The organism is Kitasatospora sp. NPDC085464, from assembly GCF_044541955.1.
In the GTDB taxonomy this organism is placed as follows: Bacteria; Actinomycetota; Actinomycetes; order Streptomycetales; family Streptomycetaceae; genus Kitasatospora.
In genome coordinates, this window is the sequence record NZ_JBITTM010000030.1 from 1 (window position 1) to 56,041 (window position 56,041).

51 protein-coding genes and 1 riboswitch (1 of these 52 cut by a window edge) are annotated in these 56,041 nt (G+C 73.1%); of the genes, 31 read left to right on the forward strand and 20 right to left on the reverse strand.

What is annotated here, in order from left to right; genetic code table 11:
• The first annotated feature begins 221 nt into the window (after positions 1–221).
• Positions 222–971: a TrmH family RNA methyltransferase gene (locus ACIGG8_RS25515; protein WP_396551014.1), complete on the forward strand. Its 750-nt coding sequence runs from the start codon at positions 222–224 to the stop codon at positions 969–971.
• Positions 972–980: 9 nt separating this feature from the next.
• On the opposite strand, the gene ACIGG8_RS25520 is transcribed toward ACIGG8_RS25515, so the two are convergent.
• The 5 genes from ACIGG8_RS25520 to ACIGG8_RS25540 form a co-directional block, all read right to left on the reverse strand.
• Positions 981–2,015 carry a peptidoglycan-binding protein gene (locus ACIGG8_RS25520; RefSeq protein ID WP_396551016.1) on the reverse strand — a complete coding sequence of 345 codons (1,035 nt, stop codon included), beginning with the start codon at positions 2,013–2,015 and terminating at the stop codon, positions 981–983.
• A gap of 219 nt (positions 2,016–2,234) precedes the next feature.
• On the reverse strand, positions 2,235–3,146 hold the full coding sequence (locus ACIGG8_RS25525; RefSeq protein WP_396551018.1) for a pyridoxamine 5'-phosphate oxidase family protein: 912 nt from the start codon (positions 3,144–3,146) through the stop codon (positions 2,235–2,237).
• Positions 3,147–3,231: 85 nt separating this feature from the next.
• A complete protein-coding gene (locus ACIGG8_RS25530; RefSeq protein WP_396551020.1) occupies positions 3,232–3,702 on the reverse strand; it encodes a VOC family protein in 471 nt (156 codons plus the stop codon).
• 194 nt (positions 3,703–3,896) lie between these two features.
• Positions 3,897–4,913, reverse strand: a complete 1,017-nt coding sequence (locus tag ACIGG8_RS25535; protein ID WP_396551022.1) for an XRE family transcriptional regulator — start codon at positions 4,911–4,913, stop codon at positions 3,897–3,899.
• Between the two features lie 363 nt (positions 4,914–5,276).
• On the reverse strand, positions 5,277–7,439 hold the full coding sequence (locus ACIGG8_RS25540; RefSeq protein WP_396551024.1) for a protease pro-enzyme activation domain-containing protein: 2,163 nt from the start codon (positions 7,437–7,439) through the stop codon (positions 5,277–5,279).
• Between the two features lie 256 nt (positions 7,440–7,695).
• On the opposite strand from ACIGG8_RS25540, the gene ACIGG8_RS25545 reads away from it, so the two are divergent.
• Positions 7,696–8,262 carry a CGNR zinc finger domain-containing protein gene (locus ACIGG8_RS25545; RefSeq protein ID WP_396551026.1) on the forward strand — a complete coding sequence of 189 codons (567 nt, stop codon included), beginning with the start codon at positions 7,696–7,698 and terminating at the stop codon, positions 8,260–8,262.
• Between the two features lie 125 nt (positions 8,263–8,387).
• Here the strand turns inward: ACIGG8_RS25545 and ACIGG8_RS25550 are convergent, their stop codons facing one another.
• The 3 genes from ACIGG8_RS25550 to ACIGG8_RS25560 form a co-directional block, all read right to left on the reverse strand.
• Positions 8,388–9,878: an FAD-dependent monooxygenase gene (locus ACIGG8_RS25550; RefSeq protein ID WP_396551028.1), complete on the reverse strand. Its 1,491-nt coding sequence runs from the start codon at positions 9,876–9,878 to the stop codon at positions 8,388–8,390.
• 155 nt (positions 9,879–10,033) lie between these two features.
• On the reverse strand, positions 10,034–11,734 hold the full coding sequence (paaN, locus tag ACIGG8_RS25555; protein WP_396551030.1) for a phenylacetic acid degradation protein PaaN: 1,701 nt from the start codon (positions 11,732–11,734) through the stop codon (positions 10,034–10,036).
• A gap of 150 nt (positions 11,735–11,884) precedes the next feature.
• Complete coding sequence (locus ACIGG8_RS25560) at positions 11,885–13,147, reverse strand: hypothetical protein (RefSeq protein WP_396551032.1); 1,263 nt, start codon at positions 13,145–13,147, stop codon at positions 11,885–11,887.
• 153 nt (positions 13,148–13,300) lie between these two features.
• On the opposite strand from ACIGG8_RS25560, the gene ACIGG8_RS25565 reads away from it, so the two are divergent.
• Positions 13,301–13,885, forward strand: coding sequence for a TetR/AcrR family transcriptional regulator (locus ACIGG8_RS25565; RefSeq protein WP_350523648.1), 585 nt, complete (start codon positions 13,301–13,303; stop codon positions 13,883–13,885).
• Positions 13,886–13,936: 51 nt separating this feature from the next.
• On the opposite strand, the gene ACIGG8_RS25570 is transcribed toward ACIGG8_RS25565, so the two are convergent.
• Positions 13,937–14,395 carry an Lrp/AsnC family transcriptional regulator gene (locus tag ACIGG8_RS25570; RefSeq protein ID WP_396551035.1) on the reverse strand — a complete coding sequence of 153 codons (459 nt, stop codon included), beginning with the start codon at positions 14,393–14,395 and terminating at the stop codon, positions 13,937–13,939.
• A 165-nt stretch (positions 14,396–14,560) separates the two neighbouring features.
• Here ACIGG8_RS25570 and pdhA point away from each other — a divergent pair, with 165 nt between their 5' ends.
• The 4 genes from pdhA (at position 14,561) to ACIGG8_RS25590 (ending at position 20,091) form a co-directional block, all read left to right on the forward strand.
• Entirely contained in the window at positions 14,561–15,700 is a 1,140-nt protein-coding gene (gene pdhA / locus ACIGG8_RS25575) for a pyruvate dehydrogenase (acetyl-transferring) E1 component subunit alpha (RefSeq protein ID WP_350523650.1), read from the forward strand.
• Positions 15,700–16,704, forward strand: coding sequence for an alpha-ketoacid dehydrogenase subunit beta (locus tag ACIGG8_RS25580; RefSeq protein WP_396551037.1), 1,005 nt, complete (start codon positions 15,700–15,702; stop codon positions 16,702–16,704). Before pdhA ends, ACIGG8_RS25580 begins: the two co-directional genes overlap by 1 nt.
• Positions 16,704–18,074, forward strand: coding sequence for a dihydrolipoamide acetyltransferase family protein (locus ACIGG8_RS25585; protein WP_396551193.1), 1,371 nt, complete (start codon positions 16,704–16,706; stop codon positions 18,072–18,074). Before ACIGG8_RS25580 ends, ACIGG8_RS25585 begins: the two co-directional genes overlap by 1 nt.
• Positions 18,075–18,306: 232 nt before the next feature.
• On the forward strand, positions 18,307–20,091 hold the full coding sequence (locus ACIGG8_RS25590) for a globin domain-containing protein (protein ID WP_396551039.1): 1,785 nt from the start codon (positions 18,307–18,309) through the stop codon (positions 20,089–20,091).
• On the opposite strand, the gene ACIGG8_RS25595 is transcribed toward ACIGG8_RS25590, so the two are convergent.
• A complete protein-coding gene (locus tag ACIGG8_RS25595; RefSeq protein ID WP_350523653.1) occupies positions 20,092–20,634 on the reverse strand; it encodes an NUDIX domain-containing protein in 543 nt (180 codons plus the stop codon).
• A gap of 150 nt (positions 20,635–20,784) precedes the next feature.
• Between ACIGG8_RS25595 and ACIGG8_RS25600 the strand changes: the two genes are divergently transcribed.
• On the forward strand, positions 20,785–21,210 hold the full coding sequence (locus tag ACIGG8_RS25600) for an SsgA family sporulation/cell division regulator (protein ID WP_396551042.1): 426 nt from the start codon (positions 20,785–20,787) through the stop codon (positions 21,208–21,210).
• A gap of 131 nt (positions 21,211–21,341) precedes the next feature.
• Here the strand turns inward: ACIGG8_RS25600 and ACIGG8_RS25605 are convergent, their stop codons facing one another.
• On the reverse strand, positions 21,342–21,722 hold the full coding sequence (locus ACIGG8_RS25605; RefSeq protein WP_350523655.1) for a phage holin family protein: 381 nt from the start codon (positions 21,720–21,722) through the stop codon (positions 21,342–21,344).
• 185 nt (positions 21,723–21,907) lie between these two features.
• Here ACIGG8_RS25605 and tenA point away from each other — a divergent pair, with 185 nt between their 5' ends.
• The 7 genes from tenA to ACIGG8_RS25640 all read left to right on the forward strand — a co-directional run bounded on the left by tenA (position 21,908) and on the right by ACIGG8_RS25640 (position 29,621).
• A complete protein-coding gene (tenA, locus tag ACIGG8_RS25610; RefSeq protein ID WP_396551043.1) occupies positions 21,908–22,594 on the forward strand; it encodes a thiaminase II in 687 nt (228 codons plus the stop codon).
• 306 nt (positions 22,595–22,900) lie between these two features.
• Positions 22,901–23,101 (forward strand): DUF5326 family protein, encoded by a 201-nt coding sequence (locus ACIGG8_RS25615; protein ID WP_350523657.1) that lies wholly within the window; start codon positions 22,901–22,903, stop codon positions 23,099–23,101.
• Positions 23,102–23,238: 137 nt separating this feature from the next.
• Positions 23,239–23,373: riboswitch (TPP riboswitch) on the forward strand.
• Entirely contained in the window at positions 23,368–25,182 is a 1,815-nt protein-coding gene (thiC, locus tag ACIGG8_RS25620; protein ID WP_396551044.1) for a phosphomethylpyrimidine synthase ThiC, read from the forward strand. It overlaps the preceding riboswitch by 6 nt.
• 217 nt (positions 25,183–25,399) lie before the next feature.
• Entirely contained in the window at positions 25,400–27,844 is a 2,445-nt protein-coding gene (locus ACIGG8_RS25625) for a non-reducing end alpha-L-arabinofuranosidase family hydrolase (RefSeq protein ID WP_396551045.1), read from the forward strand.
• Between the two features lie 224 nt (positions 27,845–28,068).
• Positions 28,069–28,887 (forward strand): hypothetical protein, encoded by an 819-nt coding sequence (locus ACIGG8_RS25630; RefSeq protein WP_396551047.1) that lies wholly within the window; start codon positions 28,069–28,071, stop codon positions 28,885–28,887.
• 99 nt (positions 28,888–28,986) lie between these two features.
• Positions 28,987–29,217: a FitA-like ribbon-helix-helix domain-containing protein gene (locus ACIGG8_RS25635; RefSeq protein WP_396551049.1), complete on the forward strand. Its 231-nt coding sequence runs from the start codon at positions 28,987–28,989 to the stop codon at positions 29,215–29,217.
• Complete coding sequence (locus tag ACIGG8_RS25640; RefSeq protein WP_396551051.1) at positions 29,214–29,621, forward strand: type II toxin-antitoxin system VapC family toxin; 408 nt, start codon at positions 29,214–29,216, stop codon at positions 29,619–29,621. Before ACIGG8_RS25635 ends, ACIGG8_RS25640 begins: the two co-directional genes overlap by 4 nt.
• Before the next feature lie 59 nt (positions 29,622–29,680).
• Here ACIGG8_RS25640 and ACIGG8_RS25645 read toward each other — a convergent pair whose 3' ends face one another.
• Both ACIGG8_RS25645 and ACIGG8_RS25650 read right to left on the reverse strand, forming a co-directional pair.
• Positions 29,681–30,067: a VOC family protein gene (locus tag ACIGG8_RS25645; protein WP_396551053.1), complete on the reverse strand. Its 387-nt coding sequence runs from the start codon at positions 30,065–30,067 to the stop codon at positions 29,681–29,683.
• Positions 30,068–30,106: 39 nt separating this feature from the next.
• Complete coding sequence (locus tag ACIGG8_RS25650; RefSeq protein WP_396551055.1) at positions 30,107–30,736, reverse strand: dihydrofolate reductase family protein; 630 nt, start codon at positions 30,734–30,736, stop codon at positions 30,107–30,109.
• 153 nt (positions 30,737–30,889) lie between these two features.
• Between ACIGG8_RS25650 and ACIGG8_RS25655 the strand changes: the two genes are divergently transcribed.
• The gene (locus tag ACIGG8_RS25655; protein WP_396551057.1) at positions 30,890–31,819 is read left to right on the forward strand and encodes a LysR family transcriptional regulator; all 930 of its coding nucleotides are present in this window, start codon (positions 30,890–30,892) and stop codon (positions 31,817–31,819) included.
• Positions 31,820–31,952: 133 nt separating this feature from the next.
• Here ACIGG8_RS25655 and ACIGG8_RS25660 read toward each other — a convergent pair whose 3' ends face one another.
• The 4 genes from ACIGG8_RS25660 to ACIGG8_RS25675 form a co-directional block, all read right to left on the reverse strand.
• Entirely contained in the window at positions 31,953–33,548 is a 1,596-nt protein-coding gene (locus ACIGG8_RS25660; protein ID WP_396551058.1) for an alpha/beta hydrolase family protein, read from the reverse strand.
• A 146-nt stretch (positions 33,549–33,694) separates the two neighbouring features.
• Positions 33,695–34,501 carry a hypothetical protein gene (locus ACIGG8_RS25665; protein ID WP_396551060.1) on the reverse strand — a complete coding sequence of 269 codons (807 nt, stop codon included), beginning with the start codon at positions 34,499–34,501 and terminating at the stop codon, positions 33,695–33,697.
• A 228-nt stretch (positions 34,502–34,729) separates the two neighbouring features.
• On the reverse strand, positions 34,730–35,998 hold the full coding sequence (locus ACIGG8_RS25670) for a metallophosphoesterase (RefSeq protein ID WP_396551194.1): 1,269 nt from the start codon (positions 35,996–35,998) through the stop codon (positions 34,730–34,732).
• Between the two features lie 485 nt (positions 35,999–36,483).
• Positions 36,484–37,641, reverse strand: coding sequence for a LacI family DNA-binding transcriptional regulator (locus ACIGG8_RS25675; protein WP_350523668.1), 1,158 nt, complete (start codon positions 37,639–37,641; stop codon positions 36,484–36,486).
• A 345-nt stretch (positions 37,642–37,986) separates the two neighbouring features.
• Between ACIGG8_RS25675 and hisC the strand changes: the two genes are divergently transcribed.
• The 6 genes from hisC (at position 37,987) to ACIGG8_RS25705 (ending at position 44,124) form a co-directional block, all read left to right on the forward strand.
• Positions 37,987–39,066 carry a histidinol-phosphate transaminase gene (gene hisC, locus ACIGG8_RS25680; RefSeq protein ID WP_396551062.1) on the forward strand — a complete coding sequence of 360 codons (1,080 nt, stop codon included), beginning with the start codon at positions 37,987–37,989 and terminating at the stop codon, positions 39,064–39,066.
• A gap of 338 nt (positions 39,067–39,404) precedes the next feature.
• The gene (locus ACIGG8_RS25685) at positions 39,405–40,781 is read left to right on the forward strand and encodes an efflux RND transporter periplasmic adaptor subunit (protein WP_396551064.1); all 1,377 of its coding nucleotides are present in this window, start codon (positions 39,405–39,407) and stop codon (positions 40,779–40,781) included.
• A gap of 2 nt (positions 40,782–40,783) precedes the next feature.
• Entirely contained in the window at positions 40,784–41,587 is an 804-nt protein-coding gene (locus tag ACIGG8_RS25690) for an ABC transporter ATP-binding protein (RefSeq protein ID WP_396551066.1), read from the forward strand.
• Positions 41,584–42,795 (forward strand): ABC transporter permease, encoded by a 1,212-nt coding sequence (locus tag ACIGG8_RS25695; protein WP_396551068.1) that lies wholly within the window; start codon positions 41,584–41,586, stop codon positions 42,793–42,795. The genes ACIGG8_RS25690 and ACIGG8_RS25695 overlap by 4 nt, the downstream gene beginning before the upstream one ends.
• An 11-nt stretch (positions 42,796–42,806) precedes the next feature.
• Entirely contained in the window at positions 42,807–43,514 is a 708-nt protein-coding gene (locus ACIGG8_RS25700; RefSeq protein WP_396551070.1) for a hypothetical protein, read from the forward strand.
• A 220-nt stretch (positions 43,515–43,734) separates the two neighbouring features.
• Positions 43,735–44,124 (forward strand): hypothetical protein, encoded by a 390-nt coding sequence (locus ACIGG8_RS25705; protein ID WP_396551072.1) that lies wholly within the window; start codon positions 43,735–43,737, stop codon positions 44,122–44,124.
• Positions 44,125–44,169: 45 nt separating this feature from the next.
• On the opposite strand, the gene ACIGG8_RS25710 is transcribed toward ACIGG8_RS25705, so the two are convergent.
• Together ACIGG8_RS25710 and ACIGG8_RS25715 are read right to left on the reverse strand one after the other, a co-directional pair.
• Positions 44,170–44,739, reverse strand: a complete 570-nt coding sequence (locus tag ACIGG8_RS25710; RefSeq protein ID WP_396551074.1) for a DUF6529 family protein — start codon at positions 44,737–44,739, stop codon at positions 44,170–44,172.
• A 4-nt stretch (positions 44,740–44,743) separates the two neighbouring features.
• A complete protein-coding gene (locus ACIGG8_RS25715; protein WP_350523676.1) occupies positions 44,744–45,325 on the reverse strand; it encodes a hypothetical protein in 582 nt (193 codons plus the stop codon).
• 180 nt (positions 45,326–45,505) lie between these two features.
• Here ACIGG8_RS25715 and ACIGG8_RS25720 point away from each other — a divergent pair, with 180 nt between their 5' ends.
• The 3 genes from ACIGG8_RS25720 to aspS all read left to right on the forward strand — a co-directional run bounded on the left by ACIGG8_RS25720 (position 45,506) and on the right by aspS (position 48,214).
• On the forward strand, positions 45,506–46,087 hold the full coding sequence (locus tag ACIGG8_RS25720; RefSeq protein WP_396551076.1) for a hypothetical protein: 582 nt from the start codon (positions 45,506–45,508) through the stop codon (positions 46,085–46,087).
• A gap of 254 nt (positions 46,088–46,341) precedes the next feature.
• Positions 46,342–46,746 (forward strand): YciI family protein, encoded by a 405-nt coding sequence (locus ACIGG8_RS25725; protein WP_396551078.1) that lies wholly within the window; start codon positions 46,342–46,344, stop codon positions 46,744–46,746.
• A 160-nt stretch (positions 46,747–46,906) separates the two neighbouring features.
• Positions 46,907–48,214, forward strand: coding sequence for an aspartate--tRNA(Asn) ligase (gene aspS, locus ACIGG8_RS25730; RefSeq protein ID WP_396551080.1), 1,308 nt, complete (start codon positions 46,907–46,909; stop codon positions 48,212–48,214).
• 100 nt (positions 48,215–48,314) lie between these two features.
• Here aspS and ACIGG8_RS25735 read toward each other — a convergent pair whose 3' ends face one another.
• Complete coding sequence (locus tag ACIGG8_RS25735; protein ID WP_396551082.1) at positions 48,315–49,367, reverse strand: LUD domain-containing protein; 1,053 nt, start codon at positions 49,365–49,367, stop codon at positions 48,315–48,317.
• 107 nt (positions 49,368–49,474) lie between these two features.
• Between ACIGG8_RS25735 and sigJ the strand changes: the two genes are divergently transcribed.
• The 6 genes from sigJ to ACIGG8_RS25765 form a co-directional block, all read left to right on the forward strand.
• Positions 49,475–50,452, forward strand: a complete 978-nt coding sequence (gene sigJ / locus ACIGG8_RS25740; RefSeq protein WP_396551084.1) for an RNA polymerase sigma factor SigJ — start codon at positions 49,475–49,477, stop codon at positions 50,450–50,452.
• A gap of 179 nt (positions 50,453–50,631) precedes the next feature.
• Complete coding sequence (locus tag ACIGG8_RS25745; protein ID WP_396551085.1) at positions 50,632–51,459, forward strand: response regulator transcription factor; 828 nt, start codon at positions 50,632–50,634, stop codon at positions 51,457–51,459.
• Positions 51,460–51,474: 15 nt separating this feature from the next.
• On the forward strand, positions 51,475–52,986 hold the full coding sequence (locus ACIGG8_RS25750; protein ID WP_396551087.1) for a sensor histidine kinase: 1,512 nt from the start codon (positions 51,475–51,477) through the stop codon (positions 52,984–52,986).
• 189 nt (positions 52,987–53,175) lie between these two features.
• A complete protein-coding gene (locus ACIGG8_RS25755; RefSeq protein ID WP_396551089.1) occupies positions 53,176–53,409 on the forward strand; it encodes a hypothetical protein in 234 nt (77 codons plus the stop codon).
• On the forward strand, positions 53,402–54,766 hold the full coding sequence (locus ACIGG8_RS25760) for an oxygenase MpaB family protein (protein WP_396551090.1): 1,365 nt from the start codon (positions 53,402–53,404) through the stop codon (positions 54,764–54,766). The genes ACIGG8_RS25755 and ACIGG8_RS25760 overlap by 8 nt, the downstream gene beginning before the upstream one ends.
• Before the next feature lie 437 nt (positions 54,767–55,203).
• On the forward strand, positions 55,204–56,041 hold the 5' portion of the coding sequence (locus ACIGG8_RS25765) for a cytochrome ubiquinol oxidase subunit I (protein WP_396551092.1). The gene runs 707 nt beyond the window's last position; only the first 838 of its 1,545 coding nucleotides appear in the window; it begins with the start codon at positions 55,204–55,206; the stop codon falls past the right edge of the window.

Below are 56,041 nucleotides of genomic sequence, written 5' to 3' on the forward strand. Positions count from 1 at the left end.
CTGGGGGTGGGGGGCCGGGCGCCGTTGGCAGTCTGAAAATCACCCGCAACGCCCCTCTCCGGGCCACCCCCTGCGCCGCCCCCGTCCGTCCCCGCGGCGCGTCCCTCTCGCGGGGGGAGAACTTTCGCCGGTGGCTGGGGGGGAGGGGGAGCACTCTCCCTGAGGGGGTGGGGGCGGCGGGGTGAGGGGTACCGGCGGGGGTGGGTGGCAGAGTGGGCGGCATGGACGAGGAGCTGGTGCGGGCGTGGCGGGTGGTTGAGCGGGAGCCTGGGGTGGTGTTGCTGGACGGGTTCCATGCGTTGAAGCACGCGCTGCGGTTCGGGGGGGACGTTCGGCGGGTGGTGACCGTCGATCGGGGGGCGTTGACGGCGCTGGCCGCCGAGTTGGCGGAGGACGTCGTGGCGGCGGTGGACGGGTTGGCGGTGGAGTTGCCGGAGGCGGTGGTGCGGACGTTGGTGCCCCGGCTGCATCCGACCGGGGTGGTGGCGCTGGCGGGGCGGCCTTCTGCCGGGGCCAATCTGGCGGTGTTGGGGGCGCGGCCGCGGCGGGCGCCGGTGGTGGTGTTGGAGAACCCGCGGAACCTGGGGAACGTCGGGGCGGTGATCCGGTTGGCGGCGGGGTTCGGGGCCACGGGGGTGGTGACCACGGGGGACCTGGATCCGTGGCACCCGAACGTGCTGCGGGGCAGCGCCGGTCTGCACTTCGCCACGGCGGTGGAGCGGCTGACGTTGCCGCAGCTGCCCGCCGGGCCGCTGTTCGTGCTGGACCCGGAGGGCGCGGACATCCGGGACGTGCCGTTCCCGGACGACGCGCTGCTGGCCTTCGGCACCGAGCGGCACGGGGTGTCGGAGGAGCTCAAGGCGCGGGCGGACCGGCTGGTCGCGGTGCCGATGCAGGCGGGGGTGTCCAGCTTCAACCTGGCGACCAGTGTGGCGATGGGCCTCTTCCACTGGATGTCCGGGAAGCGCTGAGGGGGCGGGTCAGGAGAAGAGGCGGCGCCAGGTGTCCTTGCCGGGGTAGCCGTCGGCTTCGGCGCCGTGCCAGCCCTGGGCGAGCTGGAAGGCCTGGGTCGCCTTGCGGTCGGCCTCGCTCCAGCGCGTGCCGGGGCCGACGCGGTACGAGCCGCCGAAGCCCTTGCGGACCAGCTGCTCGCCGAGCTGCCGGACGTACGCGTTGTCGGCGCCGGGGCGGAAGTACTGCGGGCCGGGGAAGGCCGTGGCGGGGGCGCCGCCGTCGTTGCCGGGCCCGGCGAGGTTGGTGTAGCGGTACGGGACGTAGGCGCCGGAGTCGTTCCAGTACGCGTACGGGGTGGAGCGCTTCCTGGTGCCGGGGGAGGTCTGCTCGTAGGCGACGTACCTGGTGCGGGAGGAGTCCGTCCAGCCGCCGAAGACCGTCACGTGCGAACCGGCCTGCGGGTCGGCCGGGTCGTTGCGGATCAGCACGTCGCCGGGGAGCAGGTCGTCCTTGCCGATGCGCTCGGCGAAGTCCGGCAGGGTCCAGGTGGTCTGGTTGCTGCCGAGGCCCCAGGCCATCGAGACGAAGCCGGAGCAGTCCTGGCGGTAGCCGTCCGACCAGTAGCGGCTCATGCTGTACGGCACGCCCTGGTCGACCCAGCTCTGTGCGCGTCGGATGATCTGCGCCCGGGTGACCGGCCGGGCGGCGTCCGGGGTGGCGAAGGCGCGGGCGCCGGCGGACCCGCCGTGGAGGCCGCCGACCTCGCCCTGCGGGGTCTGTGGCCGGGGGGCGCTGCTGTCGCCCGGGGCGGGGCCGGGGGCGGGGGCCGCGAGGGCCGGGGCGGCGGTGGCCGTCCCGCCGCCGAGCGCGGTGCCGACAGCGGCGACCAGGACGGCGGCGCGGCGGCGGATGCTGCGGGCTGCGGCGTGTCCGCCCTCGTGGACCGGCGCGGCGTGCAGCCGGGCGCGGCGGCGGGCACTGCAGCCCCCGCATATGCAGTCCTCCTCCGGTTCGACCTCGTCGAACTCCATGAGCGTGGACAGGGGGTCGGTGAGGGTCATGCTCCGCCTCGTTCCTGCGGTCGTTCCCGGTCACGGCCTGACGGCGTGCCAGGACCAGCCTTCCCCGGCCGGCTCCGCGTGTCATCGGGAACAAGGTCCCAAAGCGGGCGGAGCGCGGCGCGGCGGATTGCGCCGCGCGGGTGACGACCCGTTCGGCGGTCCGGGCGTGGCGCGGCGGGGCGGGACCGAGTAGTGCCGGGGTGCGGAGCCGACGCGGGATCAGCGCGGGATGGCGGGCGAGTACTCGGGCTCCGTCCAGGTCAGCGGGGTGGCGTCGGCGAGTTCGAGCACACCGGTGACGGCCAGTTCGACCATTCGCTCGGCGCCCGGGGCGGCCTGCCGGGCCTCCGGTGACCAGTCGGTGCGGGCCTCGCCGGTGACCAGCAGGGCCCCGCCGGTCTCCCAGTCGGGCAGCAGCAGGCCGGCCCTGGGGTCCAGCTCCAGGTTGCCGAGGGTCAGGAACATGCTGTTGCCCGGGTACTCCGGCCAGCGCAGCCGGTCCGGTGCCACCGCCTCCAGGAAGCCGGGGAAGCCGCCGCGGTGGGAGGCGTCCACGCTGCCGTCCGGCCCGGTGGTGGCGATGAAGAAGGTGTCCGCGGTGGCCGCGGCCAGGCGCTGCGCGGTGGTCAGCCGCGGGCCGGCGGCGACCGTACGGGGCGGGCCGGCCGCCGGGCGGTCCAGCGGGCTGCGGCGCTGGATGTACTTCGGGCAGTTGGAGACCACCTCGTCGGCGCTGACCAGCAGCCCGCCGCGGCCGTCCGGGACGGAGTCGCCGTTGAGCCGCATCCGGCGCCGGCCGGCCGGGTCGAGGGCGATGGTGCCGACCCGGGCCGGGCGGGCCAGCGCCTCGGCGAGCGGGTCGGCCCCGGCCGGACGGGCGGCGACCGACATCGTCCGCTCGTCCGGGGCCTGCAGGAAGCCGGCCGGGCCGGTCAGCTGGGTGGCCCAGACCCGGCCGTCGAGGTCGGCGGCGCCGAGGACCAGCATCCGCCGCTCGGCCAGGAAGCGGGCGGCGACCGCCGGAACGGTGCTGCGGATCGACCGGCCGGCGTGGTCGGCCCGCTCGGTCCGGCCGGCCCGGGCCTGGGCGGCCCGTTCGCCGGCGTGGTACGGCGTGCTGGTGGCGGTCATGGTCGGTTCCTCCGGTCCAGGGCCGTCTTCAAGCCCCTGTCGTCCGTCCGGCGTCGCCCCGCAGGCGGGGGTTTGATGACGGACCTTAGAAGAAGCCGCAGGTCGGGGCGTCGGTGGTGGGGGCTGCGGCCTCGGTGCCGTCCACGCCGGTGCGGGTGTAGATCTCCAGCCGGATGCCGTCCGGGTCGGTGAAGAAGACGCCGCCGGAGGCCGAGCCCTCGTTGTGCGGGACGACGCCGTCGTAGGCGAACTCGGCGCCGAGCTCGCGCAGCAGCCGTTCGGCGGCGCGGACCTCGTCGAGGCTCTCGACCTCGAAGGAGAGGTGGTGCAGGCCGGGGCTGGTGGTGGCGAAGGTGCCGGTGCTCTGCTGCCAGAGGGTCACCACCAGGCGGCCGTCGCGGCCGAGCAGGGCGAAGCGGCGCTCGGGGTCGGTGCCCTCGTGGGTGACCTGGAGGCCGAGGACCGCGCGGTAGAAGTCGATCGAGCGGGCCAGGTCGGTGACGTTCAGGCCCACGTGGCCGGTCTGCAGGGTGCGGAGCAGGGTGGTGCTGGACATGCCTGGTCACTCCCGTGGCTGGGGCTTCCGGCGAGACTCGTGTCTAACCGGTACTCATGAGAGTAGGAGTTAGGTGATGAGGCGTCAACCAGTACGTGGCATTGAAGTGGTTAGGTGGTTCGGGGGGCACGCGAAAGCCCCGCCGGACCTGGCGGTCCGACGGGGCTCGGGAGGCGGAGGAGGGGCGGGCGGGGCTACGCCCACTCCCACCGGATGCCGATGTGGCCCGGCTGCTGGTCCGGGGCCAGGACGTGGGCGCTGGCCGAGGCGCCGATCCAGAGCTGCTCGCGCCGGTGGTCGACGTCGGCGCCCGGCTCGCGGTCGTAGCGCTCGCAGTGCGCCGGGACGGCGGCCGGGTCGAAGTGCACCTGGAGCACGTACTCGCGCACCGTGGTGGCGAAGCGGCGGCTGTACTCCAGGGTCGGACCGCCCGGCGGGATCTCCACCTCGTACTCGAAGACGGTGCTGTCGCCGAGCCCGAGCGGGCGGTCCAGCATCAGCTCGGCCACGGTCAGCCCGGCCTCCGGGCGGCGGCGCACCCGGCCCAGCCGGCCGTGCCGCACCGAGGTGATCTCCGGGCAGCCGGCCGCCTCCTCGTCGGCCATGTGCACCACCAGGCAGCGGCCGACGCCGCCGACGGTGGCGCGCACCACCTGGCGCATCCGCAGCAGGTTGCCGCGCCGCTCGGCGTCCACGTAGTAGGAGTCGTGGATGCTCAGGCGCTCCAGCTCGCCGGCCGGCGGGGCGTCCAGCTCGGCGAAGATGTTGGCGATCTCCTGCTCGCCCGGCCAGACGTCCTCCAGCCCGAGGTGCAGGGTGTTGGCCGCGGCGGCCCAGCGGCCGCGCGGGCGGGGCGGGCCGAGCAGGGAGGAGAGCGCGCTGTGCGGCAGCCCGAGCAGCTCCTCCAGCAGGTGGACGGCGCGCAGCGAGCTGGCCCGCTCGGGCTGGCTGCGGCCGCGCCGCCAGTAACTCAACGTCGTGACACTGACCCTGACGCCGCGTTGGGCGAGGGCCGCGCGGATCCGGTCCAGGCTGAGGCCGCTGGCCTCGATCGCCAGGTGCAGGGTGTCCGCGAAGCCGCCGACCGGGGCGAGCCGGGCGGCGGGCGGTGCCGGTGCCGGGGCCGGTGCGGGTGCGGGAGGCCCGGGGCGCTCCGTGTGCGACCCGACCAGCCGCAGTCGCGCGGCGTCCTGAGGCTGCTGTGCGGCCATGCGGTGACCCTCCCCACCAGGTGAGTTCGGTGGCACCGGGCCGACGCCGGGGCGCGCCGCCAGCGGCTTCACCGAGCTTTGGGGAACCCTATGCACGGTCGAGAGGCTACGTCATCAGTCGTGCGTATGACAGTGGTCACGGCAGGTCGACCGAATGGTTAGCGATCTTGAAACACTCCGGAAACACCGTCCTTACCGGAGTCCCCGGTCCGGGGCGGTCCGGCGGACGCGACACCGCCGGGGCGGGCCCTCCCGGCGCCGCCCCGGCGGGGGTCTCGGTGGTGCTGTGCGGTGCTACTGCTGCTACCGGTGGTCACCGGGCGTTGCCGCCCGGTGACCGGGTGCGGTGATCGTCAGCGGTGGTCAGTTGACGTTCAGGGCGACGTCGTCGATCACGAAGCTGGTCTGCTGGGACGAGTCCTCGGTGCCGGTGAACTTGATCGTCACGGTCTGGCCGGCGAAGGAGGTCAGGTCCAGGGTGCGCTGCACGAACCCGGCGGCGGCGTTCACGTTGGAGTAGGTCGCCAGCGTGGTGCTGTTGGCCTGGACGGTCAGCTTGTCGTACGCGGTGGAGCCGGACTCCGCGGTGTCGATGTGCAGCCAGAAGGTCAGCTTCGCGGAGGTGCAGCCGGCCGGGATCGAGACGGTCTGCGACACGGTGTCGGTGTGGGTCGAGCCGTAGCCGTCCATCCAGGCCTTCCAGGAGCCCGCGTGGGCGGCCTCGGAGGAGCTGTTGTCGACGACGCCGCTGGAGGTGGTCCACGGGGCGGCGCTGCCGGTCTCGAAGCCGCCGTTGCCGACCAGCTGGGCCGCGGTGCAGCCGCCGGTGGGCGGCGGGGTGGTGCCGCCACCGCCGAGCAGGGCGGTGGTCAGGGCGTCGGCGACCGGGGAGCCCCAGCCGGTGACCTGGTCGTAGCCGGTCTTCGTGGAGAAGTCCTGGTTGGCGCCGGTGGTCACGTCGTGGAAGGTGCTGCCGTAGCTGCTGCTGTTAGCGACCGAGTACAGCCGCGGGCTCGCCTCGCCGAGGACCGGCTGCCCGGCGGCCTTGGCCTTCTGGTTGAACTGGGCCGCGTAGCCGGACCAGAGCGGCGCGGCCGCGCTGGTGCCGCCGTAGACCTGCCAGCCCCCGGCCGTGTAGATCGAGAAGCCGCTCTGCGGGTCGGCGTTGGAGGCGACGTCCGGGACGGTGCGCATGGTGCCGCTGACGCCGGTGCCGGTCTGCCAGCTCGGCTTGCCGAACACGGTGGAGACGCCGCCGCCGGCGGTGCTCCAGGCGCTCTCCGAGGAGTAGGTGTTGCCGCTGCCGACCTTCAGGTTGGTGCCGCCGACACCGGTCTGGTGCGGGCTGGAGGCCGGGAAGTCGACGGCCTTGACGGTCGAGCCGCTGGTGGAGCGGGTGCAGTCGCGCGAGCCGTCGTCACCGGAGGCGGAGAAGATCGAGATGCCCTGGGCGGCGGCCTGCTTGAAGGCGTTGTCGACGGCCGTCATCGAGGCGGGGGTGGTGTCCGGCTCGCAGGAGCCCCAGGAGATCGAGATGACCGAGGCGCGGTTGTCGGCCACGATCTTGTTGGCCATGTCGATCTCGCCCTGGTCGCTGTTCGGGGCCTCGTACAGCAGCTGGGTGGCCTTGGGCGCGGCACCGCGGATGATCTCGCTGTCCAGCTCGACCTCGCCCTGGCCCTCGCCGGGCTTGGAGTCGTAGTTGGCGCCGTCCACCGAGACCGTGGAGACGGCCGGGCCGGTCAGGCCGAACTGCGAGTCGTAGGTGGTCAGGTTGGACTTGCTGTAGCCGTCGAACTCCCACAGCGCGACCGTCACGCCGGTGCCGTCGGCGCCGGTCTTGTTCAGGTTGTACGCGCCGGTGTACTGGGCCGGGGACATTCCGGTCGGGCCCGCGGTGGCGGCGTTCGGGCTGAGCGAGCCCGGCTTGACCAGGTGGGTCTTGCGGACCGGGTGGTTGTCCAGGCCGCTGACGCCCTGGACCACGGCGGCCAGCGAGGACGGGATCGAGGCGGCGGCGTCGTTGGCGAAGAACGAGCGCTGCATCTGCGGGTCCACGTACGCGCTCTCGTGGGTGCCGAAGGCCTGCGAGACCTGTGCGGCGGTGCCACGGGCGTTGACGACCTGGCGGTTGGCGCTCACGTCCGAGACGGTCAGGCCCTGCTGGGCCAGGTAGGCCTTGACCTGCTCGACGTCGGCCTGGGTCGGGCCGAACCGGGCGGTGAACTGCTCCGGCGTCAGGTACTTGCCGAACTCAGGGGTGCCCGGAGTGGCGACCGCGGTGAGGAAGCGGTCCAGGGCGTCGGTGTCACGCAGCTTCAGGCTGACGGCCACCGAGATCTGCTGCTCGGCGGGGACGTCGCCCTTCTTCTCCGAGTGGGCCACCGCGGGGTTCACGGTGTTCGGCAGGGCGACGCGGGGGGCGGCGTTGGGGGTGGCGGCCTGCGCGGCGGAGACGCCGAGCGAGACGGCGGTCAGCGGCAGGACGGCTATCGCCGCGGCAAGGGCAAGGGTGCGGGGGCGCAACGGATCCTCCTCCGGCCGGCTGTGGGGGCCGGCAAGGGGCCAGGCGTTCCGGGGTCGAGAACGCTGGCTCGAACATGACAGAACCGGTGTGCGAAGTGGCTCATGATCAAGCAATTCGTTGCTAAAAAACAGTCAAGTGTGGAGGCCGGGAAACTCGCGGAATCCATACAGTGAATGAGCGGAATTCAGAAGTCGGTCCATACCAATTCGGGCGGCGGCACGCGGACGTAGAATCGGACGGAGCCGAGGGAGAACGATGACTGACGTGAAGGCGGACCCGAGGGACCCGCGACCGCTGATCGGCGAGCCGCTCGCGCTCGACCTGCTCAACACGCGCTGGGCCGGAACGCCCGTCAACGACCTGCTCACCGCGGTCGAGGGGTACGGGATCTGGCTCTCCTCCGCCGGGCTGAGCGCCCGCTGCGAGGCCGACGACGCCGGGCTGGCGGCGATCCGCCAGGTCCGCGATGCGATCGGGCTGGCCGCCCAGGAAGCCCACGGGCAGGGCGAGTTGAGCGCTGCGGCGCGGGAGGGACTGGACGCGGTACTGGCGCACGGGCGGATCCGGCGGACGGCCGGACCGGGCGGGGCCGAGGATCGGGTCGAGGTCGACCGGCCGCACTGGCTGGCGCCCTGGCTGGCCGCGGACGACTTCCTCACGCTGCTCGGGCAGGGGGCGCAGCGGGTGAAGCAGTGCGCGCACGAGGCGTGCATTCTGCATTTCTTCGACGCCTCGCAGAACGGGCGCCGGCGGTGGTGCCGGATGGCGGTGTGCGGGAATCGGGCGAAGGCGGCGCGGCACTACGAGAAGGCGCGGGGTTAACGGACGACCGAACGATGGGTCGGGCCGGGCGGCGGCCGCTGCACGGGGCCGGGACGGTCGTGACGGGGTTGCCGTGAGGCCGGTTCGGGCGGGCGCGGGGCGTGGCGCGCCCGCCCGAACGGGGGTCAGGCCGGCTTGCCGAGCCAGGTGGTGAGCGCGGCGCGCAGTTCGCCCTGGCCGGGGTCGACGGCGGCCCAGGCGACGTAGCCGTCCGGGCGGATCAGCAGGACGGTGTCGCGCAGCTTGCCGTGCGGGTCGGCGGGGGCGGCGGCGACCATGAGGTCGGCCCACGGTTCGGCGGCGACGAGCTCGTCGTTGCTGACGAGGACGAACCGCCCGGCGCGCAGAGCCTCGTAGAGCCGCTCGGGCGCGGCCGGGGTGCCCTCGACGGGCTTGCTGAGGGCGGTCAGCCGCAGGTCCGGGACGCGCTTGCCGACCTGCGGGTGGGCGTCCTTGGGCGCCGGGTAGGAGATGCCGATGCCGGAGACCAGCCGGGCGCCGCGCCCGGTGACCGGGTCGAGGTGGTTGCCCAGTGCGGTGAGCGCCCCGCGCAGGGCGCGGGTGGGGGCGGACTCGGCGAGGGCGAGCCGGATCAGCGCGCCGGAGGTGCGCAGCACCGTCTTCCCGACCGGGTGCCGCTCGGTCTGGTAGGTGTCCAGCAGGGCGTCGGTGGCGTGGCCGCGGACGGCGGCGGCGAGCTTCCAGGAGAGGTTGGCGGCGTCCTGGAGGCCGGTGTTCATGCCCTGGCCGCCGGCCGGGGAGTGGCAGTGGGCGGCGTCGCCGGCCAGGAAGACCCGGCCGGAGCGGTAGTTGGGGGCCTGGCGCTCGTCGCTGTGGAAGGTCGAGCTCCAGCGCACGTCGTGCAGGCCGTAGTCCTCGCCGAGGATGGCCGAGGTGAGGGCGGTGAGCTGCTCGGTGGTGGGGACGGTGCCGTCCTGGAAGCGCTCGTTGCGGTCCCAGGCGATGATCCGGAACCAGCCGTCGCCGAACGGGGCGATGAAGGCGAACCCGGTCTCGTTGGCGCCGACGGTGATCGCGTCGCTGGGCTCGCGCTCCAGCCGGACGTCGGCCAGCACCACGGAGTCGACGACCGATTCGCCGGGGAACGGGATGCCGAGCAGGTCGCGGACGGCGGAGTGGACGCCGTCGGTGCCGACTGCGTACGCGGCGCGGTGGGTGTGCCCGTCGGCGGTCTCCAGCGTCACGCCGTCGGCGTCCTGGCGCAGCCCGGTGACCTCGGCGCCGCGCAGCAGGGTCGCGCCGGCCTTCTCCGCGCGGTCCAGGAGCAGCCGTTCGACGTTGTACTGCGGGGTGATCAGGACGAACGGGAAGCGGGTCTGCAGCGCGCCGAGGTCGATGCGGAAGCGGTCGAACATCTTCAGCGAGCCGAGCGGGCGGCCGGTGGCGATCAGTTCCTCGGCCAGGCCGCGGGCGTCCAGCTGCTCCAGGCTGCGGGCGTGCACGGCGAACGCCCGGGTGAGGTTGGACTCGGCGGCCCGCTTCTCCAGCACGGTGACGCCGACGCCGGCGGCGGCGAGGTCGCCGGCCAGCAGCAGTCCGGTGGGTCCGGCGCCGACGATCAGGACGTCGGTTTCGGTCGTCGGCTTCACGGCCATGTATTCAGCTCCCGGTGTTCGGAGGGTGGTTGGACGCCGTTCCCGGCGCTCTCCCAGCCTCCATCATCGCGGGCCCGGCGGGAGCTGTGAACCGCCGGGCCCCGGCGGTCGATGACCGCCGGGGCCCGGGAGGGGTGGGGTGCCGGTACGAACGCTCAGCTGTGCCGGCGGATCTCGACCGTGCGGAACCGGTTGGCGACGAACGCGCCGTCGCAGTAGGCGGAGTTGGCGGCCGGGTTGGCGCCGGTGCCGTGCAGGTCGGAGAAGGCGGCGGTCTGGTTGGGGTAGACGCCGCCGGTCAGGTTGAGCGAGAGGGAGACGCCGGAGTCCAGCGCGGCCTCGACCAGCAGCGCCTCCACCTCGGGGGAGGTGGTGTAGCCGGAGGCCGTCATGGCGCCCTTCTCGCGGACGGTGGTGCGCAGCAGTTCGATGCCGGCGGCGGTGGATTCGACGGCGACGGCGAAGGAGACCGGGCCGAAGCACTCGCTGCGGAAGACCGAGCGGTCGTCCGGCTTGTCGGCGTTCAGCTTGACCAGGGCGGGGGTGCGGACGGTCGCGCCGGGGAAGTCGGGCGAGGTCACCGCGCGCGGGGCGAGGGCGAGTTCGCCGTACTCGCCGCCGGCCGCGGCGGCCGAGCGCTGCAGCACACCGGGGTTGACCACGGCGCCGAGGATGGCGGCGGCGCGGGCGTCGTCGGAGAGCAGGCCCTCGATCGCGCCGGCGAGGTCGGCGACCACCTCGTCGTAGGTCTTGTCGCCCTGGTCGGTGCCGATGCCGCCGCGCGGGATCAGCACGTTCTGCGGGGTGGTGCACATCTGGCCGCTGTAGAGCGAGAGCGCGAAGGCCAGGTTGGACAGCATGCCCTTGTAGTCGTCGGTGGAGTCGATGACGACCGCGTTGACGCCGGCCTTCTCGGTGTACACCTGGGCCTGCTTGGCGTTCTCCTCCAGCCAGTCGCCGAAGCTGGTGGAGCCGGTGTAGTCGATCATCTTGATCTCGGGGCGGACCGCGAGGGCCGCGGCGACGGTGCCGCCCTCGTGCTCGGCGGCCAGGCAGACCAGGTTGGGGTCGTAGCCGGCCTCGGCGAGCACCTCGCGGGCGGTCCGGACGGTCAGTGCGAGCGGCAGCACGGCCCGGGGGTGGGGCTTGACCAGCACCGGGTTGCCGGTGGCGAGGGAGGCGAACAGGCCGGGGTAGCCGTTCCAGGTCGGGAAGGTGTTGCAGCCGATCAGCAGCGCGAGGCCGCGCGGGACGACGGTGAACTCCTTGGTCATCACCAGCGGGTCGCGCTTGCCCTGCGGCTTGGTCCAGTCGGCCTGCCGCGGCAGCCGGGTCTGCTCGGCGTACGCGTAGGCGACGGCCTCCAGGCCGCGGTCCTGGGCGTGCGGGCCGCCGGCCTGGAAGGCCATGCCGTAGGCCTGGCCGGTGGTGTGCATGACGGCCTGGGCGAACTCGTGGGAGGCGGCGTTGATCCGGTGCAGGATCTCCAGGCAGACGGCGGCGCGCTCCAGCGGGGAGGCGGCGGCCCAGCCGGGGCGGGCGGCGGTGAGCGCGCCGATCAGCGCGTCCGGGCCGGCGTGCGGGTAGGTGATGCCCAGCTCGACGCCGTACGGGGAGGCCTCGCCGCCGACCTGGTCGCCGTCGGTGGGGTGGCCCGCCAGGGCGAAGGGCTTGCCGAGCAGGGCGTCGAAGGCGGCCTTGCCGTCCGCCGGGCCGCTCTCGCCGTACGCCTTGGGGAACTCGGGGTAGGGCGACCAGTAGTCGCGCTTGGCGGCGGCGGCGAGCGCGGCGTCCAGGGTGGCCTGGTGGCGCTCGACGAGCTCGCTGACGAGGGGGTGGGTGACCGCTGCGGACATCTGTGCGCTCCTCAGAGGGGAGGACGGGACACGTCACAGAGTAACCGAACGATCGGTCGGCTCAAGAGGGTGCAGGGGTGGGAATCCGCCGGAACGGACGGAGGGCGCGTCCGTGGCGGACGCGCCCTCCAGGGCTCGGGTGGACCGGCTCTACGGCACGCCCAGCTCGAACAGCACGTACCCGCCGTACCAGCCGGAGGCGATCGCACCGGTGCCCAGCACGGCGGCCAGCACCGGCCAGCTCAGCTTGCGCATGCCGAGCGCCGGCGCGATGAGCAGCGGGAACGCGGGCAGCAGGTAGCGCGAGGTGTTGCCGAAGATGCCGAGGCTGCCGAGCACCGAGACGATCGTGGCCAGGGTGTAGGCGGTCAGCACCAGCGGCGGGCGCAGCCGGATCATCAGCGTGATCAGCACCGGCAGGGTGAGCACGATCAGGGTCGCCAGGAGGTCCGGCACCGGGAAGGCGAAGGGGTAGTCGTTGCGGCCCAGCAGGACGCCGCGGACCGCGTGCCAGGTGCCCTGGCCGCCGTCGAAGTAGTGCAGCCAGGCGTCGTGCTGCAGCCGGAAGTAGCCGCCCCACTCGCCCATCCGCCAGCCCACCCAGCCGACGTAGCCGAGCAGGCCGATCGGGGCCAGCAGCATCGCGGCCAGCGGGCGCAGCACGCCGCTGTCCCGCCGGTACAGCTCGACCAGGGCGGCCAGGCCCACGGCGCCGATCAGGGCCGCCGCGGTCGGCCGGTTGAGCCCGGCGACCAGGGTGATCACCCCGGCCGCGACCCACTGCTTGGTCATCACGCAGTAGCAGGCCCAGGCGGCCAGCGCGACGAAGGTGGAGTCCGAGTAGACCGCCCACTCGGCGCCCGAACCCGGTGCGATCGCCCAGATCCCGGCCGCGATCACGCCCGCCCGGACGTCCCCGGACAGCTTCTCCACCACGGCGTAGATGCCTGCGGCGGCGAACAGCGAGGCCACCACGGAGACCAGCATCCCGGCGCCGTACAGGCCGAGGCCGGTGACGTCCGAGGTCATCCGCATCAGGCCCGGGTAGAGCGGGAAGAAGGCGGCCGAGTTCTGCTCGACGCTCATGCCCTCCGTCCCCGCGACCGGGACCAGCGCCGGGTGGTAGCCGAACTGGGCCACCTGCTGGTACCACCAGCCGTCCCAGCTGGCCAGGACGTCCCACGGATTGGCGCCGCCACCGAACCGGGCCGGCTTCTTGGCGTAGTCGCCGGCGAAGGAGAGCAGCTTCATGAACACGGTGAAGCCGACCAGCTTGAGCACCGCGTAGCACCACACGGCCGGCCCGAAGCGGACGACCAGCGCGCGGGCGCGCTCCTGCCAGGTGCGCGAGTGCTCCGGCTCCCCGCTGCGCTGCTCGGGCACGTCGGAGGCGACTGCCGGTATTGCGTTCATCAGCCGTGGACCCCAGCCTGCTCTGCACGTGGACGGATCGTCCGGAGAGTCTAGGGCCTGGGCCTCCTGGCCGGGCGGGCCCGGCCGCGCGGGTGGTGTGGACCAGCGGGACCCGATCGCGTACCGCCCGGGGCGGCCGGGGATACTCGGAGGATGGCCGATCACACCACGCGCACCGCCTACACCGTGGAGTCACTGCTCGCGGTGACCGTCGACGTCTTCAACGAGCGCGGTTACGACGGCACCTCGATGGAGGACCTGTCCCGGGCGGCCGGGATCTCCAAGTCCTCCATCTACCACCACGTGCGCGGCAAGGAGGAGTTGCTGCGGCTGGCCGTCGGGCGGGCGCTGGACGGGCTGTTCGCGATCCTGGTCGAGCCGGCGGCGGTGGAGGGCCCGGCGGTGGAGCGGCTGGAGCACGTGGTGCGGCGCACCGCGGAGGTGCTGCTGGCGGAGCTGCCGTACGTGACGCTGCTGCTGCGGGTGCGGGGCAACACGGCCACCGAGCTGTGGGCGCTGGAGCGGCGCCGGGACTTCGACCACCAGGTCGCGGAGCTGCTGCGGGCGGCGGTCGCGGACGGCGCGCTGCGGGCGGACGTGGAGCCCCGGCTGGCCACCCGGCTGCTGTTCGGGATGATCAACTCGATCGTGGAGTGGTACCGGCCGGGGCTCAAGGCCGCCGACGGGGTCGCGGACGCGGTGGTGCACCTGGCCTTCGACGGGCTGCGGGCGCGGTAGCCGGTCGTCGGCGGGGGCCTGGCAGGGGGTTGCCGGGGGGCGTCGGGGGCGTCAGGGGGTCTGCGGGTCCGGGGGGACCTGGTCGGTCTCCTCGAAGACCAGCATGGTGCGGGTGCCGAGCACCTGGGGGATGGACTGGATGCGGTTGAGCACGAGCTCCCGCAGGGTCCGGTTGTCGGCGGTGTGCACCAGCAGCAGGACGTCGAAGTCCCCGCCGACCAGCGCGATGTGCGCCACCCCGGGCAGCTCCAGCAGCTGCTCGCGGACCGTGCGCCAGGAGTTCTGGACGATCTTCAGCGTGATGTACGCGGACGCGGCCTGGCCGGCCCGTTCGTGGTCCACCCGGGCGGTGAAGCCGCGGATGATGCCGTCCTCGACCATCCTGGAGATCCGGGCGTACGCATTGGCCCGGGACACGTGCACCCGCTCGGCGACCGAGCGGATCGAGGCGCGACCGTCCTGCTGCAGCAGCCGCAGGATCGAACGGTCGACCCGGTCGAGTCTGGACATCTGTTCAGCCGACATGACCCCCCACCCTCACCGATTGGACACACTGCCACCAGTCGACCGCTCCGCAGGCCGAATGTCCACCACCTTGTCACGCTTCTGGTCAAGATGAACAGACGACCGAACAATCGGTAGGGAGCCCCCCGCCACTCCTGGAGGTGCCCCGAGATGACCGTTCTCGACCACAGACACCACTCGCTCGTGCCCGGCTGGTCGCCCGGGGCCACCGCCCCGCGCACCGACCCGGCCCCCCTACTCCCGGACCTCTCCCCCGTCCGGGTGCTCGGCACCCCCGCGCTGGAGAAGTACGACCCGGCGCTGCTGCGCGAGCTCTACCGACGCCTGGTCGTCGGCCGCCGTTACAACCAGCAGGCGACCACCCTGACCAAGCAGGGCCGCCTCGCCGTCTACCCGGCGTCCACCGGCCAGGAGGCCTGCCAGGTCGCCGCCGCGCTGGTGCTCCGCGACCGCGACTGGCTGTTCCCCAGCTACCGCGACACCCTCGCCGTGGTCTCCCGCGGTGTGGACCCGCTGGAGGCGCTGACCCTGCTGCGCGGCAACGCCCACACCGGCTACGACCCGCGCGCCACCCGCACCGCCCCGCTCTGCACCCCGCTCGCCACCCAGGCCCCGCACGCCGTCGGGCTGGCGCACGCCGCCCGGCTGAGCGGCGAGCCGGCCGTCGCGCTGGCGATGCTCGGCGACGGCGGCACCAGCGAGGGCGACTTCCACGAGGCGCTGAACTTCGCGGCCGTGCTCAACGCGCCGGTGGTCTTCCTGGTGCAGAACAACGGCTACGCGATCTCCGTCCCGCTCAGCGCGCAGTCCGCCGCGCCCAGCCTGGCCCACAAGGCCGTCGGCTACGGCATGCCGGGCCGGCTGGTGGACGGCAACGACGCCCCCGCCGTGCACTCCGTGCTGGCCGAGGCGGTCGAGCGGGCCCGCACCGGCGGCGGCCCGACCCTGGTCGAGGCGCTGACCTACCGGATCGAGGCGCACACCAACGCCGACGACGCGACCCGCTACCGCACCGAGCCCGAGGTGGACGCCTGGCGGGAGCACGACCCGATCCTGCTGATGGAGCGCGCACTGCGCGAACTCGGCGTGCTGGACGACCGGCTGGTGCAGGAGGCCGCGGACGAGGCGGAGGCGCTGGCGGCCCGGATGCGGGCCGAGTTCCACGCCGACCCGGAGCTCGACCCGATGGCACTGTTCGCCCACGTCTACGCCGAGCCGACCCCGCAGCTGCGGGAGCAGGCCGCCCAGTTGTCCGCCGAGCTGGCCGCCGAGGCCGAGGTGCAGCACTGATGAACCAGACGGCCACCCCCGTGCGCACCGCCTCCATGGCGCAGGCACTCAACTCCGCGCTGCGGGACGCCATGCGCGAGGACCCCGCGGTGCACGTCCTCGGCGAGGACGTCGGCGCGCTCGGCGGCGTCTTCCGGATCACCGACGGGCTGACCGCCGAGTTCGGCCCGGACCGCTGCCTGGACACCCCGCTGGCCGAGGCCGGCATCCTCGGCACCGCGATCGGCATGGCGATGTACGGGCTGCGCCCGGTGGTCGAGATGCAGTTCGACGCCTTCGCCTACCCGGCGCTGGAGCAGCTGTTCTCGCACGTCGCCAAGATGCGCAACCGCACGGCGGGCAAGCTGCCGCTGCCGATCACCGTCCGCGTCCCGTACGGCGGCGGCATCGGCGGCGTCGAGCACCACAGCGACGCCTCCGAGGCGTACTACACCAGCACCCCCGGCCTGCACGTGGTCACGCCCGCGACGGTCGCCGACGCGTACGGGCTGCTGCGCGCATCGATCGCCTCCGACGACCCGGTGGTGTTCCTGGAGCCCAAGCGGCTCTACTGGGGCAAGGCCGAGCTGGACCCGGCGGCGCCGGTCGAGCCGATCGGCCGGGCCGTGCTGCGGCGCACCGGGACGTCCGCCGTGCTGATCACCTACGGCCCCTCGCTGCCGGTCTGCCTGGAGGCGGCCGAGACGGCGAAGGCCGAGGGCTGGGACCTCGCGGTGCTGGACCTGCGCACCCTGGTGCCGTTCGACGACGAGACGGTCTGCCGGGTCGTGCGCTCGATCGGCCGGGCCGTGGTGGTGCACGAGGCGACCGGCTTCGGCGGCACCGGCGCGGAGATCGCCGCACGGGTCACCGAGCGCTGCTTCCACCACCTGGCCGCGCCCGTGCTGCGGGTCACCGGCTTCGACATCCCGTACCCGCCGCCGATGCTGGAGCACCACCACCTGCCCGGGGTGGACCGGATCCTGGACGCGGTCGCCCGGCTGCAGTGGGAGGACCGAGCATGATGCCCGTCGTGCGGGAGTTCCGGCTGCCCGACCTCGGTGAGGGGCTCACCGGGGCGGAGGTCGTGCGTTGGATGGTCGAGGTCGGCGAGGTGATCGTCGTCGACCAGCCGGTGGTGGAGGTGGAGACCGCCAAGGCCGTGGTGGAGGTGCCCTGCCCGTACGGCGGGGTGGTCACCGCGCGGTACGGCGAGGAGGGCGAGGAGATCGCCGTGGGCGCTCCGCTGGTGACGGTCGCGGTGGCGGCGTCGGGCGGGGCCGGCGACGAGCCGGTGGGGTCGGCCGGTTCGGCGGGTTCGGCCGGTTCGGGTGCCGGGCGCGCTCCCGCGGCCTCCGCCGAGGTCGAGCGGCCGCTGGTCGGGTACGGCGTCGCGGAGACCGGGAAGGGCGGTCGGCGGCGCCGGGTCGGCGTGGCCGCGGCCGGGGCAGCTCCGGTGGCCGCTCCGGCGGTGACGGCGCCGACGGCGGCGGTTGCGGCGGCTCCGGCTCCGGCTCCGGCCGGTCCGGTCGTGGTGCCGGTGATCTCGCCGCTGGTGCGGCGGCTGGCCCGGGAGCAGGGTGTCGACCTGGCCGCGCTCACCGGCAGCGGACCGGACGGGCTGATCATGCGGGCGGACGTCGAACGGGCGGTCGCGGCCAAGGTGGCCGCTCCGGCCGCCGCCCGGCCCGCCGCGGCCGCGGTGCCGGAGGGCGTCGTCCCGCTGCGCGGGCTGCGCAAGGCGGTGGCCGAGAAGCTCAGCCGCAGCCACCGGGAGATCCCGGCGGCGACCTGCTGGGTGGATGCCGACGCCACCGAACTGATGGCACTGCGGCGGCAGTTGAACGCGACTCCGGGCCCGAAGGTGAGCGTGTTGGCGCTGCTGGCGCGGATCTGCACGGTCGCGCTGGCGCGCTTCCCCGAGCTCAACTCCTCGGTGACCGAGGACGGTTCGGGAATCGTCCGGCACTCGGCGGTGCACCTGGGCTTCGCCGCGCAGGGCGAGCGCGGCCTGGTCGTCCCGGTGGTGCGGGACGCGCAGGCCCGCAGTACCGAGCAGCTCGGCGAGGAGCTGGGCCGGTTGACCGAGGCGGCGCGCAGCGGCGCGCTCACCCCGGCCGAGCTGACCGGCGGCACCTTCACGCTGAACAACTACGGGGTGTTCGGCGTGGACGGCTCCACCCCGATCCTCAACCACCCCGAGGCGGCGATGCTCGGGGTCGGCCGGATCGTCGCCAAACCCTGGGTGCACGGCGGGGAGTTGGCGGTGCGCGAGGTGACGCAGCTGTCGTTCACCTTCGACCACCGGGTCTGCGACGGCGGGACGGCGGGCGGCTTCCTGCGGTTCGTCGCGGACTGCGTGGAGCAGCCGGGGATGCTGCTGCGGCAGCTCTGAGGAGCGCGCCGTCGAGCGACGACGGTTGCCCTGGGTGGACGGGGGGCCACTCAGGGCAACCGCGATCGAGTGAGAGTAGCGCGTTCCCGGGCCGGGTGTCCGGGCTTCGCGTGATTTGTCGGATGAGCACTTCGGGCGTGCCACGCTGCCTAGGCGTCAACAGAGACAAGCCAGGTGGTGGCGTAGGCCGGCCGGAGGCGAAACGATTCTCTTGGGTACTCGAAACGTAGCGGTGAAGTCCCGCAGAACACTTCTGGTCCGCACCGGGCACGGCTCGGCGGGGGCCGCCTCCGTCCCGGGCCTGCCGGAGCTCCCGTCCGAGGGGACTCCGGTGCCGCAGGCGCCGTCGCCGACGCGGGCCGTCCGGCCGCCGATGCCGCTGGACCCGCCGGACCTGCCACCGGTGCTGCCGACGCCGCCGGTGCCTCCGGTGCTGACGCTGCCGCCGGTACCGCCGGCGGGCGCGCCCGCGGCGGTCCTTCCGCCGGCGCCGGACGCTCGTGGGGCGGAGCACCTCCGCCCGGTGATCCCGGCGATGCCGTCCGAGCCGCCGACCGTCCCGGCGCCGACCGCCCCCGCGCCGGGCTCGCCCGGGCCGAGCTTCCCGGCACCGGACCATCCGGCGCCGAGCTACCCGGAGGCGGTCTCGGTCACCGGCAGCTCGCCCGCCTTCCGCCCGCTGTTCTCCGACGCTCCCGGACTCAACTGGGCCGGACCCGGGGACAGTTGGAGCGACGCCTGGGCCGTGCCGACCCCCGCCGGGCAGCCTCCGGCGGCGCCCGTGGCCGCGCTGCCCGCGCCCCCCGCGGCGCCGTCCGCGCTGCCGTCCGCAAACCCCGGCGTCGGGCAGGCCCTCGTCCCCGCCGTCGAACTGCCGCTCACCGCGCGGGACATCGAGCTGATCCGGGACAGTCTCGCGGCCGTCGAGCCGGTGGCCGACCGGGCCACCGCGCACTTCTACGCGTTGCTCTTCCTGCACCACCCCGAGGTCCGCTCGCTCTTCCCCGCCGCCATGGACGTCCAGCGCGACCGGCTGTTCCGCGCCCTGCTCACCGCCGCCCGCGGCGCCGAGGACCCGGTGGCCCTGCGCGCCAGGCTGGGCGCTCTCGGCCGCGGCCACCGCCGGTACGGCACCCTGACCGGCCACTACGCCCCGGTGGGCGAGTGCCTGGTGCAGGCGCTGGCCAGGTACGCGGGCGGGCGCTGGGACACCGACACGGAGCTGGCCTGGCGGCGCGCCTACCGGCTGATCTCCTCGATCATGATCGAGGCCGCCGAGGAGGCCGCCCGCACCTCGCCGCCCTGGTGGCAGGGCGAGGTGGTCCGGCACGAGCGCCCCACCCGGGACGTCGCGGTGATCACCGTCCGCCCCGACCAGGCGTACCCGTTCCGGGCCGGGCAGTACACCAGCCTGGAGACGCCCTGGTGGCCGCGGGTCTGGCGGCACTACTCCTTCGCCGCCGCGCCCCGCCCGGACGGGCTGCTGACCTTCCACGTCAAGGCCGTCCAGGCGGGCTGGGTGAGCAACGCGCTGGTCCACCGGGCCGCGCCCGGGGACGTGCTGCGGCTGGGCCCGGCGGCCGGCGCGATGACCGTCGACCACACCGGCGGCGCGGACCTGCTCTGCCTCGGCGGCGGCACCGGCATCGCGCCGATCCGCGCACTGGTCGAGGAGATCGCCGGGCACGGTGCGCCCGGCCGCCGGGTCGAGGTGTTCTACGGCGCCCGCCGCACCGCCGAGCTGTACGCGCTGGACGGGCTGCGCGAGCTGGCCCGGGTCCACCCCTGGCTGACGGTCCACCCGGTGCTGTCGGGCAGCGGCAACGGCCCGGCCCTGGGGGCGATGACCGGCGAACTCCCCGAGGTGGTCGGCCGGTTCGGCCCGTGGGCGGGCCGCGACGCGGTGCTCAGCGGGCCGCCCGCGATGGTGCGCCGGGGCGTCGGGGTGCTGCTGCGCGCGGGAGTGCCGGCCGAGCGGATCCGGCACGACCTGGTCGGCGACCTGGCCGCCGGGTGATCACCCGAGATCGGGCGCGAGCAGCGCGCGGATGCCCTCGATGTTGGCCGCCAGGTACGCCCGCAGCCGGGGCGGGACCACGTTGACCGAGGTGACCCCCTCGCGGGTGAACGGCAGCCGGACCACCTCGTACTCGCCGTTCGGCTCCGTCACCTCCGGCCCGTGCCGTCGACTGAGGTCCATCGAGGCGAGCCGGCAGACGAAGAAGTGCTGCACCTTGACCCCGTGCGGGTGCAGGAGGGTGCCGTCGTCGTGGTGCGTGTGGCTGATGGTGTCGACGAAGGCGGGCACCACGTCCACGACCTTGCCGCCGAGCTCCTCGTCCACCTCGCGGTGCAGCGCCTCGACCACCGTCCGGTCACCGCGCTCGACCCCGCCGCCGGGCGTGATCCAGTACGGGTGCGGCGCGCCCGGCCGGACCCGCCGGATCAGCACGATCGAGGCCGGGCCGTACGGATCGTCCGGGTCCAGCTCCAGCAGGATCGCCCGCGCCGTCCGCTTCACGACCGGGCGCGGTGGCGGGGTTCGGTTGTCGGGGCCCATGGGCCACCTCCGGGGCTGGAGCGTTGTGCGGGAGTCTCCCGCGCCGGGAATGCGTCGAAACCCCGGGAATGGGGCGAAACCCCGGGAATGCGTCCGGACCCCCGGGACCGGGTCGAAGCCCGACCGGGGCAGAACGAGAGGACTGGCGCCATGCAGCACAGCAGGGTCCAGGGGCACCTGGTGATGAACCTCGTGGTCTCGCACGAGCTCTCCGTGCGCGTCCCGGTGGACGCGGTCTACGAGGCCGGTGATCCGTACGCCGTCCGGTTCGCCTTCCACCTGCCCGGTGACGCGCCGGTGACCTGGTTCTTCGCGCGGGAGCTGCTGCTCGACGGGATCACCGGCCCGGCGGGCGAGGGCGACGTGCACATCCACCCGGTCGACGAGGCGTCCACGGAGGTGCGCATCCTGCTGCGTTCCCCCGCCGGTGACGCCGTGCTGCGGGCTCCGTCCGCGCCGCTGCTCGCCTTCCTGGCCGGCACCGCCCGGCTGGTGCCGGTGGGGCAGGAGCTGATCGGGCGGGAGCTCGACGCCGAGCTCGCGGCCATCCTCCGCGGGCGGGAGAACGCGGGCTGAGGCGGCCCGCGGAGGACGCCCGCGGCGATGCCCGTCGTGCCCCGCGGCACGCGCGCGGCACGACGAAGGGGCCCGTACCCGGGTGGACCACCCGGGTACGGGCCCCTCGCGCACACCCCGCACGACGGCGGTCAGTCGTCGTCCAGGGCCAGGTGCAGGCCCCACGCCACCAGGCTGATGATCAGCGAACCGAACAGCGCGGCCCAGAAGTCGGTCACGTGGAAGTCCAGCTGCAGCTTCCCCGACGCCCACGAGGTCAGCATCAGCATCAGGGCGTTGATCACGAAGGTGATCAGGCCCAGTGTGAGGATGAACAGCGGGAACGAGAACAGCTTGACCACCGGCTTGATCAGCCAGTTGACGACGCCGAAGACGACGGCGACGCCGAGCACCGTGAGTGCCTTGTGCTGCCAGTCGGCGTTGCCCTGGGCGAGTTGGATGCCTGCGACGATCCAGGCGGCGGCCCAGATGGCCGCCGCGTTGATCAGTGTCTTGATGACGAAACCCTTCATACCGCCCAAGCCTGGCAGGCGGCACCGCCCGGGGGAACCACCACACGGCGGATTGGTGCCGAAGGCCCGCTCCCGCCCCCGGAGGACGGCCGACCGGCCGGTGGCCGGGGACCCCGCCGTCGGAGCCCCGCCGTCCGGCCCGTGGCCGGGGACCGCCGCCGGGGCGCTCGCCTAGGGTCGTCCGCATGACCCGCAGCCTCACCGAAGAACGCAGCCTCACCGAAGAACTCTGGGCGGCCATCGAACCGGTCTACGGCGAGATCCTGGCCCACCCCTTCCTCGCCGGCCTCACCGACGGCACCCTGCCGCGCGAGGCCTTCCGCCACTTCGTCGTCCAGGACTCGCACTACCTGCGCGACTACGCCCGCGCCCTCGCCGTCTGCGCCGCCAAGGCGCCCGGCGAGGAGGACGTCCGGGCCTTCGCCGACGACGCGGTCGGCGCACTGGCCGCCGAGCAGGGCATGCACGCGGAGTTCCTGACCGCCTTCGGCGGCACCGCCGAGCAGGCCGCCGCCGAACCCGTGCTGCCCACCACCCGGGCCTACACCAGCTACCTGCTGGCCACCGTCTACGGCGGCTCCTTCGCCGAGGCCGTCGGCGCGGTGCTGCCCTGCTACTGGATCTACGCCCGGGTCGGCGGGGCCCTGCTCGCCCAGGGCTCCCCCGACCCGCTCTACGCCAAGTGGATCGAGACCTACGGCGACGAGGCGTTCCAGTCGGTGGTCCGCCGGGTGCTGGCGCTCACCGACCGGATCGGCGAGGAGCTCTCCGCGGTCGAACGCCGCAAGGTGGTCGAGCACTTCGTGACCACCTCGCGCTACGAGTGGATGTTCTGGGACGCCGCCTGGCGCGGCGAGCGCTGGCCGGTCTGACCGGCGGCGGATCCCGCCGCGGATCCGGCGGCCCCCGCCGAACGGCCGCCCCGCCACCCGCCGTTCCGCCCGCCGTTCCGCCCGGCGGCGGACCGGTTCCCGGCCGTTCGGCGGGGGCCTTCCAGGGAGTGTCCCCGTAGATCCCCGGGGGTGTTCCCCGGGGGTCGGGGTCGGGGTGATCTCGGGGTTCTCTCCGGGCCGTTGGGCCTCGTTCCGGCACTCCGGCCCCCGTACGATCGAAGTATCGAAAGCAAGCGGGATCCGGCACCGGACGGCGGCCGGCCCGAGGGGAGAAGAGGAACGGACATGGCTGAGCTCTGGAAGTCGCTGCCCTCCTGGGTGCGCAACATCGTCATCCCGGTGCTGGTCCTGGTGCTGGCCTGGAACATCGTGGCCTTCGTCTTCGGGGTGATCGGGACGCTGCTGGGCTTCGCGATCAAGCTGCTGGTGGTGGTCGGCATCGCGGCCGCCGTGGTGATCCTGGTGAAGAAGGCCGCCAAGAGCTGACCTCCCTCCCGAACGCCGCCCTGAGGCCCGGTCCCCGTCACGGGGAGCCGGGCCTCGGCCGTTCCCGGCCAATGGACCCGCTCTGGACCAGCGGCGATCGGCTCGCTACCGTGTTGGGCGTCATGTGCAGGCAACACCGCCTGCGACGCGGGAGCTCGGAGCACCGGGCTGAGAGGGCGCTGACCGGGACGTCGACGGACGGACCGACGGCTGCGTCGACCGCAGGAACCTGACCGGGTAATGCCGGCGTAGGGAGTAGAGGTCAGATGACCACGTTCGACGCACAGCCGCAGTCTGTCCGGAGCGCCCCCAGCAGCGAGCGCACCGGCTACCCGACCCCGGCCTGGAGCAAGGCCTACCGCGAGGGATCCCGCCCCGACCTGCGGGTCCCCTACCGCGAGGTGCGGCTCACCAACGGCAGGTCCGTCCCGCTGTACGACACCTCCGGCCCGTACACCGACCCGGCGTACGAGCCCGACGTGCGGCGCGGCCTGCCCGCGCTGCGCGACGCCTGGATCCGCCAGCGCGGCGACGTCGAGGAGTACGACGGCCGCGAGCCGCGCCCCGAGGACGACGGGATCAAGCACACCGCGCCGCGCGGCGGGAACCTGCGCAACCTGGACGCCGTCTTCCCCGGCCGCCCGCGCCGTCCGCTGCGCGGCCGCGGCGGCGCGGCCGTCACCCAACTCGCGTACGCCAAGCGGGGCGTGGTGACCCCGGAGATGGAGTTCGTGGCCCTCCGCGAAGGCCTGGCGCCCGATTTCGTGCGCGACGAGGTGGCCCGCGGCCGGGCCGTCATCCCGGTCAACGTGAACCACCCCGAGGTGGAGCCGGCGATCATCGGCACCAACTTCCTGGTGAAGATCAACGCCAACATCGGCAACTCGGCCGTCACCTCCTCGATCGAGGAGGAGGTGGAGAAGATGACCTGGGCCACCCGCTGGGGCGCCGACACCGTCATGGACCTCTCGACCGGCCGCAACATCCACACCACCCGCGAGTGGATCCTGCGCAACTCCCCCGTGCCGATCGGCACCGTGCCGCTCTACCAGGCCCTGGAGAAGGTGGACGGCAAGGCCGAGGAGCTGAGCTGGGAGGTCTACCGGGACACCGTCGTCGAGCAGTGCGAGCAGGGCGTCGACTACATGACCGTCCACGCCGGCGTGCTGCTGCGCTACGTCCCGCTGACCGCCCGCCGCAAGACCGGCATCGTCTCGCGCGGCGGCTCGATCATGGCCGCCTGGTGCCTGGCGCACCACCAGGAGAACTTCCTCTACACCAACTTCGAGGAACTCTGCGACATCCTCGCCGCCTACGACGTGACCTTCTCGCTCGGTGACGGCCTGCGCCCCGGCTCGATCGCGGACGCCAACGACGAGGCGCAGTTCGCCGAACTGCAGACCCTCGGCGAGCTCGGCCGGATCGCCCGCGAGCGCGACGTCCAGGTGATGATCGAGGGCCCGGGCCACGTCCCGATGCACAAGATCAAGGAGAACATGGATCTCCAGAAGGAGATCTGCGACGAGGCGCCGTTCTACACCCTCGGCCCGCTCACCACCGACGTCGCCCCCGGCTACGACCACATCACCTCCGGCATCGGCGCCGCGATGATCGCCTGGTGGGGCACCGCGATGCTCTGCTACGTCACGCCCAAGGAGCACCTGGGCCTGCCCAACCGGGACGACGTCAAGACCGGCGTGATCACCTACAAGATCGCCGCCCACGCCGCCGACCTCGCCAAGGGCCACCCCGGCGCCCAGGAATGGGACGACGCGCTCTCCGACGCCCGCTTCGAGTTCCGCTGGGAGGACCAGTTCAACCTGGCCCTCGACCCGGAGACCGCCCGCGACTTCCACGACGAGACGCTGCCCGCCGAACCCGCCAAGACGGCCCACTTCTGCTCCATGTGCGGCCCGAAGTTCTGTTCGATGAAGATCTCCCAGAAGATCCGCGACGAGCACGGCGACGGCGCCACGGCCGTGGCCTCCGGCTACGACGCCGAGGCGGTGGCCGGCATGCAGGCCATGTCCGAGGAGTTCAAGGCCCAGGGCAACCGGGTCTACCTCCCGCTGGCCGACTGACCATCGGTGTGGACCGCGCTGCTCCGGGAGGCAGGAGGGGGCTTCCCGGCGCAGCGCGGGCGCACTGAGATGCATGCCATGCCGTCATGACCAGTGGACGACGTACCGGCGGCTCTCGGAAAAGTCCTCCCGATCACGGCAACCTTTGTGTGCGTGGCGGCAACCGGCAGGTAACCGTGGCCGAGACCGAGGCCCACTGCGCCAGAGGGGCACGTTGTTGCCAGATCAGAACCGCTCTCATCGCCGCCGGCCGCCGACCCGCCGCCTGATCGCCGCCGCCGCGGCGCTCGCCGCCGTGGGTGCAGCCGTACCGCTGGTCGCCCAGGCCGCGTTCACGTCGAACGCCGGCACGCCGACCACCCTCGCCGACGCAGCGGCCGTCAGCGGCCGCTACTTCGGCACGGCAGTCCCCGCGGGCAGGCTCGGCGACTCCACGTACTCCACCATTCTCGACCGGGACTTCAAGATGGTCACCCCGGAGAACGAGATGAAGTGGGACGCCACCGAACCCTCCCGCGGCACCTTCAACTTCGGAGGCGCCGACCAGATCGTCAACCACGCCGCCGCACACGGCCAGAAGGTGCGCGGCCACACCCTGGTCTGGCACTCCCAACTGCCCGACTGGGTCTCCTCGATCAAGGACGCCGGCACCCTGCGCAGCGTGATGGACAACCACATCACCCAGGAGATGACCCACTACAAGGGCAAGATCTACGCCTGGGACGTGGTCAACGAGGCGTTCGCCGACGGCGGCGGCGGCCGGCACCGCAGCTCCGTCTTCCAGGACGTCCTGGGCGACGGCTTCATCGAGGAGGCCTTCCGCACCGCCCGGACCGTCGACTCCTCGGCGAAGCTCTGCTACAACGACTACAACATCGAGAACTGGACCGACGCCAAGACCCAGGGCGTCTACGCCATGGTCAAGGACTTCAAGTCCCGCGGCGTGCCGATCGACTGCGTCGGGTTCCAGAGCCACTTCGGCGCCGGCGGCCCCCCGGCCGGCTTCCAGACCACGCTGTCCAACTTCGCCGCGCTCGGCGTGGACGTCCAGATCACCGAGCTCGACATCGCCCAGGCGTCCACCGCCGCGTACACCAACGCGGTCAACGCCTGCCTCGGCGTAGCCCGTTGCACCGGCATCACGGTGTGGGGCATCCGCGACAGCGACTCCTGGCGCACCGGTGAGAACGCGCTGCTGTTCGACAACAACGGCAACAAGAAGCCGGCCTACAACACCGTACTCACCACTCTGGGCGGCGCCGGCGGTGGTAAGCCGGGCGGCGGCATCGACTCCGGCGCCGTCTACACGCTCGCCGCGGTGGGTGCCGCCGGACGCGTCCTCGACCAGCCCGCAGGGCAGAACGGCAACGGCACCCCGCTCCAGGTGTGGGACGCCAGCGGCGCTGCCAACCAGCACTGGAAGGCCACCCGGAACGGCGACGGCTCCTACACCCTGACCAACGTCGCCAGCGGCCGGGTCCTGGACGAGCCGGGCGGCCGGACCGCCAACGGGACCAAGCTGCTGGTCTGGGACAACAACGGCGGCGCCAACCAGCACTGGAAGGCCACCCGGAACGGCGACGGCTCCTACACCCTCACCAACGTCGCCAGCGGCCGGGCCCTGGAGACCCCCGGCAACCAGACCGCCAACGGCACCGCCGTCCAGATCTGGGACTCCTGGGGCGCCGCCAACCAGCACTGGACCTTCAGGTCGTCCGGCTCGCCCACCCCGACGACGCCCGCGCCGGACGGCACGTGCGCCCTTCCGTCGACGTACCACTGGTCCTCGACCGGTGCGCTCGCGCAGCCGAAGAACGGGTGGGCCTCGGTCAAGGACTTCACCGACGTGGTCTACAACGGCAAGCACCTGGTCTACGCGTCGGACGTCAACGGCTCCTCGTACGGCTCGATGATGTTCAGCCCGTTCACCGACTGGTCCGACATGGCGTCCACTGCCCAGACCGGGATGAGCCAGTCCGCGGTGGCACCCACGCTGTTCTACTTCGCACCCAAGAACGTCTGGGTGCTCGCCTACCAGTGGGGTCAGTGGCCGTTCGTCTACCGCACGTCCAGCGACCCGACCGACCCCAACGGCTGGTCCGCGCCGCAGCCGCTGTTCACCGGCAGCATCCCGGGCTCCGGCACCGGCCCGATCGACCAGACCCTGATCGCCGACGACCAGAACATGTACCTGTTCTTCGCCGGTGACAACGGCAGCATCTACCGGGCGAGCATGCCCATCGGGAACTTCCCCGGCAACTTCGGCTCCTCCTACACCACGGTCATGAGCGACTCGGAGAAGAACCTCTTCGAGGCCCCGCAGGTCTACAAGGTCAAGGGCCAGAACCAGTACCTCATGATCGTCGAGGCCCGCGGGGCAAACGAGCAGCGCTACTTCCGCTCCTTCACCGCCTCCGGCCTGAACGGCTCGTGGACCCCGCAAGCCGCGAGCGAGAGCAACCCCTTCGCGGGCAAGGCCAACAGCGGTGCCTCCTGGACCAACGACATCAGCCACGGTGACCTGGTCCGCAACAACCCCGACCAGACCATGACCATCGACCCCTGCAACCTGCAGTTCCTCTACCAGGGCAAGTCCCCCACCGCGACCGGCCCCTACGACCGACTGCCGTACCGGCCCGGCGTCCTCACCCTCCAGCACTGACCCGCCCGATTCGAGGTGACCACGATCGGGTGCGGCCCGTCGGCACGTGGGAACGGGCCCGACTCGACCTGTTGACCGCTGCTCCAGGGGCTTCCTGGAGCAGCGCTTCGGTGTGTGGCGGGGCCCGGCATCCGCTCCGGCGCCGGTCCGGCACCGCGGCCACTGCCACTGCTGCGCGGAAAACCGCTCCGTGGCGCAGGGCCCTGCCTGGGATGATCCGTGCCATGCAGCCTTGGAACGCCTTGAGCCCGGCCGAGCAGACGCTGATGCGCTGTGGTCTGTGGCAGTCGCCCCTGGCCGGAACGGTCCAGCAGTACGGAATCGATCTCCGGTGGGCCGGGGCGGAGGATGCTCCGCCGCTACGGAGCTACAGCCGGGACGAACAGTGTGCTCTGGTACCGCAGTTGGCCCCGGTTGCCCTGGATCTGGTCGAGCGCGGTCTGCTCACCGTCCGGATACGACAGGGTATGGGTGCTGCCCCGACCGATCCCGTCGTGACCGGCTCGCAGCTGCAGCACGTGCTGACCGAGTCGGCCAACTGGGTCTGGAGCCCGAATGCGGCGGTGACCTTCGACCTGCACGCCACCGAGTCCGCGCGCGAGTGGTGGCACGCGAGCGCGCTTCCGGCCGCGACCGGCGAAGGTCTGCCCGGCTGGGACGAACTCACCCGCGAGCAACAGAAGGTGCTGGTCTGCGCCGCCGAGTTCAGCGGCATGCTCACCGGGCCGTTCGGCATCTGGGAGGATCTGCCGACCGAGCTGACCGGCACGGAGCTCTCCGAGTGGGTCGATCGCCAGCTTGCTCCCCTGCTCCCGTATGTGCGTGAGGGCTGGATCGAGGTCCGCCACTTCCCGGTGGAATCGGGCGAGGCCTTCACGGTGATCCCGCTCGACGACCTCCGAACCGCCTTCGCGGACCGCTCTCTCCGCCACGACGACGGCGACGACTGGGTCGGTCTCGGCTGCGTCTTCACGTACACGGGCCTGGCCGTCTGGCGTAGTGGTGCGAGCGCGGCCTGGGGCAGCCGGCTGACCTTCGACTGACGAGAATCGCCCGAGCCGGCTCTTCGAAGCCTGTGTGCTGGTTTCGGGCCGCCACTCCCTCTATCTGCATTTTGCAGACATCGAAGCTAGAATGCAGACATGACTGCCCTCACGATCCGGGACGTCCCGGACGACCAGATCCAGACCCTGAAGGTCCGCGCAGCCCAGGCCGGCAAGTCGCTGCAGGCCTTCATGCAGGACCTGATCGCCAGGGAGGCCTCCAAGCCCACGATGGCGGAGATGATGGAGCGGCTGAACCGGGAAGCCACTGCCGACGTCAGTGCCGCCGACGTGCTCGCTGCCATCGACGAAGGGCGAGCCGGGCGTTGATCGTCATTGACTGCTCCGCTCTCGTCCTGGTTCTCACGGCCCACGGTTCCGACGGAGAACTCATCCGCAACCGCGTGGCCGAGGCCGGGGACGTCTACGCCCCCACTCTCCTTGACTACGAGGTCCAGTCCGCCCTCCTCGGTATGCAGCGTGGCGGCAAGCTGACCGAGCAGGAGGTCGGGAGAGCGGTCGCCGCGTACCGGTTGCTCCCCATCGCCAAACGGGAGACGCTGCCGTTCTGGGACAGGGTGAGGAAGCTGCACGCCAACCTCAGCGCCTACGACGCCCAGTACGTCGCCCTGGCGGAAGCCCTGGGAGTACCGCTGATCACCAGCGATGCGAGGATCGGGCGCAGCGGGGCGGCGAAGTGTCAGATCGAGGTGTTCGCCTCGATCCGCCCCTGACTGGCGCAACCTCGGGTGCCGCCCCGGTCCACCCCCGTGGGGCCGGGGCGGCACCGTGGTCAGTGGCCGGCGTCCGCGGGGTACCAGCGGAGCTCGACGGTGTTGCCGTCGGGGTCGCGGACGTAGAGGGAGGTGGCGGTGCCGCGGGCACCGTAGCGGGGGACGGGGCCTTCGAGGACGGTGAAGGTGCCGGCGTCGATGACCTCCTGCCAGTCGAGGGGCTCGACGGTGAGGCAGATGTGGTCGACGTTGGACTCCTGCCGGGGGCGGTCGGTCAGGTCGATGATGGTGTCGGCGGTGACGCGGACGGACGGGAAGGAGACCTTCCCGGCCCGCCACTCGTCGACGCGGACGGGCTCCAGGCCCAGCTGGTCCACGTAGAAGGCCAGCGAACGCTCGACGTCCGAGACGTTGAGGACGAGGTGGTCGAAGGCGATGACGCGCATGGTGGGTCCTCCGGTGGGTGGGGGTGCCGTGGGTGGTGGTCAGGCCTGGCGGTAGTGCAGGTGGACCACGCCGGTGCGGAAGGTGGCCGCGTGGGCGAGCTGCAGCGGGATCCGGTCCTGCTCGGTGAACAGGCGGATGCCGGAGCCCAGGACGATCGGGTGGACGAGCAGGTGGAGGTCGTCGATCAGCCCGGCGCGCAGCAGGGACCGGGTGAGCATGATGCTGCCGGAGAGGCTGATGTCGCGGCCCGGCCGGCGCTTGAGGTCGGTCAGCTCGGCGACGAGGTCGCCGGAGAGGACGGTGGAGTTGTTCCACTCGGCCTTGTCGAGCGTGGTGGACACGACCAGCTTGGGGATCGCGTTGAGCGCGTCCGCCATGTCGCCGGTCTGCTGCGGCCAGGTGGCGGCGAAGGTCTCGTAGGTGCGCCGGCCGAGCAGCAGGGTGTCGGCCGCGGCGGCGAGGCCGCCGACGACGGCGCCCATCTCCTCGTTCAGGTACGGGAAGTGCCAGGTCTCGGGGGCTTCGACCACGCCGTCGAGGGACATGAAGAGGCCTGCGGTGATCCGGCGCCCGGTGCCGGCGGAGTCGGTGGCAGCGGCGGCGGCGGCGTCGGCGGTGGTGGCGGTGGTGGCGGTGGTGGTGGCGGCCGGGTCGGTGGCGCTGGTCATGGGGGGCTCCGGGCGTGGCTCGGGGGATCGCCGCGGGCTGTCCCGCGCGGTCGGTGACGTGTTCCACGATCCTCCGGAACGGACCCGCCATCAACGCATGATCGACGTACGATCGTTGAGCCGGATTCAACGATCGAGGGGCGGGGCGGGCGGATGCTGGAGCGGCTGGAGGTCGAGGTCTTCCTCGCGCTCGCGGAGGAGCTGCACTTCGGCCGGACGGCCGAGCGTCTGCACCTGACCACCGGGCGGGTCAGCCAGGTGGTGAAGAAGCTGGAGCGTCGGATCGGCGGCCCGCTGTTCGAACGTACCAGCCGGACGGTGCGACTCACCGCCGTGGGAAGCCAGTTGGCCGACGACCTGGCCCCGGTGGTGGAGGCGATGGCGGCGGCCCTGCGCCGGGCGGAGGACGCCAGCCGCGGGGTGACAGGGGAGCTGCGGGTCGCGTTCCTCGGCGAGTGGACGGCTCCGTTGCTGCTCAAGGCGGTCGCGCTGTTCGGCGAGCGGCACCCCGACTGCCGGGTCGACGTCCGCGAGGTCCAGCTCTCCAACTCCCGGGCGAGCCTGGTGGACGGCTCGGTGGACGTCCTGATCGCCTCCTACCCGTTCGACGGCATGGCCTGCGGGCCGGTGCTGCTGACCGAGCAGCGGGTCCTCGCGGTGGCTGCCGGGCACCCGCTGGCCGCGGAGCGGTCGGTGTCGATCGAGGTGCTCGCCGACCACCCGGTGGTGCAGTACCCGGCCGTCACCTCGGTGGGCTTCAAGCGGGACCGCACCCCCGACCACACGCCGTCCGGTCGGCCGGTCACCAGGGGCCCGTCCGGCGGGACGTTCTCCGAGATGCTCAGCCTGGTCGCCCTGGGCCGCGGCGTGCTGCCGGTCGGCGAGCACTCCCGCCGCTACTACCCGCGCCCGGACGTCGCCTACGTGCCCATCCACGACGCGCCGCCGATCGAACGCGGCCCGATCTGGCGGGAGGGCAACTCGACCGCGCGGGTCCTGGCGTTCGTCCGGGCGGCGGCGGACGCCGCCGGTGGGCCCGCCGCCGGGGCAGCGCCGTCGTGCGTCGCGGCGGCGGCCGGCTGACCGAGCCGGTTCGGGGACGGGCCGCTCGCCGAACCCTGCCCGCACGGGGCCGGGGCGGTCTGACCGGCGCGCCCTGCCCGCACGGGCGAACCCGCCCCCCGGGCGGGGGAGCGGGTGCCGGTCCGGTCCGCCGTCAGGGCAGCAGCAGGCCCCAGGACAGGGCCCAGGGCACGAACACCGCCGAGGCCAGCAGCAGCGCGCCGAGCCGGGCGCGGTCCAGGCCGTGGGTGGCGGCGAGGGCGGCCCGCCGCCGCAGCGCGGTGCAGGCGGCGACGCCCGCGGATCCCACCGCGACCACGGCGAGCAGCTGCACCGCCAGCCAGACCACCGGACGGCCGAGGAGCACCGGCCCGGGGACCATCGCGGCCGTGACCATCAGGAAGAACAGGTAGCCGAGCCCGCCCAGCAGCGCGGCGGTGCCGGTGGCGGCCGCCCAACGGGCGGCGCGGGGCAGGGCGGCGGAGCGCGGTCGGCGGCGGATCCGGCGGGCGGCGCCGGTCAGCGCGTAGCCGGCGAAGCCGGTCAGGCAGAGCAGGGTGGCGACGGCCTCGGCCCAGGTGCGCTGGTACCAGGGCAGCGGGGCGAGCGCGTGGCTGAGGGTGTCCTGGTGCGGGGCCGGATCGGCGGAGGCGGCGGGGAGCGCGGTGGCGAGCCGCTGGATCCAGGCGGTCTCGGCCTCGGCGTAGTCCGGCGGCAGCCGGTCGGGCCGGTCGTACCCGTCGTCGTCGGTCAGGTGCAGGTTGTGCCGGACGCCGGGGACCGTCCGCAGCGTGTAGTGGGTGTTGCCGGCGCGGTCGAGGGCCTGCCGGATGATCGCGGCGCTCTCCTCCGGGGCGGCTTCGCGGTCGAGCGTGCCCCACTCGGCGAGGACCGGCTGGTGGACCCGCTCCCACACCGGTACCGGGTCGTAGTCGGCCTCCGGGAAGAGCCCGGCGGCGGCGAGCACCCGGACCGAGCTGTCGGGCAGCGCGGTGCGCAGCGAGCCGGAGACGCCGGCGTGCCGCAGGTAGCCGTCGTACGCCCAGGCCTGCTGGCGGGCCGGGGTGAGGCCGACCGCGCCGGCCGTGACCAGGTACGCCACGTCGCCGGAGCGGGCGGCGGCGAGCGAGACCACCCAGGCGCCCTCGGAGAGGCCCCACAGGCCGACCCGGCCCGGTGCGACCTCCGGCCGGGCGCGCAACAGCCGGACGGCGGCGAGGGCGTCGTCGGCGAGCTGCCCGTAGTCGCGGTGGATCATCGAGTAGCCGTCGGTGCGCTTGTCGAAGATCAGCGTGGTGATGCCGCGTCGGGCGTACGCCTCGGCGGCCGGCCGCAGTTCGCCCAGCGGGCCCGGGCCGGCTCCGGGGACCATGACCAGCCCGGGTCCGCGGTGGCGGGCCGTGGCGGTGGGCGGGGTCAGCACCAGGCCGTGCAGGACGGTGCCGCCGGCGCCGGCGAAGTCGACCCGGGTTTCGACCGGGTCGCCCGCGGCGGCCGGGGCGACGCTCGGAGCCTTCGGCGCCGGGGTCGGGGTCGGGGTCGGGGTCGGGGGCGTCGCCCGGTTCATGGCCGCCGGGGTGGTCGCGCCCGGGGCGGTCGCGCCCGGGGCCTTCGGCGTGGTGGCACGTGCCGGCCCCGCGCCGGGGAGCAGCCCGAGCAGGGCCAGCAGCAGGGCGGTGACCAGCAGTGCCGTCGGTGCGGTGCGGGTGTGCGCGGTGTGCTGTGGTCCGGTCCGTCCGATGCTCATCATCGGCCTCCCCCGGGTCGGCGGTCTCGTGTGCTTCCAGCCTGGCGGGGAGGCGGTGCCCCGGGCGATGGTGGTCGCACCCGGATCGGGGGTGTATGAATCCCCCGGATCCGAACTCGGGTTGAGTCGCGGGGGTGGTGGTCGACGGGTCAGGTCACGTCGTCGGGGCCGGTGAAGGCCGGTGGGGTGTAGCCGGGGCCGGTGAAGTCGGGGCTGCTGAAGTCGGGCCGCTCGGCGGGGTCGTGGTCGCCGGCGGGGGAGGCAGCCGGCGGGCCGGAGGCGGTACCGGGGTCGGCGGTGCGCTCGCGCCCGGGCACCGGCGGGAGCGCGGCGTGCAGGTAGGGCAGCAGGCCGCGGTCGCGCAGCGCGGTGCGCCACCCGGTGCGGGCGTCGGTGAGTTCGGCGGCGAGCTCCGGGTCGGTGCCGGCCGGGGCGGCCGCGGCGCCGTCGCGTATGGCGGTGAGGAGGAGCCCGACGATGCCGATGGCCATCGCGGCGACTCCGGCGGCGAGTGCCACCCAGCCGGCCGTGACGAGCGAGCGGGCGAGGGCGAGGTCCGGGTCGGCGGCGCGCAGCAGGTAGCCGATCAGCAGCAGGAAGACGGCGGCGGCCCAGGCCAGGATCGGGGTGAGCACGGTGAGGACGGGGAACAGTCCGGCGCCGCCGTTCGCGGAGCGCAGTTGGGTGAGCAGGCCGGGGGCGGTGGGTTCGGCGCCGGGTGGTGGCGGGGGTGTGGTGCGCAGGCTCTCGCGCAGTCGGCTGTAGTGCGCGTACTCGGTGCCGGCGGCGGCGTTGATGCCGTCGGCGTCGCGCAGCGCGCGGATGCGCAGTTGGTCGGTGGTGAGCGCGCCGGGCGCGCGCAGGGCGGTGAGGACGGTGCGGTCGCGCAGTGCTTCGGCGAGGAGGCGCTCGAACTCCGGGCGGTCCTCGGCGAGCAGCGGCGGGGGGTTGGACATGGGGACCCCGTTCGTGCGGACCCCGGTTCGCTCCGCCCCGGGGGCGCGGGCGCCCTCAGGACGCCGAAACGGGCGCGGAGGCGGGCCGCCGGACGGGCGGCCGGGTGTGGTGTGCCTCATGGTAGGGGCGGGTGTGCCCGGGCTGACAGTCGGTTTCCGGAATTTCGCGCCCCGGGCCGCGCGTGCGCGACGGCCCGGGCGCCGGGAACAACCGTTCGACGACCGCCGTCAGTTGACGGGAAGTCGGGCGACCAGCAGCCGCCCCTCCATGGTGACGCCGCCGTCCATCGCCACCGCGAGGTCGTCCGCGTACACGTAGGGTCCGGGGATGTGCGGCGGCTGGCCGTCGTCCGCGTGCACCGCGCCGGTGAGGTACGGGATCGGGCTGTGCCCGTGCACGATCCGGCTGCCGCCGTAGGTGTCCAGCAGCTCGTGGACGGCGGTCGGTCCGGCGTCGCCGCGGAAGGCGAAGCGCTTGGTGAAGCGGCGGAAGCAGTCCCACCACTCGTCCACGCTGCCGTCGGAGAGCAGGCCGTGCACGGCGTCGTTGACGTCGGGGATGGACTCGCCGTACTCCAGGTAGGCGGTGGTGTCGGAGTGCAGCAGCAGGTGGTCGTCCTCCAGCGCGATGGCGGGGAGCCGGGACAGCCAGCTGATGTGGTGCGCCTCCAGGCGGTCCAGGTCGTTCTGCTGACCGCCGTTCAGCCGCCAGGCGGCCAGGAAGGAGGCGGTGCCGGCGGTGGACTGCACGGGCTCGTCGCCGTACTTGGCGGCGCCGAGGAAGAGCAGTTCGTGATTGCCCATCAGGGCGCGGCAGTAGCCGCCGGCCGCGGCGGCCTCCGCGGCGAGCTGCATGACCAGGTCGATGACGCCGATGCCGTCGGGGCCGCGGTCGGTGAAGTCGCCGAGGAACCAGATCCGGGCGCGGCCCGCCGACCAGTGGCCGTCGGCGTCGATCAGGCCCTGGCCGTGCAGCGCGGCGCGCAGCTCCTCCAGGTAGCCGTGCACGTCGCCGACGACGTACACCGGGCCGGGGGGCTCGCCGGGGCCGGGGGCCGGGTAGGGGTAGGTCGGAGCGGCGGGGTCCGGGAGCGGCAGCGGCGGGCCGAGTTCGATGGTCGGCGGGTCGTCGCGGCCGGCGAGCCGGAGGGCCGGCGAGGGCTGGTCGGGGAGGGTCGGCTCGTAGCCGGCGCGGTCGTCGTAGCCGCCGGTGTCCCGGTTCTCGTACGCCGCGTGCTCGGGCGCGTCGTAGGCCGCGTGGTCCTGCTGGCCGTCGTACCCGGCGCGCTCCTGGCCGTCGTACCCGGCGCGCTCCTGGCCTTCGTACGGGCCGTGGTCGCGGCCGTCGTACCCGCCGTGGTCGCGGCCGTCGTACCCGGCGTGCTCCTGGCCTTCGTAGGCCGGGCGGTCCTGGGCCTCGTACCCCGGGTGGTCCTGGTGCGAGAACGCCGTCGCCTGGTCCCGGGCGTGGCCCGCGGTGTTCCCCTGGGCGTGCACGGTGTGCCCCTGCCCGTCGGTGGTCCAGTGCTGTTCCAGGTAGCGGGCGCCGCCGTAGCCGCTGTACGTCTCGGCGTCGTACGGGGTGCCGGGGTAGGCCTGGGCGGGCTCGGGTTCGTAATAGGTGCCGTACGGCAGCACGTCGAGGTCCGGCTGGTGGCGGGGGCCCGGGTGGGGGTGCTCGGGCCCGGGGAAGCGGTCCTCGGGTGTCATTCGCCCATCATAGGAAGACCACTCTCCCGCCGTCGTCACCTGGTGGGCATCCAATCCTCCGGAGCGTCAGCCGGGCGGCCCGTGAGGGTCCGTTTTGTCCTGGCTCAGTATGGTCTCGTCAGCTCTGGCCGGGCGTCTTTCGTGCTCGCCCGGCTCCGGTCGGTGTCCGGCGGGGCCGGTCGGGGCCCCGCCGGTGCCCCGGTCCGTGCCCCGATCGGCGCCCCGGGAGGCTCCCGGCCGGTGCCCCGCCGGTGCCGGTCGGCATCGGCGGTCTAGACCTCGCCCGGGGGGCGGGGCGGGCTGACGGTGGTGCGCGGGCTCCGGCGTTGGGAGGACGCGCGGACGATCAGTTCGGTCGGCATCAGGGTGCCCGGCGGCGGGCCGTTGCCGGCGGTGCGGAACCGGGGCGGGAAGAGCCGCGCGATGTCGACGCCCGTCCCGGAGTCCACGCCCTCGATCGCGTCGATGAGCAGGTTGACCACGGTGGTGCCGATCTTGCGCGGCTTGAGCGAGAGCGTGGTGATCGGCGGTTCGGTGGCCGCGTAGACGTCGCTCTCGCTGCAGCAGACCAGCAGCAGGTCGTCCGGCACCCGCAGGCCGTACCGGCGGGCGGCGGCGAGCAGGTCCGTGCCGTTGGGGTCGAACAGTCCGTAGACGGCGTCCGGCCGGTCGGGGCGGGCGAGCAGCCGGTCGGCGGCGACCGCGCCGGCCGCCGGGTCGTGCGCCGGGTAGGCCTCGTACACCGGTTCCTGCCCGACCTTGGTGCACCAGCCGAGGTAGGCCTCGGTGGAGAGCCTGGTGTAGGTGTCGGTGCTGGTGCCGGTGAGCAGGCCGATCCGGCGGGCGCCGGCTTCGGAGAGGTGGTCGAGGATGCCGAGGACGGCGGCCTCGTGGTCGTTGTCGACCCAGGCGGTGACCGGGCAGTTGCCCGGCTTGCCGTCGCTGACGACCGGGACGCCCGACCGGTACAGCTCGCTGACCAGCGGGTCCTGGTCGGGCGGGTCGATCACCACGGTGCCGTCCAGGGCGATGTTGCCCCAGACGTCGTGGCGCGAGGAGGCGGGCAGCACCACCAGCGCGTAGCCGCGGCCGAGGGCGGCGCTGGTGGCGGCCCGGGCCATCTCGGCGAAGTAGGCGAACTCGGTGAAGGTGAAGGGCTCTTCGCCGTAGGTCGTGACGGTCAGCCCGATCAGGCCGGACCGCCCGGTGCGCAGGGTTCGGGCTGCCGCCGAGGGGCGGTAGCCGAGGCGCTCGGCGACTTCGCGCACCCGGCTGCGGGTCTCGTCGGGCAGGCGGCCCTTACCGTTCAGCGCGTCGGAGACGGTGGTGATCGACACTCCGGCGGCTGCCGCCACATCCCGGATGCCGGCCCGCTCCAGACGCCGTGAGGTGGTGGGTCGCCGACCGCTCTGGTTGGCTGCTGCTGTCATGGCGGACCGATCGTATGGCTCCTGACAAGGGTCTGTGACCGGCGCATCGGGAGCCTTCGGAGATACGTTTCTCCAAGAGTGAGCCGTAGTGCGCTCCTTCGATGCCCGCCCGAAACCAGGCTTCTTACCTCTGACATGTGCCAAAGGAACCGGGCAGAATGGCTGATCTGCACCTGTAACCCGACCGGGCATCTCACTCCTACGGGTGAGGGCGGTCGGTATGGTGCAAGGCACCCGACCGGGGTGGTCCGGGCGCGTCAGGAGATCCCGGGCACGGGGGCGAACCCGTCCGTGGCGGGCGAGCGCACCGGACAGTTGTGCAACTTCTGGAAACGGAGTACGACCGTGAGCAGTGGTACGTCAGCGCAGGGCCCGCGCCTGCGGCCGACCCTGGACGGCATCCCCACCTACAAGCCCGGCAAGCCGGCCGGCGCCGACGCCTACAAGCTGTCCTCGAACGAGAACCCGTACGCCCCGCTGCCCGGCGTGCTGGAAGCGGCGGTCCAGGCCGCCGGCTCGCTCAACCGCTACCCCGACATGGGCGTCGGCGAGCTGACCGCGGTGCTGGCCGAGCGCTTCGGCGTGCCCGCCGAGCACATCGCCACCGGCACCGGCTCGGTCGGCGTCGCCCAGTCGCTGATCCTCGCCACGGCCGGCCCGGGCGACGAGGTGATCTTCGCCTGGCGCTCCTTCGAGGCCTACCCGATCATCACCCAGATCGCCGGCGCCACGCCCGTCCCGGTGCCGATCACCGAGGCCGGCGACCACGACCTGGACGCGATGCTCGCCGCGATCACCCCGAACACCCGGCTGATCTTCGTCTGCAACCCCAACAACCCCACCGGCAACGTGATCCGCCGCGCCGAGCTGGAGCGCTTCCTGGACGCCGTCCCCGGCGACGTCCTGGTGGTCGTCGACGAGGCCTACATCGAGTTCATCCGCGACGCCGAGGTGCCCAACGGCATCGACCTCTACCGCGACCGCCCCAACGTCTGCGTGCTGCGCACCTTCTCCAAGGCGTACGGCCTGGCGGGCATGCGGGTCGGCTTCGCGATCGCGCACGAGCCGGTGGCGGCCGCGCTGCGCAAGACCGCCGTCCCCTTCGGCGTGACCCAGCTCGCCCAGAACGCCGCCGTCGCCTCGCTGCGCGCCGAGGAGGCGCTGCTGGAGCGGGTGGACGCGCTGGTCGAGGAGCGCAACCGGGTGGTGGCCGGGCTGCGCGCCCAGGGCTGGGAGATCCCGGACTCGCAGGCCAACTTCGTCTGGCTCGGGCTCGGCGAGCGCTCGGCGGAGTTCGCCGCGGCCTGCACCGAGGCGGGCGTGATCGTGCGGCCGTTCCCGGAGGGCGTGCGGGTGTCGATCGGGGAGGCCGAGGGCAACTCGATCTTCCTGTCGGTGGCCGAGGCCTTCCGCAAGTCGCTCTGACCCCAGCTCCGACCCTCCGGGGCCGCAGGGGCCGGCAGGACCCGTAGGACCCGCAGGGGTGCGCCTCCACCGGCGCGCCCCTGCGGCGTTCCTGCGCGCGGCCGTTCCGCAGCGGTTCCGGAGCCGCCCCGGAGTTGTCCCGGTTCCGTCCCGGATCGCTCCCGGAAGGCTGTGGATCGCTGGGAGCCGGCTGGGAGTTCGGCCAACGGTCGCCCACGGAGCGGCCAAGCAGGTCGCGCGGGGCGGGCAATCCGTCCGGAATGCCCGGATCCGACCGTTCAGTCTTCTCCCAGCCTGCGCTCAGGGCTCCGCAAGAGCGCCCCGCGAAGCTGTCCGCCATGAAGGTGCTCCCACGGCGGCGCGGTGCCGTCCTCGTCAACTCCGCGCTCGGCGTGGCCCTGCTGGGCGGCGCGGCCCTGGTGTACGCCACGGTCAGCGGCAGCTCCGGTCCGGCCTCGGCCAAGCCCACGACCCGCACGGCGACGGTCGGCAAGGGAACGGTCCTGGCCACCGTGTCCGGAACCGGCACCTTGATCTCGCCCACCGACGCGGCCCAGGACTTCACCACCGGTGGCAAGCTCACCGCGGTCAAGGTCGCGGTCGGGGACGCCGTGAAGAAGGGTCAGGTGCTCGCCACCGTCGACACCACGGCGGCCCAGCAGCAGGTGGACGCGGCCCGGGTGGCCCTCACCACGGCCAACGCCAACCTCACCAAGGCGCAGGCCGGGGTCACCACCACGACCACCGAGCCGCTGCCGGCCCCGTCCTCCGGGGGGTCCGGGGGCGGGTCCGGCACCGCCGGTGGCGGACGCGGGGCGGGCGGGAGCAGTACGCCCGCCCCGCAGACCACCACCATCACCACCACCAAGGTCGACGACGCGGCCGTGGCCCAGGCCGAGCAGCAGGTCGCGACCGCGCAGACCAGCCTCTCCAACGCCCAGGCGGCGCTGGCCGGGACGACGCTGACGGCCTCGACGGACGGCACCGTCGCCTCGATCTCCAACAAGGTCGGCGACACGGTCGGCGCGACCGCCTCCGGGTCCACCGGCAGCGGCTCCACCAAGTCGACCGGCACCAGCACGGGTTCGAGCTCCCCCAGCGGCTTCATCGTGCTCACCAACCCGACCGGCATGCAGGTCACCGCGAACTTCTCCGAGCTCGACTCGCTCAAGCTGAAGAAGGGCGAGGCGGCCACCGTCACGCTGAACGCGCAGTCCGACACCAAGCTCAACGCGACCGTCCTGTCGGTCAGTTCGCTGCCCAGCGGCAGCGGCTCCGGCGGCGCCGCAGGCTCCTCCGCCGTCCAGTACGCGGCGACCCTCCAGCTGAGCGGCGACACCAGCACCCTGCGCACCGGTCTCAGCGCCACCGTCCAGGTGATCACCGGCGAGGCCGACAACGCGCTCTCGCTGCCCACCTCCGCCCTGTCGGGCACCGGCACCTCCCGCACCGCGACCGTGGTGCACGAGAACGGCGCCACCGAGCGGGTCACCGTCGGGGTCGGCGTCGAGGGCGACAGCACGGTCCAGGTGGTGTCCGGACTGAAGGAGGGCGACAAGGTCGAACTCCCCACCACCAGCGGCAGCAACGGCTTCCCGAACGGCTCCTTCCCGGGCGCCGGCGGCAACCGCGGCGGGGCCGGCGGCGGCGCCGGGGTCTTCCCGGGCGGCGGTGCGGGCGGTGCCGGCGGCGGTGGCCGGGGCGGTCGGGGCTGAGCATGCGTCACGTCATCGACAAGCGCGTCCCCGCGACGCCCGTGCCGGTGATCCGGATCCGCCGGCTCACCAAGTCGTACGGGCACGGTGACGCCACCGTGCACGCGCTGCGCGGGCCCGACGACCCGGAGACCGGCACGCCGCAGGGCGTCAGCCTGGACATCGAGCAGGGCGACTTCGTCGCCGTGATGGGCAGCTCGGGCTCCGGCAAGTCCACCCTGATGAACATCCTCGGCTGCCTCGACGTCCCGACGTCCGGCCGCTACCTGCTGGACGGCGTCGACGTCGGTCACCTGGACGAGCAGCAGCTCTCGCTGGTGCGCAACCGCAAGATCGGCTTCGTCTTCCAGTCCTTCAACCTGATCCCGCGCACCACCGCCCTCGCCCAGGTCGAGCTGCCGCTCGCCTACGCGGGCGTCCGGGCCGCCGAGCGGCGCCGCCGGGCCCTGGCCGCGCTCTCCCTGGTCGGACTCGGCGAGCGCTCCGGGCACAAGCCCAACCAGCTCTCCGGCGGCCAGCAGCAGCGCGTGGCGGTGGCCCGGGCGCTGGTCACGGCCCCCGCGATGCTGCTCGCCGACGAGCCGACCGGAAACCTGGACAGCCGCTCCACGGAGGAGGTGCTGGCCCTGATCGACGGGCTCAACGCCACCGGCCGCACGGTCGTCCTGATCACTCACGAGGACGAGGTCGCCCGGCACGCCAAGCGGGTGCTGCGACTGGTCGACGGACAGATCGTGAGCGACGTCCGGCAGGCTCCGGTGGAGGGGCCGCCACCCGCCCTTCGTGACCTTGGAGTGCCCGCGTGATCCTCTGGCAGACACTCCGCTTCGCGGTCGGCGGCCTGGCCGCCAACAAGGTGCGCTCGGCGCTCACCATGCTCGGCGTGCTGATCGGCGTCGCCTCGGTGATCCTGCTGCTGGCGGTCGGCAACGGCTCGTCGGTCGCGGTCAAGGACTCGATCACCTCGCTCGGCACCAACTCGCTGACCGTCAGCTCCGGTTCGGCGGCGGGCGGCGCCCGGGCCGCGTCCTCGGTCAAGAAGCTCACCGTCGCCGACGCCAAGGCGCTGGCGAACGACGCCGACCCCGGGGCGATCAAGTCGGTGGCCCCGGTCGTCACGACCACCGGCACGGCGCTGTACGGGAACATCTCGTACAGCCCCGGCTCGATCGTCGGCACCTACCCGGCGTACTTCGAGACCTCCAACCAGAAGGTCGCGAAGGGCGAGTACTTCACCGACGACGACGTGCTCGGCTCGCGCAAGGTCGCCGTGCTCGGCGCCACCACGGCGAAGCAGCTGTTCGACGCCGAGGACCCGGTCGGCAAGCAGATCGTCCTCGGCGGCACGCCGTTCACCGTGGTCGGCGTGCTGCAGGCCAAGGGCGGCAGCGGCTTCACCGACCCGGACGACGTGGTCATCGCCCCGCTGCCGACGGTGCAGAACGCCTTCACCGGCTTCGGTGCGGTGAACCAGATCCTGGTGCAGGCCGCCTCCGCGGACTCGACCACGGCGGCCCAGTCGGAGATCACCCGGGTGCTGCTCGCGTCGCACGCGATCGCCGACCCGAGCAAGGCCGACTTCCGGATCACCAACCAGGCCTCGCTGCTCACGGCGCGCGAGAGCACCACCAAGACCTTCACCGTGCTGCTCGGCGCGGTGGCGGCGATCTCGCTGCTCGTCGGCGGGATCGGGATCACCAACATCATGCTGGTGACGGTCACCGAGCGGACGCGTGAGATCGGCATCCGCAAGGCGCTCGGTGCGCCGCGCGCGGTCATCCTCGGGCAGTTCCTGACCGAGTCGACGCTGCTGTCGGTGATCGGCGCGGGGTTGGGCGTGGCGGCCGGCATGGTCGGCTCGCACTTCAGCATCGTCGGCATCAAGCCGGTGGTGATCCCCGAATCGGTGCTCGGCGCGTTCGGCATCGCCGTCGCCATCGGGCTGTTCTTCGGCAGCTACCCCGCCAACCGGGCCGCCTCCCTGCGGCCGATCGACGCCCTCCGGCACGAGTAGGACTCCAACCCATGAGCAAAGAGATCGCCACGGTCAGCAGTACCCCGGCCGAGCAGGTCGCCCTGCTCTCCACCCCGCCGGACGCCCGTGATGTGAGCGCCGAGCTGGCCGCGCCGCCCCGGCGGAAGCTGCCCTGGCTCAGCCTGGTGCTGGCCGGCGGCGTGATCGCCACCGGCGCGTTCGCGGGCGGGGTCTGGTACGAGCAGAGCAACGGTTCCTCCGCCGGCAAGTCCGCCCGGCCCGCGGCGGCGGCCGCCGGTGCCCAGCGCCCCGCAGGGGGCGGCGGGTACGGCGGTCAGGGCCAGGGCGGCCAGGGCGGGTACGGGCAGGGCGGTGGGCAGAACGGTTCCCGCCGCGGGGCCGGCCAGGGCGGCCAGGGCGGCCAGGGTGGTCAGGGCGGCGGGCAGGCCGGTCTCACCCGGGGCACGGTCAAGGCCGTCGACGGCACCACGGTCTACCTGACCGACGCCAACGGAAACACCGTCAAGATCACCACCGGCGACGCGACGAAGGTCCAGCTCAACAAGGAGGGCAAGGTCGCCGACCTGCAGCCCGGCCAGAGCGTGACCGTCGTCGGCACCCCCGACGCCAACGGTGGTTACACCGCCAGCCAGCTCGTCGAAGGCAGCGCGGCCGCCGGAGGCTTCGGCGGCGGTGGCTTCGGCGGTGGCGGTGCCGGTGCCGGTGGCGGCGCCCCCAGGAACCCGTCCGGCGGCTGACCCGGAACCCGCCCGACGCGCGCGAGGCCCTCGTCCCTTCCCTGGTCGAGGGCCTCCGCGCGTGCTCGGCGCGGTGCCGGTCCGACCGCCTCCCCCCTGGCGCCCGCAGGGTCGGCCCAGGAGTGTGGCCGGCCCCACCCGCCGGTGGGGCCAGACCCGTACCGGGGCCCGACTCCACTCCGTAGCGTCGTTCCCACAACGACACGGAGGGAACAGCACCATGGCGACCACCACCACCCAGGACAGCTTCACCGTGGTGAAGAAGTGCATCACGCTCTTCGGCGCCGTCAGCGCCGTCATCCTCGCCACGGTCGCCGTGATGGCGTTCACCGGGCACGAGGCGACCTCGTTCATGTGGTTCCGCGGCGTGATCCTCCTCGCGGTCACCCCGCTCCTCCTGCGGCTCGCCGGCCGGGCCGCCGAGGGCTCCTACCGGGACTTCGACCGGCTCCGCACCGTCTCGACGATCATGCCGGTGGCGCTCGTCGGCGTCGACCTGATCCCCGGCCTCTGCCCGCCCTGGTACGCCGTCCTCCAGGGCCTCTCCGCCCTCGCCCTGGTCGCGGTCGCGGTCCTCACCCGCACCTCCGCGTTCCCCCGGCAGAGCTGAACGGTCCGGCGGCCCCGCGCTCCTCGCGAGGGGCCGCCGGCGGTTTCACAGGCCGGGTACGTGGTCCCCGTCGAGGTACCAGAGCGCCGCGCTGTACCAGAGCAGGGCGATCAGGACGACGAGCGCGCCACCTGCGACGGGCAGGGCCCAGCCGGGCGCGCGGCGGTGGCGGACCACGATGACCTTGGCGACGAACGCGCCGTAGAGGAAGCACCCGGCGAACGAGTGCAGGGCGATCCGACTGTCCGTCAGCTGCACGCCGTAGGCGGTGATGCAGTGGTAGGCGATCGGGAGGGAGAGCAGGAACGCCCCCAGGCCGACCACCCGGTGCCCGGTCCGGACCGGGCGGGGCGCGGCGCCCGCGCCCGGCAGCCGGCCGTACATCCACAGCGCCAGCAGGAGCTGGACCACCGCCAGGCCCAGCAGGGCGGTGCCGAGCTGGGCCTTGAGCTGGTTGGCGTCGTCGTAGCGGCGGCCGAAGAGGCTGCTCGTGTAGTCGGGGGTGTGCGCCCGGCCGTACCAGAAGAGCCCGGCCGTCACCGCCACCGGCAGGAGCGCCCACAGGAGGCCGGGGGCCCGCCGCCGGGGACGGGACGGCCGTTCGGCGTCAGCCATCCGCTCAGTCGCCCTCGACCTTGTTGCCCGAGACGTTGACCACGTACCACTTGGCACCGAAGGCGCTGGACTCCTGGCCGTTGGCGTCGCCCTTCGCCGTGTCGCCCTCGAAGTAGTAGAGCGGGTGGCCGTTGTAGACGACCTGGGAGGTGCCGTCCTTGCGGGCGGTGGTGGTGATCTTGGCCTGGTCGGCGCCGCCGGTGGCGGTGGGGGTGCCGGTGGTCAGCAGGGGCGGCCAGGCGGTGGCGCAGGCGTCGTAGCAGGTCGAGGTGGGCGAGGTGTCCGCCTCGAACAGGTAGAGCGTCCTGCCCTGGGAGTCGACCAGGACGTTCTGGAACTTGCCGACGGTGGCGGCCCCGACCACGGCCGCGCCGGTGGCTCCGGCGGTGGGGCTCGGGCTCTCCGTCGAGGTCGACGTGGCGGTCGGGCTGCCGGTGGCGCCCGCCGTGGACGTCGCCGTGGGGCTCGCCGCGGGTGAGGTGGTCGCCGTGGTCGTCGTCTTGGTGCTGCTGGAGCAGCCGCCGCACACCACGGTGATCAGGGCGACGGCGGCGGCCGTGGCGGTCACCGTGCGGGAAATCTTCATGGGGTTCTCTCCGGGCGGGTGGGAATGGTGCCACCACTTCAGCCCGAACGGGCTCAACCACTTCACGAGGCACGCCAGCGGGTGGGCAAGGCGGGGTCGTCCTTGACCCTGATGGCCGACAGCGGCGGAGTCCGGGAACCCGCTGTGCCGGATGATCTTCATGCTGTAGATCTGACGATCATGACAAAGGATCAGGTCAGCAGACTCATCGGTGGTGGCTTCGGCCTCGCCTTCGTCCAGATGAACGCGGGGGCCCTGCCGACCGCCCTCGGCGCTCCGCTGCGGGTGCTCGCCATCCTCGCGTTCGTCCGGATCGTGTTCGCCGGCCGTGCCGCCGTGCCTCCTGCCGCCGCCACCGCCGTCACCACCGACGCCGCGACCGTCGGCGACGGCGGACCGCCGAGCGGCACGGGCTTCGGGCGGCGCTACTGGTACGTGGTGGCGGCCGAGGGGCTGGCCCTCGCGGTCGGACTGTTCGTGATCTCCAACGTGCTGCACACCCCCCGTGCGAGCGTCGCGTGGATCGCCTTCGTGGTCGGTGTGCACTTCTTCGGCCTCGCGGCTGTCTGGCGCAGGCCCGCACTGCACGTCTTCGCCGCGGGGATGGCGGCCTGCGGTGTCGTCGGCCTGGTGCTGGCCGCCTGCGACGCCCCCGTCGCCGTGATCGCGGTCGTCGCCGGGATCGCGCCCGGCGCGATGCTGCTCGGCTCGGTGCTGTGGTCCGGCCGGCCGCGGGCGATCGGCATGCCGGCGCAGTCCTGAGGAAGCCGCCTGCGGCGTGGGAAGTCGGCCCGGACGTCCGGCACATCGGCTGCACCGCCCCGGACGGCACCGTCCTCGACTGGACCCTCTGACCCGCGCCCCGTGGAGCCGTCCGCCCCCGCGGCCCCTTGCGCCCACCCGCGCGAGGGGCCGCCCCCACCCCCGCGCAGCCGCGACCGCGGTGCGCATCCGACCGTCGGGCCACCGGTGCGGTGAGCCGCGGCACCCGGGCGTTCCGGTGCGAGGATCGCGCCATGAAGTTCATGGTGCTGATGTACGCCGATCCGGCGGCGACCGCGGCGATGACCACCGAGCAGCGGGCGGAGGTGTTCCGGCGGCACGAGGCGCTCCACCGGGACCTGGAGGGCTCGGGCGAGATGCTGAACGGCGCGGGGCTGGCGTATCCGACGGACACGACCACGCTCCGCCGGACCGGCGGCGGTCCGGACGGGTCGGACGGGTCGGACGGGTCGCAGGCACCGGACGGGGCGACCGCCACGGCCGGGCCCTTCGCGGCGGCGGCCGAGCACCTGACCGCCTACTACGTGATCGACTGCGCGAGCCCGGAGCGGGCGCGGGAGATCGCCGCGCGGGTCCTCGACTTCCACGTCGTGGCGGTGGAGGTGCGCCCGGTCCACGACTCGTTCGGCATGGGCTGAGCAGGCCGTGCCGTCCCGAGCCGCCGGGACGGGTACCGCCGGAAAACCGGGCGACTTCCGCGATCTTGACCGTCTATGGTGGGCGCGTCCCCCCCCGAGCGGCCGTTTACCGCTCGTCGTCGGCGCGACCAACGCGCCCGCAACCCAGGGAGTTGCCGCCATGACGCGCACCCTCGTCGCTGACCTCCACGCGCGCATCGAGGAGACGGTCACCGTCTACGGCTGGGTGAACACGCTGCGGCTGCAGCGGCGGATCCAGTTCGTCCTGGTCCGCGACCACACCGGCCTCGTCCAGGTCACCCACCCGCGCGGTGGCGACGGCGACGTCATCGAGGCCGCGTTCGAGCAGGTGACGCCGGAGTCCGCGGTGAAGATCACCGGCAGGGTGGTCGCGAACCCTCAGGTCAAGCTCGGCGGTCTGGAGATCGTCCCGTCCCGCGTGGAGATCGTCTCGCTCGCCGAGCCGAAGCTGCCGATCGACGAGAAGACCGGCATCGACCAGCGCCTGGACTGGCGGTTCCTCGACATCCGGCGCCCCGCCCAGCACCTGGTGTTCGACGTCCAGACCACCGTCGAGCGGGCGATGCGCGAGGTGACCGCCGAGGAGGGGTTCACCGAGCTGCACACGCCGAAGCTGATGGGCACGGCCTCCGAGTCCGGCGCCGAGGTGTTCGAGGTCGGCTACTTCGGCCGGACGGCCTACCTCGCCCAGTCGCCGCAGTTCTACAAGCAAATGGCGATCGCCGGCGGCATCGACAGGGTCTTCGAGATCGGGCCGGTGTTCCGGGCCGAGCCGTCCTTCACCTCCCGGCACGCCACCGAGTTCACCGGCGTCGACGTCGAGATCGCCTGGATCGACGGCGTCGAGGACGTGATGGCCTTCGAGGAGCGGATGCTGCACCGTGTCCTCGCCGCCGTGGCCGAGCGCCACGGCGGGGCGATCGCCGAGCACTTCGGCACGGAGGTCGTCGTACCGGAACTGCCGTTCCCGCGGATCACGATGGCCGACGCGCTGGCCCGGCTCCGCGCCACCGGCTGGGACCCGGAGGGCGTCAAGGACGACCTCGACCCCGAGGGCGAGCGGACGCTGTGCGCCCTGATCGCCGAGGAGACCGGGCACCAGTTCGTCTTCGTCACCCGGTTCCCGGCCTCCGTGCGGCCGTTCTACCACCTGCGACCGGAGGACGACCCGACCGTCACCGAGTCCTTCGACCTGCTGTGGAAGGGCGTGGAGATCACCACCGGCGCCCAGCGCGAGCACCGGTACGACCGGCTGGTCGCGCAGGCCCACGAGAAGGGCATGGACACCGGGCCGCTCTCCGGCTACCTGGACTGCTTCCGCTACGGCACCCCGCCGCACGGCGGCCTCGGTCTCGGCCTCGGCCGGCTGCTGATGCTCGCCCTCGGCCTGCCGTCGATCCGCGAGGCGACCTTCCTCTTCCGGGGGCCGCACCGGCTGGAGCCGTAGGGCCCGTCCGGCGCGGGAAGTCGGTCCGGCCGACTTCCTGCGCCGGTGCGGTACTCGGGAGACGGAACCCGGCGTACAGGCCGACTGCTGCGGGGCCCGCTCAGTAGCCGACGGCCTCGCGCAGCAGCAGGACGGTGCCCGGGGTCATCCGGGCCGGCGCGTTGAGGACCAGGAGCTGGCTGACGGCGCTGGGGCACCCGTACGCGGCCTCGGCCCGGGCGGACTCCAGCGGCAGGGCGTGCTCCTCGACCCGGCGCAGGGCGGTCGGCAGGTCGGGGACCACCTTCTGCGCGCCGACGACCCAGATCGCCCGGCCGGCGCCGCCCGTGTAGGCGGGCAGCTGGCTGCCGGTGCCGGAGGCGACGACGAGCGAGCCGGTCTCGGTGACGGCGGCGACGCTGCCCAGCACGACGTCGGGCGTGGCGACCGCCCGCCGGATGCCGTCGCCCTCGGTGGCCCGGTCCATGGCCGTCACCCGCGGCTTGACCGCCCGGTAGCGGATGCCGGCGTTGACGTCCTCGTCGATGCCGGCGAGCCGGAGGGTCTCGCTGGCGCCGGTGAAGACGCCCGCGCCCTCCGGGATCAGCTCGTCGACCCGGGCGCGCGCGGCGGCGAGGCCGTCCAGGACCTCGACGGTGAAGCCGTTGGCCGTCAGGGCGGCCGCCGCCCGCTCCAGCCGCTCGGCCGGGGCCGGGTCGGTGAACGACACCCGGGGCGACTCCGGCGCCGAGCCGGTCAGCGGGGTGGTGTCGAGGTACCGCACCTCGTAGACCCGCTCGGTGATCCGCCAGCCGTCCTCGGTGCGCCGGTAACGGTCGTGGTAGACGGCGTGGTTGAGCCCCTGGAAGCCGTTCTTCAGACGGGCGAGCTCGAACAGGTAGGCGCGGCCGGTCGCGGTGTCGCCGTCGATCCGGATCGCGCCGGGGTGGGTGTTCTGGACGAAGAAGTCCCACTGCTCCTGCAGCTTCTCGCCCCCGACGCGGATCTGCTCGCGGCCGACCAGCTCGACCGGGACGTTCGGCATCCGCAGCGCGCCGTCGGGGGTGAACAGCCGCGAGAGCCGGGCGCGGTCGCGCATCATCACGGCATCGGTGAACTCGGCCTGCAGCGCCTGGATCTCGACCAGGTCGGCGGTCGCTCGGAAATCGTCCATCGGGTTCCTCCGTCTCGGTTGTTCGCCTTCGAGCGGTACGACAGGACAGCGGTCCGGGATGTGAGGTGACGGCAAAGGCGTCACATTCCGCTGCGCGGTCCTGTCAGATGGGTGAGGAGTCCGACGACGAGGCGAAGGGGCGGGGACCGGTGCGGGACGAGGGTCCGGGCGCGATCATGGGCGAGCGGCGGCGGTTGATCAATCTTGCGTACCGGCTGCTCGGCTCGCTGGCCGACGCCGAGGACGTGGTGCAGGAGACCTACGCCCGCTGGTACGCGATGCCCCGGCGGGAGCGGGAGGCGATCGGCTCCCCCGGCGGCTGGCTGACGACGGTCGCCAGCCGGATCTGCCTCAACGTCCTCGGCTCGGCCAGAGTGCGGCGGGAGCGCTACGTGGGCGAGTGGATCCCCGAGCCGCTGCCGGAGGGCCGGGAGTGGACGTCCGCCGCGACGACCGCGCCGGCGGACCCGGCGGACCGGATCACCCTGGACGAGTCGGTCGGCATGGCCTTCCTCGTCGTGCTGGAGTCCATGACGCCGGCCGAACGCGTCGCCTTCGTCCTGCACGACGTCTTCCGGTACCCGTTCGCCGAGGTGGCCGCGATCGTCGGCCGCTCGCCGGCCGCCTGTCGCCAACTGGCCACCTCGGCCCGCCGCCGGATCCGCGTCGCGCAGGCCCCGGCGGTGCCGACGGGCGCGCAGGCGGCCGTGGTGCGGGAGTTCAAACGGGCCTGGGAGGCGAAGGACCTGAGGTCGCTGATGGGCGTGCTCGATCCCGGCGCCACCGTGATCGCCGACAGCGGCGGCCTGGTCGGCGCCCTGCCGCACCCGCTGTCGGGGAACGAACGGATCGCCCGCGCCTACCTGGAGATCGCCCGCCTGGCGCCGGCGACGACGCTGCTGGAGTGCACCGTCAACGGCCTGCCCGGCCTGGTCGCCCGGCAGGGTGGCGTCACGGTCACGGTGATCGCCTTCCGGATCGCCGACGACCGGATCACCCACATCTGGGCGGTGCGCAACCCGGAGAAGCTCCGTCCGTGGGCCGACCTGCACCCGCCGGTCGGCGCTCCGGGCGCGGGGGAGTGAGCCAGGTCATACCGGCGACGGGGCAGGGGCGGGCACTGTTGTCCGGGGGCGCACCGGGCGTGTTCACGCCCGTCCGCACACCACCGAGCGCCCCGCTATGGCCTTGTCGTCGTAAAACCGACCGATAAGGTGTTAATCCAACATTCATCCATGCCGCGTAGCCTCCGAGAGCTAGCCTCATGCTGAACGTCATCGTCCGACCGGGAGGCCGAAGCCCCGTGCAAGGCACTGTCACCACACCAGGCGGCTCCACGGTGGCCGGGGGCCAGGGCGAGGCGTTCCTGCTCGTCGTGGACGACGAGCCCAACATCCGCGAACTGCTCTCCGCCTCGCTGCGCTTCTCCGGCTTCCGGGTCGCCTCCGCCGCCAGCGGCACCGAGGCGCTCGAACTGATCGCGGCCGAGCGCCCCGACCTGGTCGTGCTCGACGTGATGCTCCCCGACCTCGACGGCTTCACCGTCGTCGAGAAGCTGCGCGAGCGCACCAGCCGCGGCCAGATAGCCGGGCCGGCGCACGGACACCCCGGCGACCACCTGCCGGTGCTCTTCCTCACCGCCAAGGACGGCGTCGGCGACAAGGTCCAGGGCCTCGCCGCGGGCGCGGACGACTACGTCACCAAGCCGTTCAGCCTCGAAGAGCTGATCGCCCGGATCCGCGCCATCCTGCGCCGGGCCGGCGGGCCCGCCGAGGACGGCCGCCTGGTCGTCGCCGACCTCAGCCTCGACCCGGTCGCCCACGAGGTCACCCGCAGCGGCACCCCGGTCTCGCTCTCCCCGACCGAGTTCAAGCTCCTGCACTACCTGATGGCCAACGTCGGCCGGGTGGTCTCCAAGGCGCAGATCCTCGACCACGTGTGGGCCTACGACTTCGGCGGCGACCTCTCCATCGTCGAGTCGTACATCTCCTACCTGCGCCGCAAGCTCGACTCCGGCCCGGCGCACGGCCCCAAGCTGATCCACACCGTGCGCGGCATCGGCTACGCCCTGCGCCGCCCCCCGCAGGGCTGACCGGTACCGCCGCACGTGTTCGCCCGGTTCACCTCACGGCTGTCGCTGCGCGCCCGGCTGCTGGTGCTCGCACTGGCGCTGGTCACCACCGGCCTCGCGGTCAGCGACGGCTTCGTCGTCGGCACCGTCCGGAGCCAGCTGGTCGAGCAGCTCGACGAGCAGCTCCAGCGGTACGGGCTGCCGCTGTCCCGCAAGCCCCCGGCCCAGGTGTCCACCCCCAACCCCGGCCGGCCCGCCGTCACCGGCCGGCGGATCATGCTGCCCAGCCAGTACCTGGTGCAGTACCTCTCCGCGGACGGCAAGGTCCAGGCGGTGATGCGCCAGCCCGTCGCGGACACCGACCCGGCGCCGCAGCTGGCCGGCCTGGACCCGGCGCGGACCGCCCCCGACGTCCCCTTCGACCTGCCCGACCAGCGCGGCGAGCACCGCTGGCGGGTGCTGGTGCTGCCGCTCCAGGCCCCCCGCGGTCCGGCCGTCGGCGCCAGCGCGTACGCCTCCCCGACGGCCACCCCGACCCACGTCATGGTCGCCGTCTCCCGCGAGGACATCGACGCCACCCTCCGCAAGCTGCGCACCTCCTTCCTGGCCATCGGCGGCGCCGTCCTGCTGCTGATCGCCGCCCTCGGCTTCTTCGCGGTACGGGCCGGGCTGCGGCCGTTGCGGCGGATCGAGGAGGGCGCCGAGCGGATCGCGGCCGGCGAGCTGTCGCACCGGATGCCCGAACTCTCCCCGGGCACGGAGGTCGGACGGCTGTCGGTCGCGCTGAACGGGATGCTCACCCAGATCGAGGCGGCCTTCGCGGCCCGCGCCGAGTCCGAGGCCCGGATGCGGCGCTTCGTCGCCGACGCCTCGCACGAGCTGCGCACCCCGCTGGCCGGGATCCGCGGCTTCGCCGAGCTGTACCGGATGGGCGCGCTGCCCACCGAGGCGGACGTCAAGCGCACCATGACCCGGATCGAGAGCGAGGCCGACCGGATGGGAGCCCTGGTCGAGGACCTGCTGGTGCTCGCCCGGCTGGACGAGGAACGCCCGCTCGACCTCGCCCCGATGGACCTGCGCACCCTCGCCGCCGACGCCCTGCACGACCTCACCGCGCTCGACCCCAGCCGGCCCGTCGCGCTCACCGGCCCCTCCGGCACGGGCGCGCCCGGCGCGGCGCCCGTCCTCGGCGACGAGGCGCGGCTGCGGCAGGTGGTGACCAACCTGGTCGGCAACGCGGTCAAGCACACCCCGGCCGGCACCCCGGTGCGGATCGGGGTGGGCGCCGGGCCCGGCGGCGTCTGCCTGCTGGAGGTCGCCGACACCGGCCCGGGCCTCACCGAGGAGCAGGCCCAGCGGGTCTTCGACCGCTTCTTCCGGGTGGACGCCTCGCGCAGCCGCGACAACGGCGGCGGCGCCGGACTCGGCCTCGCCATCGCCACCGCCCTCACCCGCGCGCACGGCGGGACCCTCAGCCTGGACACCGCGCCCGGCGAGGGCGCGACGTTCCGGGTCGAACTGCCCAACAACGCCGATCGGCCCCTCTGAGCGCCGGCGCCGGAGAGATGTCGGCCCGTCAATTCCCTTGCTGACCCGGCATTCCGAGCCCCAAACGCCCCGATCGAGTGAACCGATCGTCGATCACCCGACCGGCCCCCCGGTCGTGTGCGACCGTGCTGCCGTTGCTTGTGCGGACTCGCACGGGCTGACCACACCGGACGGGAAAGAGATGTCTCAATGAGCGCGCGCGTTGCCGAGGGGACCGTCGTGAGCCTGGACCAGGTGCTGTGGGAGATGTGGAAGTCCTCGGACCTTCCCGAGGGCTACCGCGTGGAGATCATCGAGGAGAACCTCACGGTGTCACCCACTGGCGGCAGCCGCCACTTCACCGTCAATCGGGCCGTACTCGGGGAAGGCCCCGCCAAGGGTTTCGTGATCGGTCCCGGGATCACCGGGGAGCGCCGTGGCTGAGCGCGCGGTGTCGTTCAAGCAGGACCTCTCCGAGTGGCGGATCGCCCTGGTCGCGTGGCGGCTGCTGGTGCTGCAGGCGGCGGATCCGGTGGTCGGGGCCGGCATGGCGGAGCACTCGACGTACCGGGCGCACCCGTGGCGGCGGGTGGAGCACACGCTGGGGAGCGGGCGGCGGCTGTTCTACCAGGACGCGGAGACGCTGCGGCGGGAGATCGCGCGGCTGGACCGGGCGCACAAGCGGATCCGGGGGACGGGGCCGGACGGGCGGCCGTACGACGCCCGGGACGCCGGGACCAGGGCGTGGGTGCTGCTGACGCTCTTCGAGTGCGTGGTCGCGATGCGGCGGCTGGGCGGCGACGGCTACGACGCGGCCCAACTGGAGCAGGCGTACGGCGAGTTCAAGCAGGCGGTGGCCGCCTTCGACCTGCCTGAGGGTGAACTGCCGCCCACAGCAAAGGACTTGCCCGCCTACTTCGCCCGGTACGCCCGCGAGAAGCTGGAGTTCACCGAGGCGGCGCGCTACCTGATGGGCGACCTGCTGCGCGAGGCGCCCCGGCCGCGGCGGCTGTGGTTCCTCGGGGACGCCGGCTGGCGGGTGGTCCGGGGCGTCGTCGCCCGGGTGATCACCGAGCTGACGGTGGCCGACCTGCCACCGGTGGTCCGGGAGCGGTTCGGGCTGGCCGCGACCCGGCGCGGCGCGCTGCTGTCCCTGGTGCTGCACCGCGGCGCCGGGGCGCTGGTCGCCCGCCTCCCGGACCGCGCGCGCTACCGCTCCGCGGAACAGGCCGATCCGGGCGGGCGCCGCTACCGCCCGCAGCGCGACACCCGCGGGCCCCGGCTGGACCGGTTCTTCCGCGAGGTGCTGGACCAGACCGGCGACGGCTTCGTCACCGTGCACGACCTGCGGGCGATGGCGCACAACGTCTGCTGGCAGCTGGAGCTGGACGAGGCCGGTGAGGCCCGGGTGCACGAGGCCTTCGAGGGCTGGTGGGAGCAGCTGCGCGCGGCGATGGACGCGAACGGCGACGGGAAGGTCAGCCGGGAGGAGTTCGTGGCGGCCACCGTGGCCGGCTGCGACCGGGACGGGACCTACCTGGAGCAGGGGCTGCTGCCCGCGCTGCGGGCGGTGTTCACCGCCGCCGACACCGACGGCAGCGGCTTCCTGGAGTTCGACGAGTACCGCGCGGTGTTCGGCGGCCCGCGGGTGCACCCGGTCGAGCTGTCACACGGTTTCCGCCAGTTGGACACGGACGGGGACGGCCGGATCACCCGGGAGGAGTTCCTGCACGGCTTCACCGAGTTCTTCACCGCCCGCGCCGACTCCACCTCGGGCACCCAGCTCCTCGGCCGCGCCTGACCGGACCTGCCTGACCGGACCTGCCGGGCCGGACCTGCCGGGACGGACCCGCCGGGACGGACCCGCCGGGTCGGACCCGGCGGGTCCGACCTGCTGGGTCTAGCTCGCTTCGCTCGCGGTGCAAGCGGGGCGTCGGCCTGTCAAGCGCCGGTTCGGCCAAGAGCCCGTCCGCATCCGCCCGGTCGTTCGTTGCCCCGGCCGGGGCTGGGTCCGCAGACTGTGCGCACCGCGCGGCAAACCGTGACGCATCGCACAGGTCCGTCAACCCCACCCCACCTGCAGTTCCCCCGTAAGGATGGTGGATACTGGCCCTTGTGAACGTGTTCACGTTCACAAGCGGACAAGCTTGCACGGCTTGGCGACGGTCTACGGCTACACAAGAAGTTTGTCCGGAATGCGCCCGTCGAACGTGCGGGCCGGTTGGGAGAGAGGGCGACGTGGAACTGGCAATCGCTCACGAGACCATTGCGCGATGGCAATTCGGCATCACCACCGTCTACCACTTCCTCTTCGTTCCGCTCACGATCAGCCTGGCCGCGGTCGTGGCCGGTCTGGAGACCGCCTGGGTGCGGACGAACAAGGAGAAGTACTTCCACGCGACCAAGTTCTGGGGAAAGCTCTTCCTCATCAACATCGCGATGGGCGTCGTCACCGGAATCGTCCAGGAGTTCCAGTTCGGCATGAACTGGTCCGACTACTCCCGCTTCGTCGGTGACGTCTTCGGCGCCCCGCTCGCGATGGAGGCGCTGATCGCCTTCTTCTTCGAGTCCACCTTCATCGGCCTGTGGATCTTCGGCTGGGACAAGCTGCCGAGGAAGATCCACTGCGCCTGCATCTGGATGGTCGCGCTGGGCACCGTGCTCTCCGCCTACTTCATCCTGGCCGCCAACTCCTGGATGCAGCACCCCGTCGGGTACGCGATAGACCCGGCCACCGGCAAGGCGCAGCTGACCGACATCACCAAGGTGCTGTTCCAGAACACCACCCTCACCGTCGTCGCCCACACCCTGACCGCCGCCTTCCTCACCGGCGCCGCCTTCATGGTCGGCATCTCCTCCTTCCACCTCTGGAAGGCCAAGCGCAGGCCGGAGACCGCCGACGCGAGGAAGACCGCCTCTATGCGCACCTCGCTGCGGCTCGGCCTGGTGCTCGCCGTGGTCTTCGGCGCCGGCACCGCGCTCAGCGGCGACGAGCTGGGCAAGGTCATGTTCGAGCAGCAGCCGATGAAGATGGCCGCCGCCGAGGCCCTGTGGGACACCCAGGCGCCCGCGCCGT

Coding starts and splice junctions, on each gene's coding strand:
- ACIGG8_RS25515 (WP_396551014.1), top strand. CDS start 222: ATGGACGAGGAGCTGGTGCGGGCGTGGCGGGTGGTTGAGCGGGAGCCT.
- ACIGG8_RS25520 (WP_396551016.1), bottom strand. CDS start 2,015: ATGACCCTCACCGACCCCCTGTCCACGCTCATGGAGTTCGACGAGGTC.
- ACIGG8_RS25525 (WP_396551018.1), bottom strand. CDS start 3,146: ATGACCGCCACCAGCACGCCGTACCACGCCGGCGAACGGGCCGCCCAG.
- ACIGG8_RS25530 (WP_396551020.1), bottom strand. CDS start 3,702: ATGTCCAGCACCACCCTGCTCCGCACCCTGCAGACCGGCCACGTGGGC.
- ACIGG8_RS25535 (WP_396551022.1), bottom strand. CDS start 4,913: ATGGCCGCACAGCAGCCTCAGGACGCCGCGCGACTGCGGCTGGTCGGG.
- ACIGG8_RS25545 (WP_396551026.1), top strand. CDS start 7,696: ATGACTGACGTGAAGGCGGACCCGAGGGACCCGCGACCGCTGATCGGC.
- ACIGG8_RS25550 (WP_396551028.1), bottom strand. CDS start 9,878: ATGGCCGTGAAGCCGACGACCGAAACCGACGTCCTGATCGTCGGCGCC.
- paaN (WP_396551030.1), bottom strand. CDS start 11,734: ATGTCCGCAGCGGTCACCCACCCCCTCGTCAGCGAGCTCGTCGAGCGC.
- ACIGG8_RS25560 (WP_396551032.1), bottom strand. CDS start 13,147: ATGAACGCAATACCGGCAGTCGCCTCCGACGTGCCCGAGCAGCGCAGC.
- ACIGG8_RS25565 (WP_350523648.1), top strand. CDS start 13,301: ATGGCCGATCACACCACGCGCACCGCCTACACCGTGGAGTCACTGCTC.
- ACIGG8_RS25570 (WP_396551035.1), bottom strand. CDS start 14,395: ATGTCCAGACTCGACCGGGTCGACCGTTCGATCCTGCGGCTGCTGCAG.
- pdhA (WP_350523650.1), top strand. CDS start 14,561: ATGACCGTTCTCGACCACAGACACCACTCGCTCGTGCCCGGCTGGTCG.
- ACIGG8_RS25580 (WP_396551037.1), top strand. CDS start 15,700: ATGAACCAGACGGCCACCCCCGTGCGCACCGCCTCCATGGCGCAGGCA.
- ACIGG8_RS25585 (WP_396551193.1), top strand. CDS start 16,704: ATGCCCGTCGTGCGGGAGTTCCGGCTGCCCGACCTCGGTGAGGGGCTC.
- ACIGG8_RS25595 (WP_350523653.1), bottom strand. CDS start 20,634: ATGGGCCCCGACAACCGAACCCCGCCACCGCGCCCGGTCGTGAAGCGG.
- ACIGG8_RS25600 (WP_396551042.1), top strand. CDS start 20,785: ATGCAGCACAGCAGGGTCCAGGGGCACCTGGTGATGAACCTCGTGGTC.
- ACIGG8_RS25605 (WP_350523655.1), bottom strand. CDS start 21,722: ATGAAGGGTTTCGTCATCAAGACACTGATCAACGCGGCGGCCATCTGG.
- tenA (WP_396551043.1), top strand. CDS start 21,908: ATGACCCGCAGCCTCACCGAAGAACGCAGCCTCACCGAAGAACTCTGG.
- ACIGG8_RS25615 (WP_350523657.1), top strand. CDS start 22,901: ATGGCTGAGCTCTGGAAGTCGCTGCCCTCCTGGGTGCGCAACATCGTC.
- thiC (WP_396551044.1), top strand. CDS start 23,368: ATGACCACGTTCGACGCACAGCCGCAGTCTGTCCGGAGCGCCCCCAGC.
- ACIGG8_RS25630 (WP_396551047.1), top strand. CDS start 28,069: ATGCAGCCTTGGAACGCCTTGAGCCCGGCCGAGCAGACGCTGATGCGC.
- ACIGG8_RS25635 (WP_396551049.1), top strand. CDS start 28,987: ATGACTGCCCTCACGATCCGGGACGTCCCGGACGACCAGATCCAGACC.
- ACIGG8_RS25645 (WP_396551053.1), bottom strand. CDS start 30,067: ATGCGCGTCATCGCCTTCGACCACCTCGTCCTCAACGTCTCGGACGTC.
- ACIGG8_RS25650 (WP_396551055.1), bottom strand. CDS start 30,736: ATGACCAGCGCCACCGACCCGGCCGCCACCACCACCGCCACCACCGCC.
- ACIGG8_RS25655 (WP_396551057.1), top strand. CDS start 30,890: ATGCTGGAGCGGCTGGAGGTCGAGGTCTTCCTCGCGCTCGCGGAGGAG.
- ACIGG8_RS25660 (WP_396551058.1), bottom strand. CDS start 33,548: ATGATGAGCATCGGACGGACCGGACCACAGCACACCGCGCACACCCGC.
- ACIGG8_RS25665 (WP_396551060.1), bottom strand. CDS start 34,501: ATGTCCAACCCCCCGCCGCTGCTCGCCGAGGACCGCCCGGAGTTCGAG.
- ACIGG8_RS25675 (WP_350523668.1), bottom strand. CDS start 37,641: ATGACAGCAGCAGCCAACCAGAGCGGTCGGCGACCCACCACCTCACGG.
- ACIGG8_RS25685 (WP_396551064.1), top strand. CDS start 39,405: ATGAAGGTGCTCCCACGGCGGCGCGGTGCCGTCCTCGTCAACTCCGCG.
- ACIGG8_RS25690 (WP_396551066.1), top strand. CDS start 40,784: ATGCGTCACGTCATCGACAAGCGCGTCCCCGCGACGCCCGTGCCGGTG.
- ACIGG8_RS25700 (WP_396551070.1), top strand. CDS start 42,807: ATGAGCAAAGAGATCGCCACGGTCAGCAGTACCCCGGCCGAGCAGGTC.
- ACIGG8_RS25705 (WP_396551072.1), top strand. CDS start 43,735: ATGGCGACCACCACCACCCAGGACAGCTTCACCGTGGTGAAGAAGTGC.
- ACIGG8_RS25710 (WP_396551074.1), bottom strand. CDS start 44,739: ATGGCTGACGCCGAACGGCCGTCCCGTCCCCGGCGGCGGGCCCCCGGC.
- ACIGG8_RS25715 (WP_350523676.1), bottom strand. CDS start 45,325: ATGAAGATTTCCCGCACGGTGACCGCCACGGCCGCCGCCGTCGCCCTG.
- ACIGG8_RS25720 (WP_396551076.1), top strand. CDS start 45,506: ATGACAAAGGATCAGGTCAGCAGACTCATCGGTGGTGGCTTCGGCCTC.
- ACIGG8_RS25725 (WP_396551078.1), top strand. CDS start 46,342: ATGAAGTTCATGGTGCTGATGTACGCCGATCCGGCGGCGACCGCGGCG.
- aspS (WP_396551080.1), top strand. CDS start 46,907: ATGACGCGCACCCTCGTCGCTGACCTCCACGCGCGCATCGAGGAGACG.
- ACIGG8_RS25735 (WP_396551082.1), bottom strand. CDS start 49,367: ATGGACGATTTCCGAGCGACCGCCGACCTGGTCGAGATCCAGGCGCTG.
- sigJ (WP_396551084.1), top strand. CDS start 49,475: ATGGGTGAGGAGTCCGACGACGAGGCGAAGGGGCGGGGACCGGTGCGG.
- ACIGG8_RS25745 (WP_396551085.1), top strand. CDS start 50,632: ATGCTGAACGTCATCGTCCGACCGGGAGGCCGAAGCCCCGTGCAAGGC.
- ACIGG8_RS25755 (WP_396551089.1), top strand. CDS start 53,176: ATGAGCGCGCGCGTTGCCGAGGGGACCGTCGTGAGCCTGGACCAGGTG.